The organism is Mesorhizobium sp. M0491, from assembly GCF_040321265.1.
Classification (GTDB): Bacteria; Pseudomonadota; Alphaproteobacteria; order Rhizobiales; family Rhizobiaceae; genus Mesorhizobium.
Window position 1 is genome coordinate 1 of record NZ_JAMYRE010000009.1, and the last position, 53747, is coordinate 53747.

61 protein-coding genes and 2 pseudogenes (1 of these 63 running past the window's edge) are annotated in these 53747 nt (G+C 62.6%); 24 read left to right on the forward strand and 39 right to left on the reverse strand.

The window, feature by feature from the left end; genetic code table 11:
• Positions 1 to 242 precede the first annotated feature (242 nt).
• The gene (locus tag NKI69_RS13155; protein WP_352721578.1) at positions 243 to 557 is read left to right on the forward strand and encodes a hypothetical protein; all 315 of its coding nucleotides are present in this window, start codon (positions 243 to 245) and stop codon (positions 555 to 557) included.
• Here NKI69_RS13155 and NKI69_RS13160 read toward each other — a convergent pair.
• A complete protein-coding gene (locus NKI69_RS13160; protein WP_352721580.1) occupies positions 550 to 1146 on the reverse strand; it encodes a hypothetical protein in 597 nt (198 codons plus the stop codon). The two genes, NKI69_RS13155 and NKI69_RS13160, sit on opposite strands and share 8 nt — an antisense overlap.
• A gap of 401 nt (positions 1147 to 1547) precedes the next feature.
• On the opposite strand from NKI69_RS13160, the gene NKI69_RS13165 reads away from it, so the two are divergent.
• The gene (locus NKI69_RS13165; RefSeq protein WP_352721582.1) at positions 1548 to 1973 is read left to right on the forward strand and encodes a hypothetical protein; all 426 of its coding nucleotides are present in this window, start codon (positions 1548 to 1550) and stop codon (positions 1971 to 1973) included.
• A gap of 203 nt (positions 1974 to 2176) precedes the next feature.
• Here NKI69_RS13165 and NKI69_RS13170 read toward each other — a convergent pair whose 3' ends face one another.
• From NKI69_RS13170 to NKI69_RS13180, 3 genes are all read right to left on the reverse strand, one after another.
• A complete protein-coding gene (locus tag NKI69_RS13170) occupies positions 2177 to 2569 on the reverse strand; it encodes a RidA family protein (RefSeq protein WP_128303830.1) in 393 nt (130 codons plus the stop codon).
• A gap of 349 nt (positions 2570 to 2918) precedes the next feature.
• On the reverse strand, positions 2919 to 3380 hold the full coding sequence (locus NKI69_RS13175) for a DUF6644 family protein (protein WP_352721584.1): 462 nt from the start codon (positions 3378 to 3380) through the stop codon (positions 2919 to 2921).
• Positions 3381 to 3764, reverse strand: a complete 384-nt coding sequence (locus NKI69_RS13180) for a DUF6152 family protein (RefSeq protein ID WP_023809710.1) — start codon at positions 3762 to 3764, stop codon at positions 3381 to 3383.
• 212 nt (positions 3765 to 3976) lie between these two features.
• On the opposite strand from NKI69_RS13180, the gene NKI69_RS13185 reads away from it, so the two are divergent.
• Positions 3977 to 4297 (forward strand): DUF1476 domain-containing protein, encoded by a 321-nt coding sequence (locus NKI69_RS13185; RefSeq protein ID WP_023809711.1) that lies wholly within the window; start codon positions 3977 to 3979, stop codon positions 4295 to 4297.
• A gap of 343 nt (positions 4298 to 4640) precedes the next feature.
• On the opposite strand, the gene NKI69_RS13190 is transcribed toward NKI69_RS13185, so the two are convergent.
• Both NKI69_RS13190 and NKI69_RS13195 read right to left on the reverse strand, forming a co-directional pair.
• The gene (locus NKI69_RS13190) at positions 4641 to 5195 is read right to left on the reverse strand and encodes a DUF4142 domain-containing protein (RefSeq protein ID WP_023809712.1); all 555 of its coding nucleotides are present in this window, start codon (positions 5193 to 5195) and stop codon (positions 4641 to 4643) included.
• 209 nt (positions 5196 to 5404) lie between these two features.
• Positions 5405 to 6148, reverse strand: coding sequence for a DUF899 family protein (locus NKI69_RS13195; RefSeq protein ID WP_023809713.1), 744 nt, complete (start codon positions 6146 to 6148; stop codon positions 5405 to 5407).
• A 145-nt stretch (positions 6149 to 6293) separates the two neighbouring features.
• Between NKI69_RS13195 and NKI69_RS13200 the strand changes: the two genes are divergently transcribed.
• Complete coding sequence (locus NKI69_RS13200; protein WP_023809714.1) at positions 6294 to 6629, forward strand: hypothetical protein; 336 nt, start codon at positions 6294 to 6296, stop codon at positions 6627 to 6629.
• Between the two features lie 13 nt (positions 6630 to 6642).
• Here the strand turns inward: NKI69_RS13200 and NKI69_RS13205 are convergent, their stop codons facing one another.
• The 5 genes from NKI69_RS13205 to NKI69_RS13225 all read right to left on the reverse strand — a co-directional run bounded on the left by NKI69_RS13205 (position 6643) and on the right by NKI69_RS13225 (position 11398).
• Positions 6643 to 7467, reverse strand: coding sequence for a carbohydrate ABC transporter permease (locus NKI69_RS13205; protein WP_352721588.1), 825 nt, complete (start codon positions 7465 to 7467; stop codon positions 6643 to 6645).
• A 1-nt stretch (position 7468) separates the two neighbouring features.
• Positions 7469 to 8431, reverse strand: coding sequence for a carbohydrate ABC transporter permease (locus NKI69_RS13210; protein WP_352721590.1), 963 nt, complete (start codon positions 8429 to 8431; stop codon positions 7469 to 7471).
• Between the two features lie 47 nt (positions 8432 to 8478).
• Positions 8479 to 9747, reverse strand: coding sequence for an ABC transporter substrate-binding protein (locus tag NKI69_RS13215; RefSeq protein WP_352721592.1), 1269 nt, complete (start codon positions 9745 to 9747; stop codon positions 8479 to 8481).
• Positions 9748 to 9998: 251 nt separating this feature from the next.
• A complete protein-coding gene (locus NKI69_RS13220; protein WP_023809718.1) occupies positions 9999 to 10487 on the reverse strand; it encodes a GNAT family N-acetyltransferase in 489 nt (162 codons plus the stop codon).
• A 5-nt stretch (positions 10488 to 10492) separates the two neighbouring features.
• A complete protein-coding gene (locus NKI69_RS13225; protein WP_023809719.1) occupies positions 10493 to 11398 on the reverse strand; it encodes a lytic transglycosylase domain-containing protein in 906 nt (301 codons plus the stop codon).
• Positions 11399 to 11579: 181 nt separating this feature from the next.
• Here NKI69_RS13225 and NKI69_RS13230 point away from each other — a divergent pair, with 181 nt between their 5' ends.
• Positions 11580 to 12149, forward strand: a complete 570-nt coding sequence (locus NKI69_RS13230; RefSeq protein ID WP_023809720.1) for a methylated-DNA--[protein]-cysteine S-methyltransferase — start codon at positions 11580 to 11582, stop codon at positions 12147 to 12149.
• Between the two features lie 304 nt (positions 12150 to 12453).
• Here the strand turns inward: NKI69_RS13230 and NKI69_RS13235 are convergent, their stop codons facing one another.
• Positions 12454 to 12843 carry a nuclear transport factor 2 family protein gene (locus NKI69_RS13235; protein WP_352721595.1) on the reverse strand — a complete coding sequence of 130 codons (390 nt, stop codon included), beginning with the start codon at positions 12841 to 12843 and terminating at the stop codon, positions 12454 to 12456.
• Between the two features lies 1 nt (position 12844).
• A complete protein-coding gene (locus NKI69_RS13240) occupies positions 12845 to 13747 on the reverse strand; it encodes an MBL fold metallo-hydrolase (protein WP_023809722.1) in 903 nt (300 codons plus the stop codon).
• Between the two features lie 156 nt (positions 13748 to 13903).
• Here NKI69_RS13240 and NKI69_RS13245 point away from each other — a divergent pair, with 156 nt between their 5' ends.
• The gene (locus NKI69_RS13245) at positions 13904 to 14794 is read left to right on the forward strand and encodes a LysR family transcriptional regulator (protein WP_164892914.1); all 891 of its coding nucleotides are present in this window, start codon (positions 13904 to 13906) and stop codon (positions 14792 to 14794) included.
• Positions 14795 to 14820: 26 nt separating this feature from the next.
• Here the strand turns inward: NKI69_RS13245 and NKI69_RS13250 are convergent, their stop codons facing one another.
• A complete protein-coding gene (locus tag NKI69_RS13250; RefSeq protein WP_023809723.1) occupies positions 14821 to 15150 on the reverse strand; it encodes a hypothetical protein in 330 nt (109 codons plus the stop codon).
• Between the two features lie 276 nt (positions 15151 to 15426).
• Between NKI69_RS13250 and NKI69_RS13255 the strand changes: the two genes are divergently transcribed.
• Entirely contained in the window at positions 15427 to 15639 is a 213-nt protein-coding gene (locus NKI69_RS13255; protein ID WP_010910991.1) for a cold-shock protein, read from the forward strand.
• 236 nt (positions 15640 to 15875) lie between these two features.
• Here the strand turns inward: NKI69_RS13255 and NKI69_RS13260 are convergent, their stop codons facing one another.
• From NKI69_RS13260 to NKI69_RS13270, 3 genes are all read right to left on the reverse strand, one after another.
• On the reverse strand, positions 15876 to 16484 hold the full coding sequence (locus NKI69_RS13260) for a glutathione S-transferase family protein (protein WP_128303818.1): 609 nt from the start codon (positions 16482 to 16484) through the stop codon (positions 15876 to 15878).
• Positions 16485 to 16622: 138 nt separating this feature from the next.
• Positions 16623 to 17471, reverse strand: coding sequence for an EAL domain-containing protein (locus NKI69_RS13265; RefSeq protein ID WP_128303817.1), 849 nt, complete (start codon positions 17469 to 17471; stop codon positions 16623 to 16625).
• Positions 17468 to 18358, reverse strand: a complete 891-nt coding sequence (locus NKI69_RS13270; protein ID WP_352440418.1) for an EAL domain-containing protein — start codon at positions 18356 to 18358, stop codon at positions 17468 to 17470. Before NKI69_RS13270 ends, NKI69_RS13265 begins: the two co-directional genes overlap by 4 nt.
• A gap of 207 nt (positions 18359 to 18565) precedes the next feature.
• Here NKI69_RS13270 and NKI69_RS13275 point away from each other — a divergent pair, with 207 nt between their 5' ends.
• Complete coding sequence (locus tag NKI69_RS13275) at positions 18566 to 19768, forward strand: pyridoxal phosphate-dependent aminotransferase (RefSeq protein WP_023809728.1); 1203 nt, start codon at positions 18566 to 18568, stop codon at positions 19766 to 19768.
• A 91-nt stretch (positions 19769 to 19859) separates the two neighbouring features.
• Here the strand turns inward: NKI69_RS13275 and NKI69_RS13280 are convergent, their stop codons facing one another.
• A complete protein-coding gene (locus NKI69_RS13280; RefSeq protein ID WP_023809729.1) occupies positions 19860 to 21377 on the reverse strand; it encodes an MFS transporter in 1518 nt (505 codons plus the stop codon).
• Between the two features lie 182 nt (positions 21378 to 21559).
• Positions 21560 to 21955 carry a (R)-mandelonitrile lyase gene (locus NKI69_RS13285; protein WP_023809730.1) on the reverse strand — a complete coding sequence of 132 codons (396 nt, stop codon included), beginning with the start codon at positions 21953 to 21955 and terminating at the stop codon, positions 21560 to 21562.
• A gap of 290 nt (positions 21956 to 22245) precedes the next feature.
• Here NKI69_RS13285 and NKI69_RS13290 point away from each other — a divergent pair, with 290 nt between their 5' ends.
• Together NKI69_RS13290 and NKI69_RS13295 are read left to right on the forward strand one after the other, a co-directional pair.
• Positions 22246 to 24297 (forward strand): elongation factor G, encoded by a 2052-nt coding sequence (locus NKI69_RS13290; protein ID WP_023809731.1) that lies wholly within the window; start codon positions 22246 to 22248, stop codon positions 24295 to 24297.
• Positions 24298 to 25016: 719 nt separating this feature from the next.
• On the forward strand, positions 25017 to 25514 hold the full coding sequence (locus tag NKI69_RS13295) for a methyltransferase family protein (protein ID WP_023809732.1): 498 nt from the start codon (positions 25017 to 25019) through the stop codon (positions 25512 to 25514).
• 175 nt (positions 25515 to 25689) lie between these two features.
• Here NKI69_RS13295 and NKI69_RS13300 read toward each other — a convergent pair whose 3' ends face one another.
• Together NKI69_RS13300 and trxB are read right to left on the reverse strand one after the other, a co-directional pair.
• Complete coding sequence (locus NKI69_RS13300) at positions 25690 to 26586, reverse strand: LysR family transcriptional regulator (RefSeq protein WP_023809733.1); 897 nt, start codon at positions 26584 to 26586, stop codon at positions 25690 to 25692.
• A 79-nt stretch (positions 26587 to 26665) separates the two neighbouring features.
• Positions 26666 to 27640 carry a thioredoxin-disulfide reductase gene (gene trxB / locus NKI69_RS13305; RefSeq protein WP_023809734.1) on the reverse strand — a complete coding sequence of 325 codons (975 nt, stop codon included), beginning with the start codon at positions 27638 to 27640 and terminating at the stop codon, positions 26666 to 26668.
• 248 nt (positions 27641 to 27888) lie between these two features.
• Between trxB and NKI69_RS13310 the strand changes: the two genes are divergently transcribed.
• Both NKI69_RS13310 and NKI69_RS13315 read left to right on the forward strand, forming a co-directional pair.
• Positions 27889 to 28368: an Lrp/AsnC family transcriptional regulator gene (locus NKI69_RS13310; RefSeq protein ID WP_023809735.1), complete on the forward strand. Its 480-nt coding sequence runs from the start codon at positions 27889 to 27891 to the stop codon at positions 28366 to 28368.
• Positions 28369 to 28619: 251 nt separating this feature from the next.
• Complete coding sequence (locus tag NKI69_RS13315; protein ID WP_023809736.1) at positions 28620 to 29414, forward strand: glycosyltransferase family 2 protein; 795 nt, start codon at positions 28620 to 28622, stop codon at positions 29412 to 29414.
• Between the two features lie 4 nt (positions 29415 to 29418).
• Here NKI69_RS13315 and NKI69_RS13320 read toward each other — a convergent pair whose 3' ends face one another.
• The 6 genes from NKI69_RS13320 to NKI69_RS13345 form a co-directional block, all read right to left on the reverse strand.
• A complete protein-coding gene (locus tag NKI69_RS13320) occupies positions 29419 to 30078 on the reverse strand; it encodes an HAD family hydrolase (RefSeq protein ID WP_023809737.1) in 660 nt (219 codons plus the stop codon).
• A complete protein-coding gene (locus NKI69_RS13325; RefSeq protein WP_023809738.1) occupies positions 30071 to 30643 on the reverse strand; it encodes a D-sedoheptulose-7-phosphate isomerase in 573 nt (190 codons plus the stop codon). Before NKI69_RS13325 ends, NKI69_RS13320 begins: the two co-directional genes overlap by 8 nt.
• A gap of 7 nt (positions 30644 to 30650) precedes the next feature.
• Positions 30651 to 32144 carry a D-glycero-beta-D-manno-heptose-7-phosphate kinase gene (gene rfaE1 / locus NKI69_RS13330; protein WP_023809739.1) on the reverse strand — a complete coding sequence of 498 codons (1494 nt, stop codon included), beginning with the start codon at positions 32142 to 32144 and terminating at the stop codon, positions 30651 to 30653.
• A 142-nt stretch (positions 32145 to 32286) separates the two neighbouring features.
• Positions 32287 to 32919 (reverse strand): LysE family translocator, encoded by a 633-nt coding sequence (locus NKI69_RS13335; RefSeq protein WP_352721601.1) that lies wholly within the window; start codon positions 32917 to 32919, stop codon positions 32287 to 32289.
• Between the two features lie 36 nt (positions 32920 to 32955).
• Complete coding sequence (locus tag NKI69_RS13340) at positions 32956 to 33369, reverse strand: hypothetical protein (RefSeq protein ID WP_352721603.1); 414 nt, start codon at positions 33367 to 33369, stop codon at positions 32956 to 32958.
• Complete coding sequence (locus NKI69_RS13345; RefSeq protein ID WP_023809741.1) at positions 33362 to 33598, reverse strand: type II toxin-antitoxin system Phd/YefM family antitoxin; 237 nt, start codon at positions 33596 to 33598, stop codon at positions 33362 to 33364. The genes NKI69_RS13340 and NKI69_RS13345 overlap by 8 nt, the downstream gene beginning before the upstream one ends.
• 147 nt (positions 33599 to 33745) lie before the next feature.
• On the opposite strand from NKI69_RS13345, the gene rfaD reads away from it, so the two are divergent.
• From rfaD to waaC, 3 genes are read left to right on the forward strand one after another with little or no spacing between them, the layout of a single operon-like run.
• A complete protein-coding gene (gene rfaD / locus NKI69_RS13350; protein WP_352721604.1) occupies positions 33746 to 34714 on the forward strand; it encodes an ADP-glyceromanno-heptose 6-epimerase in 969 nt (322 codons plus the stop codon).
• Positions 34687 to 35694: a lipopolysaccharide heptosyltransferase II gene (gene waaF, locus NKI69_RS13355; protein WP_352721606.1), complete on the forward strand. Its 1008-nt coding sequence runs from the start codon at positions 34687 to 34689 to the stop codon at positions 35692 to 35694. Before rfaD ends, waaF begins: the two co-directional genes overlap by 28 nt.
• A complete protein-coding gene (waaC, locus tag NKI69_RS13360) occupies positions 35691 to 36680 on the forward strand; it encodes a lipopolysaccharide heptosyltransferase I (RefSeq protein WP_352721608.1) in 990 nt (329 codons plus the stop codon). The genes waaF and waaC overlap by 4 nt, the downstream gene beginning before the upstream one ends.
• Positions 36681 to 36921: 241 nt before the next feature.
• On the opposite strand, the gene greA is transcribed toward waaC, so the two are convergent.
• Together greA and NKI69_RS13370 are read right to left on the reverse strand one after the other, a co-directional pair.
• A complete protein-coding gene (gene greA / locus NKI69_RS13365) occupies positions 36922 to 37395 on the reverse strand; it encodes a transcription elongation factor GreA (RefSeq protein ID WP_013530066.1) in 474 nt (157 codons plus the stop codon).
• A 270-nt stretch (positions 37396 to 37665) separates the two neighbouring features.
• Positions 37666 to 38205 (reverse strand): tetratricopeptide repeat protein, encoded by a 540-nt coding sequence (locus NKI69_RS13370; RefSeq protein ID WP_128303804.1) that lies wholly within the window; start codon positions 38203 to 38205, stop codon positions 37666 to 37668.
• 143 nt (positions 38206 to 38348) lie between these two features.
• On the opposite strand from NKI69_RS13370, the gene NKI69_RS13375 reads away from it, so the two are divergent.
• The 3 genes from NKI69_RS13375 (at position 38349) to NKI69_RS13385 (ending at position 40921) form a co-directional block, all read left to right on the forward strand.
• A complete protein-coding gene (locus NKI69_RS13375; protein WP_013530064.1) occupies positions 38349 to 38774 on the forward strand; it encodes a DUF3775 domain-containing protein in 426 nt (141 codons plus the stop codon).
• A gap of 187 nt (positions 38775 to 38961) precedes the next feature.
• Positions 38962 to 39999 (forward strand): extensin-like domain-containing protein, encoded by a 1038-nt coding sequence (locus NKI69_RS13380; protein ID WP_352721724.1) that lies wholly within the window; start codon positions 38962 to 38964, stop codon positions 39997 to 39999.
• Between the two features lie 115 nt (positions 40000 to 40114).
• A complete protein-coding gene (locus tag NKI69_RS13385) occupies positions 40115 to 40921 on the forward strand; it encodes an extensin-like domain-containing protein (protein ID WP_128303802.1) in 807 nt (268 codons plus the stop codon).
• A gap of 12 nt (positions 40922 to 40933) precedes the next feature.
• Here NKI69_RS13385 and NKI69_RS13390 read toward each other — a convergent pair whose 3' ends face one another.
• Complete coding sequence (locus tag NKI69_RS13390) at positions 40934 to 41647, reverse strand: gamma-glutamylcyclotransferase (RefSeq protein ID WP_023809747.1); 714 nt, start codon at positions 41645 to 41647, stop codon at positions 40934 to 40936.
• Between the two features lie 110 nt (positions 41648 to 41757).
• Between NKI69_RS13390 and NKI69_RS13395 the strand changes: the two genes are divergently transcribed.
• Positions 41758 to 42465, forward strand: coding sequence for an LssY C-terminal domain-containing protein (locus NKI69_RS13395; protein WP_352721610.1), 708 nt, complete (start codon positions 41758 to 41760; stop codon positions 42463 to 42465).
• A 13-nt stretch (positions 42466 to 42478) separates the two neighbouring features.
• Here the strand turns inward: NKI69_RS13395 and NKI69_RS13400 are convergent, their stop codons facing one another.
• Positions 42479 to 43501, reverse strand: coding sequence for a zinc-dependent alcohol dehydrogenase family protein (locus NKI69_RS13400; protein WP_352721612.1), 1023 nt, complete (start codon positions 43499 to 43501; stop codon positions 42479 to 42481).
• A 126-nt stretch (positions 43502 to 43627) separates the two neighbouring features.
• Between NKI69_RS13400 and NKI69_RS13405 the strand changes: the two genes are divergently transcribed.
• Both NKI69_RS13405 and NKI69_RS13410 read left to right on the forward strand, forming a co-directional pair.
• Complete coding sequence (locus NKI69_RS13405; protein ID WP_023809750.1) at positions 43628 to 44542, forward strand: LysR family transcriptional regulator; 915 nt, start codon at positions 43628 to 43630, stop codon at positions 44540 to 44542.
• A gap of 75 nt (positions 44543 to 44617) precedes the next feature.
• Positions 44618 to 45928 carry a hemolysin family protein gene (locus NKI69_RS13410; RefSeq protein WP_023809751.1) on the forward strand — a complete coding sequence of 437 codons (1311 nt, stop codon included), beginning with the start codon at positions 44618 to 44620 and terminating at the stop codon, positions 45926 to 45928.
• A gap of 27 nt (positions 45929 to 45955) precedes the next feature.
• On the opposite strand, the gene NKI69_RS13415 is transcribed toward NKI69_RS13410, so the two are convergent.
• The 3 genes and pseudogenes from NKI69_RS13415 to NKI69_RS13425 form a co-directional block, all read right to left on the reverse strand.
• Positions 45956 to 46348, reverse strand: a complete 393-nt coding sequence (locus tag NKI69_RS13415; protein ID WP_352610440.1) for a hypothetical protein — start codon at positions 46346 to 46348, stop codon at positions 45956 to 45958.
• Positions 46339 to 46788 (reverse strand): imine reductase family protein, encoded by a 450-nt coding sequence (locus NKI69_RS13420; RefSeq protein ID WP_502900179.1) that lies wholly within the window; start codon positions 46786 to 46788, stop codon positions 46339 to 46341. Before NKI69_RS13420 ends, NKI69_RS13415 begins: the two co-directional genes overlap by 10 nt.
• 21 nt (positions 46789 to 46809) lie before the next feature.
• A pseudogene (locus NKI69_RS13425) lies at positions 46810 to 47245 on the reverse strand (NAD(P)-binding domain-containing protein); the annotation flags it as partial.
• Positions 47246 to 47362: 117 nt separating this feature from the next.
• Here NKI69_RS13425 and NKI69_RS13430 point away from each other — a divergent pair.
• Positions 47363 to 47716: a winged helix-turn-helix transcriptional regulator gene (locus NKI69_RS13430; RefSeq protein WP_352721614.1), complete on the forward strand. Its 354-nt coding sequence runs from the start codon at positions 47363 to 47365 to the stop codon at positions 47714 to 47716.
• A 205-nt stretch (positions 47717 to 47921) separates the two neighbouring features.
• On the opposite strand, the gene NKI69_RS13435 is transcribed toward NKI69_RS13430, so the two are convergent.
• Positions 47922 to 48095, reverse strand: coding sequence for a hypothetical protein (locus NKI69_RS13435; RefSeq protein ID WP_155930560.1), 174 nt, complete (start codon positions 48093 to 48095; stop codon positions 47922 to 47924).
• Between the two features lie 5 nt (positions 48096 to 48100).
• Positions 48101 to 48355, reverse strand: coding sequence for a DUF1127 domain-containing protein (locus tag NKI69_RS13440; protein ID WP_352721616.1), 255 nt, complete (start codon positions 48353 to 48355; stop codon positions 48101 to 48103).
• A 230-nt stretch (positions 48356 to 48585) separates the two neighbouring features.
• Here NKI69_RS13440 and NKI69_RS13445 point away from each other — a divergent pair, with 230 nt between their 5' ends.
• Positions 48586 to 50091, forward strand: a complete 1506-nt coding sequence (locus tag NKI69_RS13445; protein WP_352721617.1) for a winged helix-turn-helix domain-containing tetratricopeptide repeat protein — start codon at positions 48586 to 48588, stop codon at positions 50089 to 50091.
• 55 nt (positions 50092 to 50146) lie between these two features.
• On the opposite strand, the gene NKI69_RS13450 is transcribed toward NKI69_RS13445, so the two are convergent.
• A complete protein-coding gene (locus tag NKI69_RS13450) occupies positions 50147 to 50845 on the reverse strand; it encodes a CGNR zinc finger domain-containing protein (protein WP_032908926.1) in 699 nt (232 codons plus the stop codon).
• A 109-nt stretch (positions 50846 to 50954) separates the two neighbouring features.
• Between NKI69_RS13450 and NKI69_RS13455 the strand changes: the two genes are divergently transcribed.
• The gene (locus NKI69_RS13455) at positions 50955 to 51863 is read left to right on the forward strand and encodes an alpha/beta fold hydrolase (protein ID WP_352610444.1); all 909 of its coding nucleotides are present in this window, start codon (positions 50955 to 50957) and stop codon (positions 51861 to 51863) included.
• Between the two features lie 10 nt (positions 51864 to 51873).
• On the opposite strand, the gene NKI69_RS13460 is transcribed toward NKI69_RS13455, so the two are convergent.
• Positions 51874 to 52800: a DMT family transporter gene (locus tag NKI69_RS13460; protein ID WP_352721619.1), complete on the reverse strand. Its 927-nt coding sequence runs from the start codon at positions 52798 to 52800 to the stop codon at positions 51874 to 51876.
• A 109-nt stretch (positions 52801 to 52909) separates the two neighbouring features.
• Positions 52910 to 53747: pseudogene (locus tag NKI69_RS13465) on the reverse strand (quinone oxidoreductase family protein) (it continues 141 nt past the right edge of the window).

Consider the following 53747-nt stretch of genomic DNA (forward strand, 5'->3'; position numbering starts at 1 on the left):
TCGCGGGAATCGGTGACGTTGAACATCACCAGCCTGCCATGACCGCCCTCTCTCAGCGAATTTGCAGAACTCTCAGCACACTACCAAATATCCCCTTGAGATATGTAGATTGACCATCCGCATCCGTTGGGCTTTTTCATTTTGCGAACAGATTTCAATGCGCGACCCGCAGCGGAGTAGTACAGACTTCCACTAATAACAAAAGTCGCGTAGCATCCTCCTTTGATCTATGGGAGGGGAAAATGGCAAAAACAACTGAACCGAAACTAGGGCTTGCGGTCATGCAAGTTCTGGCAACGCGACCAAAACACGTGGGGACCGTCAGAACCTTGATTAGAGAGGTTCCTAAGTACGTGAAGCTAACCGCTGACGACCAAGAGCCTTCGCTGATCCGTCAGGGAGAAGAAATGTGGGAACAGCGAGTGCGAAATCTAAAATCGCACGACAAGACGCCCGGTAACGTGATTGCAGAGGGATTCGTAGAGCACGTCGGTCCGGGTTTATACCAACTCACTGACGCAGGCCTGCTGCACCTCAAGCATGAGGGCCTTATTTAGAGAACTTCGCTTTATATCCCGGCCGGAACCATTTCAGTTCTGTTCCGTCGGGAGCGTCCTTGTCCCATACAAACCACGCATAGGCAGTGGTTCCGGACCCCGCTTGCACGGCCCTGGCTGGATAGAAAGTGATCCGTTCGCTGAACACCCAGACACGGGCTGGTGGGCATTCTGCGAAGATCGTATTCGCGCGGTTTGCTCCTTCTAGAAAGGCAAGCCTTAGAAGCAGCGCAAACTTACTACGCGCCAGTTTCACTCCGGAGCGCACGAAACTTTCCGCGCTATTGTAAGGAGGGTTGGTCACGATGTTGTCCGCTGGCGTTCGCGCTATATTGAAGTCAATCCCAGCCTCACCAAAGCCACGGTTAAAAAGATCCGAACTGCGGACGGTGTTGCCATGACCCTCTAGAACTCGGGACATTGCGCCGTCGCCGCAGGCGCATTCCCATATCTCGCCAGAAAATTTTTCATTTTCCATCAATGCATGCGTCGCCCAAGCGGGCGTAGGGAAGTAGTCCGGACCGGCCAGATCGGCAAACCGCTTCATTGTCGGCTTAAAGCCGCCGTTAAGGTTATACGTCGCGTCCATAATGATTCGACCCCGCTGGCGCAGAAACAATAACAGAATCATATAGTTAAATAACTGTTAAGATGATGCGGCGAATTGACTCAGGCGCCCCTGCCGACCTTGAAGTGTGACCGCGCCAAAGTTGCGCACATGATGCGTCATTCTGACACTGCGGTCGGCCGACTTCGCTAGGGACTCGTTAACCATGACTCGCCCGAGTTCAACGGATTTGGGACCAGAGAAAGCTACTGCGCGTAGCAAAAGCCGTGCCAGCCCACCTGGACTCCAATCGTTAAGGACTCGTCAACCATGACTCGAGTCCGAATTCTCTTGCAAAGGCAACGGACTTGCTCTAGACTTAGTGCATGGCTTCGTTAAATGAATTTCTCGCCGTGAGGCACAGGGCTTTAGTAAGAGCGCTCGTGGAAACACGACGCCAACTTTCCTCTATAGAGGAAGAGATCGATCAAATTGAAAAAGCAGCAGAAGCTGCAAATATAAGCCTCGATACCTCTGATAGCAGCAAGCGTACGAGAGAAATAGATTTTTCGTCCCAATCTAAACTGCCGAGGACAATGAAAGAAGCGGCGACAGAGGCACTCAAGGACGAGCCGTCTGGTATGACCGCCAACGATATACTAAAAATTGTCAATGCCAAACTAGGAACTGACTACCCCAGATCCAGTTTGAGCCCTCAACTTTCTCGTCTTAAAGTCGATGGTATCCTCTACAGGGAAGGTGATCGCTGGATACTGGCACCGGATCGCAATCTGGCTGCGAATTCACCCAGCCTCGACGAGAACGGGGCATCCGAAGATGCCCCAGACCTACCGACCGTGAATGATTGAAGTCCTAGCGATCGGTTTTCTCTAACTCCAAGGAGGCCTCACATGCAGCCGCCTTAGCAACAACCCTGGCTACGCATGACCCAGTCATTCGTAGCGAGCAGCCGGGGAGCCCGGCAGTGGTGATGCGTGTCTCTAGCACCCATCACCACACTAATTAGTTGACCCACGCCACACGGTCAACGCCATAGGAGCCTCTACGGATCTCACGCCACAGCCACACACTCAATCTCGATATCAAACTCCATCGGCCAGGACGCCACCGGCACAAAGCTCCTCGCCGGCGGGTTGGTCGAAAAATACTTCGCATAGACCCGGTTGATAGCGTTGTAGAAGCCGGAGTTGACGGCGTAGATGCGCACCATCACCACGTTGTCGAGCGAGGTGCCGGCCGCTTCCAGGCAATGTTTCAGCGCCTTCAGCGACGCCTCGGTCTGCGTTTCGATGTCGCCGCGCACCATCTCGCCGGTCACCATGTCCACCGGCGGCGTCGCCGAGATGAACACGAAGCCGTTGGCCCTCACCGCTGTCGAGCAGGGAAGGCCGAGCGCCCGCACCTTGTCCGACATGACAGGCACTTCGATGATTTCTTTTTTCATGGTGGTTCTCCCTGAGTATGCAGCAGGCTGCCGCGTTAGCGCTAATGAAGAGCCCCCTAACCTTCCCCCCAAGGGCAGGGCTACCGCATGTGGATTCTTGCGAAGAAGGACCCCCACCCTAACCCTCCCCACAAGGGGGAGGGAACGCTGCCGCGTGCCTTTAAATTCTTCTTTGGCGCCGAAAGACAGACGATTTGCCTAGGTCAGCGCCAACGGAAGTCTCCCTCCCTCTTGTGGGGAGGGGTTAGGGGTGGGGGTCCTCTTCGCAAAAAACTGTAGGTGACAACCCAGGTGCTTCAGGGAGCTTATCCCTGCACTGGCGGAACGCCAGTGCAGGCGCTCGCTCTAATCAGAGAAAACCGATGAACCGTCCGGCGAAAAGCACGGAAATCCACAGCAGAATTGAGAGCACGGCCAGGACGGTCCCACCTGCCGGCTCGCCGCTGCCTGTTGCGCGGGAGAGGCGCATGAAGGCGAGGAAGTTGACGCCGGCGAGAAGGATGAGTGTCATCTTGGCGAGGAAAATCGGCATTGCCGCATAGGTGCTCGCCTTCACTGAAAACAGCAGCGATCCTGTGACAAGCGCACCGCCGAACGCCGCCAATGCAATACGGCGCAGCAGCGCGACGAACGCCGCTTGCGGCAGCGAGCGGAAAGCGCCGCAGATCCTGAGGTCCATGAGAACGACGCTGGTCAGCAGCGCGCCGATCGACATGATGTGGAGCGCATTGACCACGGGGTAGGCGACGAAGGACGCCTTCAGCCACCGCGCCAAAGCGAGTTGCTCGATGCCGGCGAGAAGCTCCATCATCTAGGCGGGCGGCACACGGTCGGGATAGACATCATACGTCTTCCCATTGACGATGAGGCGCACCGCCTTCATGCGCTTTTCGGTCGCCTCGAGCGAGCGGTTGCCGATCGCGGTCACCTCGTCGCCGACCTTGGCCACCTCCTCTGTGAAGCCGGCGGCGATCGTGCGGGACGGCGGCGCCATCTCCACCCGCCAGGCCTCGCCCTCGGCGTCGACATCCAGCGTGGCGTGCGGATTGCCGATATAGATGGCCGTGATCTTGCCCCTGAGTTCGAAAAACCCGTCCTGCGTCCACGACCAGCCATGATGGGCATAGGCCGCGGTGCCGGCGGCAAGGATCACGGCCGCCGTCAGCAAGACGCCGCGAATTCCGTTGAACTGCATCGCTCGTCTCCTCGGTTCATCCCGCAGGGATTGAAGAGTAGGACGCGGCACGGCAAGGTCAAATCACATCGGGCGAAGACCACTGCCGCCAGGCGCCCGCTCAATCACCGGCGACCTTGCCTTGCTAATGACATCCATGCGCGCCACTCTCGCCTCTCCTGCCGTTCTTCCCCCAGGCTGAAGACCGGACTCACATCTAAACGAGGCAAACCATGAGCAGCATGAGAGACCGTCAGGAAGGCTTCGAAAAGAAGTTCGCGATGGACGAGGAAACGAAGTTTAGGGCCATGGCGCGCCGCAACAAGCTGCTCGGCCTGTGGGCCGCCGAAAAGCTCGGCAAATCCGGTGCGGATGCCGACGGCTATGCGAAGGAGGTCGTGCACGCGGACTTCGAAGAGGCCGGCGACAACGATGTGTTCCGCAAGGTCCGCGCTGATTTCGACGCGGCAGGCATCGCCCAGTCGGATGCCCAGATACGCACCGCCATGGAAGACCTGCTGGTGACCGCGGTCGAGCAGATCAAGTCGACCTGAGCAGCGCTCAGCCTTGATCGGTATAGGGCGTGCCGTCCTTGAGGCACAGGGCCACATTGTGGTGTTGGTTTGCCAAGCGGGCTGGCTTCCATGGTAGCGCTCTACGGCGCCCCCTCTGTCCTGCCGGACATCTCCCCCTCAAGGGGGATTGGCAGCTTTGGCGCCGGCCTTCATCTTGCAACGTTGAAAATTGGCGAAAACAGTGACGACGGCCAATCTCCCCACCTGTGGGGGTTGAGGAGTGGTCCGCGAAGCGGATGGAAAGCCAATTGCTTGGCTTTCCAAATAACGAACGTCCGGCAGGACAGAGGGGGGCGCCGTAGAGCGCCGACCTGAACCGCCCTCACCCCTGATGCGCGGCCGCCAGTTCCTTCACGTGCTTTTCGTGCATCTGCAGCGTCGGCAGCGTCTTCTTGGCGAATTCCTTCATCGCCGGGTCGTCGCCTGACTTTGCATAGCCGCTGAACAGCGCGACGGCTTCCTTGTGGGCGTTGGTCTGCATTTCGATGTATTTCGCCTGGAACTGATCGCCGCTGGCGCTCTTCAACTCATCGAGCATCTTCTGCTCCTTGGGCTGCAGGGCCGGACCGGACGGCGCTGTGGCCGAGGTTGTCTGGCCCTGGGCAAGCGCCGCCTTGAATTCCTCGCCGGCCTTGGTGTGATCGGAGATCATCTGTTTGGCGAACGCCTTGACGTCGGCGTCGGTCGCCTTCTGCTCGGCGAGCTTGCTGGACTCGATCTCGAACTCATTGGCGCTCGGCACCGTCTTGATGAAGGTCGAAGTGTCGACCTTCGTCGTCGTGGCGAGCGGCGTGGTCGTGGCGGTCGTGTTCGACTGGGCAAAGGCCGGCGCGCCGGCAAGCAATGCTGCTGCGGTCAGAATGGTAAGCGTTTTCATGGCATGTCTCCGGTTGAAATTGTCCCTCGGACAATCCAACGTCGCTTGGGCACTCCGGTTGCAGCTCATGAGGAAGAAGCCTGCGCACGTCGCCTCAATCGCCCCACCGATCCGTGCCTGACTCGAACGCTCGCCGATGCCCTCGTTCGAGCCAGCCATGGGACTCATGTTCCGAAAACTAAAACGCGGCGGCTGACCAGAGCTGCCTTTCAGTGGCAACACGCCCCGCCATATTGCAACTGCTCGTTCCAGTTCGGGCGGCCTTCAGGCGTGAAATCCATCAGGTTCCACAGCGTTTCGCAGGTACCAAGGCCGCGTGGGTCCTGGCCCGGCTCCGTCGGTGCGAAATCCAGTTCCGAGCTCCAGAAATGGCGTATGCCGTCGCCGTCGCGGTGGAACACCGACAGCAGCGGGATCTGTGAGCCGTCGGCCGCCTCCGCATTGTAGTCGCGCTTGAAGCTGTTGGAAGCCGAAGACACCAGCCGCATGTTGCGCCAGCCCCGGTCGCGGCCGAGCGTGACCAGGTTTTCGAGCGCGGTCTTGCCCACCACCGCGAAATTGAAGCCGGCGGCCTGGAGATGCCCGACGGCGCCGTCGAACTGATCGAGCAATGCCGTGCAGGAAGGGCATGGCTGGTCCTGCCGGGCGAGCCTGGCCGTGCCGCCGCTGGTCGCCACATCGCGCTTCTCCTGCGGGTGGCGCGGGAACATCATGTTGTAAAGGATCAAGCTGTCCTTGCCCGGCGCGAACAGCTCCGAAAGCTTAATCTTGGCCGGCCTTCGATCGGTATCCAGCCCGTCGAACTCATAGTCCTGACGGATCAGCCCGCCCGGCGGCAGCGCGCGCCGGGCCTCGGCGACCTCTTCCATGACGCGGCGCAGCTCGATTTCCTTGCGCAGCAGTTTTTCGCGCGCGGTGCGGTATTTCGCGGATTCGTTAGGAAAGGTGATCATGATCGGCTCCTTCAAGTCGCGGCGCCGGCGTCCCGGCGCGGTTGCTCTGCGACCCAAGGACGTTTGGCGGCGATCGGTCCCGACATTCATTGCGCCTGGCGAGATGTCGTAATACCTGTTCGGGCAGCGTGATCCGGGGGACAAGATGCACGACGACGAGATCGATCTGCGCTGCCCGCAAGTGGTGGCCGACAATGCCGCCAAGGGCCTCAGGCTGCGCGGAGAATTCGGCCGCGGCGGCACCGAGATCGGCGTCGCCCGCGCCACCGAGCTGAAGAACCGGGAAAAGCTCGCGCCCTCCACCATCCGCCGCATGGTCAGCTATTTCGCCCGCCACGAGATCGACAAGCGCGGCAGGAACTACGGCAATGAGCAAAACCCTTCGGCCGGTTACATTGCCTGGCTGCTGTGGGGCGGCGACGAAGGCCGCGCCTGGGCGCTGGAGCTCAAGAAGAAGATCGGCAACGCACCGGACATCTGAGCGTTTCGCCCCCTCACCCCTTGACCCCGCCGGCGGTGAGGCCCGAGACGATCTTGCGCTGGAAGATCAGCACCAGCACCACCAGCGGCACCGTGACGATCACCGAGGCCGCCATGATGTTGCCCCAAGGGATCTCGAACTGCGAGTTGCCGGAGAGCAGCGCGATCGCTACCGGCACGGTCCGCTGTGCGTTGTTGGAGGTGAAGGTCAGGGCAAACAAGAACTCGTTCCACGCGCCGATGAAAGCCAGCAGGCCGGTGGTCGCCAGCGCCGGCCACATCAGCGGCAGGAAGACCCGCGTGATGATGATCCACGGCGTCGCGCCGTCTAGGATCGCCGCCTCCTCGACCTCGACCGGCAGGTCGCGGACGAAGGTGGTGAGCACCCAGACGGTGAACGGCAAGGTGAAGATCATGTAGGAGAAGATCAGCGCGAATAGCGAATTGTAGAGGCCGAACAGGCGGACCAGTTCGAACAGCCCGGCCAGCAGCGCCACCTGCGGGAACATCGACACCGACAGGATTGTGAACAGCAGGGCCGAGCGGCCGCGAAAGCGGATACGTGCCAGCGCATAGGCTGATGTGACGCCGAGCAACAGCGAAAGCGCAACCACCGCGCCGGAGACGAACAGCGAGTTCAGCAAGTTGCGCACGAAGCTGCCCTCGGTCACCACATTCCTGTAGTTGGCGAGACTGATCGTCGTCGGCCACAGATCGGCCCGGAACAGGTCGGTCCCCGATTTCAGGCTGGTGACGATGGCGTAGTAGAACGGGAACACGGCGACGAAGACGATGACCGCGACCAGCAGGTAAAAGGCCGTGCGCTTCAGGATCCACATGTCAGCGGCCTCCGTCCAGGCTTATCCGGCCGATCCGGATGGTAACGATGGTGAGCAGAGCGAGGGTCAGGAAAAGCAAGGTCGAGGCGGCGGAGCCATAGGCGAACTTGTCGAACTCGAACAGGTTCTCGCGGGCGAACACCGACATCGACTTGGTGTGCACATTGTTGGGCGTCAGCACATAGATCAGGTCGAAGATGCGCAGCGCATCGAGCGCGCGGAAGATCACCGCCACCATCAGCGCCGGGCGGATGAGCGGCAAGGTCACCCGCCAGAAGATCTGCCAGGGGTTGGCGCCGTCGAGCCTGGCGACCTCGATGATCTCCCTCGGCAGCATCTGCAGCGCGGCCAGGATGAGCAGCGTCATGAACGGTGTCGCCTTCCAGATATCGACGATGAGGACGGCCGCCATCGCCGTGTCGGCGTTGGCCGTCCAGGCGATCTTGGTGCTGATCAGGCCGAGATTGAGCAGCACGACATTGATGATGCCGAACTGGTCGTTGAGCATCCATTGCCACATCTTCGCCGAGACGATCGTCGGGATCGCCCAGGGGATCAGGATCGCTGCCCTGACGATGCCGCGGCCGGCGAATTCCGCGTTGAGAACCAGGGCAACGATGGTGCCGAGGATGGTCTCGCAGGTCACCGAAATCACTGTGAAACGCACCGTGTTCCAGACGGCACGCCACCAGACCGGATCGACGAGCAGCCCGTCATAGAGGGTCCGGCCGCTCGGCATGTGCAGCACCGAGAAATAATTGGCGAAGCCGACCCATTGGCGCGCGTCGAGGTCGGCCAGCGAGGCGTCGGTGAAGCTGAAATAGACCGTGCGGGCAAGCGGCCAGCCGGCCGCCGCGGCGAGCACCAGCAGCATTGGCGCCAGGAAAAGCCACGCCGAGCGAACGCGCTGCGCCGTCAACTGCGAGTGCGCGGCCCTGGCTGTTTCCGGTTCCGTCCTTGTCATCTCGCTCCCGCTCGTTGCGGTCCCGCCGGGTGGCTGTCCCAGTATCGTCACCAGCCTCGGCCCTTCAACTTGGTCAGCATCGCTTCGAGATCGGCCAGATTGTCGGCGGCAGTGCCGTCGCCCGAGAGCGTGTTGTGCACGGCGTTCCAGAACTGGCTCGACGCCTCGTTGTATTTGATCCTGGTCGCGGCCGAGGGGCGCGGCACCGCATCGAGAAAGATCTGCTTCCAGCGCGGAACGATCGGCTGTTGCCTGGCGATGTCGGCATCGTCATACAGCGCCTGGATGGTCGGCAGGTTGGACGTCTTCAGCGTGCGGTATTTCTGCATCGCGGGCGAGGCGATGAACTTGATCAGCTCGATCGCGGCATCCGGATGCTTCGAATATTTGGAGACGGCGAGATTCCAGCCGCCCAGGGCCCCGACCGGTCGGGCGCCCTCGCCCGTGCCGGCCGGCAGCGGCGCCACGTCGAATTTGCCCTTGATCGGCGAGCCCTCGCCGTTGCCGAGCGCGTAGGCATAGGGCCAGTTGCGCATGAACACCGCATTGCCTGTCTGCCAGACACCGCGCGATTCCTCTTCCTGGTAGGCGAGCACGCCGGGTGGCGCGATGGTCCCGACCCAGCCCTTGACCATGTCGAGCACCGCCGCCGCTTGGCTGTTGTTGACGGAGATGGTGCCGTCCGGCTCGATGATCTGGCCGCCGCCATTCGACATCACCCATTCGAGCGCGTCGCAGGTCAGCCCCTCATAGGCATTGCCCTGAAAGACGAAGCCCCAGATATCCCGATTGCCAGCCGCACGCTCCTTGTCCATGACCAGCTTGGCGGTGTCGGCCAGTTCCTTCCAGGTGGCCGGCACCTTGGCGCCATATTTGTCGAGGAGATCCTTGCGGTAGTAGAGCGCCGGCGCATCGGTAAAGATCGGCAAGGCGACGAGCTTGCCGTCGACGGTCTGCGACTGGATGATCGACGGGAAATGCTCAGCCACGATATCCTTGGTCGCTGCGGTCAAATCCACGAGCTGGCTGGCGAGTTGCGGCGCCCAGATCACATCCGTCTGGTAGACGTCGATGTCGCTGTTTCCGGCGGCAAGCCAAAGCCGGTACTGGCCGAACTGGTCGGTCCCGGACGCCGGCATGACGACGATGCCGACCTTGTTGCCGCTGTCTTTCTCGTAACGGTCGAGGATCTCGCGCAGCACCTTGATGCCATCGCCGGTATCGCCCGACACGATCGACAGATCGACGGCCCATGCTGGCGTGCCAGCGAGCATGGCAGCGACGCCGACCGCAAGGAATGCGTGAGAAAACGTCATGGTGGTGGATGTCCCTCCGCAGCCGGTGACGGAAAATCCTCCCACGCGCCGGCAGCTTGTCAGGCCCTCACCTCCCATTAAATGCGAAGCGGCGCTTTTGGGTTCCCAAATCATGCCGTTCCTGCGTGGGCGACATGCATCAGGGTGTGTTGAGATTCAGGTCAGGCAACTATGGGTGCTTCGGCCGGCGAAGGCCGGAAGCGCAGGGAACCGTCGCTTGCAGGCCGGCATCACCTGAATATCCGCACACCCTAGCCTTCCCAGGCGACAGGCATCATCCCCAGCCGCTCATAGAGCCGGACCGCGGCGGGATTCTCGACCGTGTTGGTCTTGAGGTCGACATGATCGGCGCCGCGTTCGCGAAAAACGGCGAAGGCGTGCCACATCAGCGCTTCGGCAACACCCCTGCCGCGCGCCTCGGGATGAACGGCGAGGTCCTTGACGAAGCCGCGGGTCCAGCACAACGCCGCCGCCGCCAGCCGGCCCTTGGCGTCGATGACGAGGAAGCACAGCGCCGGGTCGAATTCGGGATCGTCCGCGATACGCGGCCACCACTCGTCGAACGGACCATCGGCGTCGTCATCGAACACTTCGGTCAAAAGCGCATGCAGGGCGGGCGCGTCACCGGGCTCGAAGCTGCGCATGACAAAACCCTCCGGCCAGTGCGGCGGAACCAGCGTCTCGTCGAGGATTTTGCACAGCCGGATGTCATTCAGAGCCGGCGGGCGCGGTTCAGGCATTGCGCTCAGGCGTCGGGCTGCAGGCGGCGGCGCTGGCGGTCGCGGCCAAGGCCGGTCGCCTCGAGCAGGCCCTTGCGCTTGGCGTCGTAATAATAGCCGGTTTGATAGAGCCAGTCGGCCTTCTTGGCGTTGCCGCCGGCCACCAGCCAGGCGCCGCGCAGATATTTCACCGCGTATTTCAGATTGGTATCGGCGTCGAACAGGCCCTTGGCCGGCCCGTCATAGCCCATGCCGCGCGCCGTCGCGTGTTTGATCTGCATCAGTCCCCAATGGCCGTTGTTGTAGGCTTTTGGGTTGAAGGTGCTCTCGCGGTTGACGACATGGCGCACCAGATCCACCGGCACCTGATAGATCGCCGCATATTTCTCGATCAGCCGCTCGACATCGCCACGCACGCCCGTCGCGTGTTCTTCTTGCACGGGCCCTGCCGGGAACTGGACCAGGGCCGCCGGGTTCTGCGGCACGACATAGGCGACCTGCTGGACGCCCGGCATGCGATCGCCCTTGGCGGTTGCCGGTATGACGAGCCCCGCGGTCGTATAGGTCTCGGCCGCCTTGACCGGCTCGCTCGCCTTTGCCGGCGGCGGCGCCTGCCAGGCATTGGCGGTCATCACCGCGGGCACGGCTGGTGCCGCCGGTGTCGATCCGGCAAAAGCGGCGGTCGCGGCAGCCGGCTGTGCGGCGGGATCGAGCGGCAGTTCGGCCGTCTGAGCGGGGGCGATTCCCGATGATTCCGGCAGCACCGAAACCGTCTCCGGCAGAGGCACGGTGAAGCCGGCGTCAGTGCCGGCGACGGTCGCTGTTTCGGTGAGAGCAGGCGCGGACTTCATCTGCGAGGTCGACGTGCAGCCGCTGATGCCGGCGGCGGCCAGGATCACGCCGATCGCGATAAGGTTGAGTTTTGCTGGCAAGCCGCGCTCGGGTCCGGTTTGTCGGGTTGTTAAGAAATCCCTTACACCAGCGATTCAGGCCGGGCAATCGGGGCGATCAGGTGGTTTTCGGGTGGCGAGACGCAGGCGGTGGTGCCATATTGTTCCGGATATGTACTGGGACGAATCCCGGATTTCGCCACTTTGCGGGAAGGAGCGCATCATGGTCACGACAGCTTCGATCACGGCCGGCCACGCAGTGTTAGAAACAGTGATCGGTTTCATGGGCATTGCCTGGAGCGAAAAGGGCCTGATCCGGCTCTGCCTGCCCGAACGCAGCCGCGAAGCGGTGGAGCGGCGCCTGCTGCGCCATGGCGGCGTTTCCACCTCCACGGCGCAGCCGCCATGGGTGGTCGAGCTGATCGCAGCGATCAAGGCCTATGCGGCGGGCGAGGACATCGATTTCTCCGCCGTGCCGGTCGATCTCGACGGCGTCGACGATTTCCGCCTCGCCATTTACGACGCGGCGCGAAAACTCTCCTTCGGCGAAACCACCACCTATGGTGAGCTGGCCAAAACCGCCGGCCATGCCGGGCTCGCCCGCGAAACCGGGGCCGCCCTTGGCGCCAATCCGGTGCCGCTGGTCATCCCTTGCCATCGCATCCTTGCCGCCGGCGGCAAGATCGGCGGCTTCTCGGCGCCCGGCGGATCGATCACCAAGGAGAAGATGCTGGCCATGGAAGGCGTGCGCGTCGGCCCGCTGCCACCGGCGCAGGTGTCGTTCGGGTTTTGAACGGCGGCCGGTGCTGGCAGTAAGCCGGGATCAGTACATCGATCGCCTGTTGACCGGGTTGGCGGGCACCGGCTTCCAACGCGGAAAATATCCACGATGACCGTCTCTGGCGTGTCAGCCGTTTTCGGCTGAACGACCTGGGGCATGACAAGATCGCCTTGGGCGATCACCCGCTTGAAGTCGACCGCCTGTTTCGGCCAATGGGCAACTCCCATCTTTTCCAGAAGCTGCCTGACCGAGTCGCGACCGTCCGTCATCGTCGGGTTTAAGTTGCAGCATGGATGTCTCCCTGGTTGCGTCGGTGTCAGGTCAGTGCGCGCGCGACGAGGACCGTATCGACATACTGCCGCATGCGGATGATCTTGCCGTCCCGCAGTTCGTAGAGATGAGCGAAGGGGGCCGTCATGGATTTTCCCGTCGCCTTGTATGTACCGGAATACACGCCGAAGGCCGCCACCCGGTCGCCATCGGCAATGAAACTGTGCACGGCGGCGTGGTATCCGGTCCACTCCGAGCCGAGCCGCTTGAAAACACCCTGCATCAGGGCCTCGACGCCGGTATAGGTGCCGGCATAGGGAAACCCTTCCGCCTCGGTCCATTCGATGTCGGCGGAAAGAACGGCCAGCAGATTGCGGCCGTTCTCCTCGGAAGTTCCCTCGTAGGTTCTACGGATCAAATCGAGGTTCGTCGCCATCTCAGCCCCACTTCATCTCGCCCTTGGCGACCTTGGATCCGACATCGAGGGCGACGCCCATACCGAGGCCGGGGAAGCGGGCCTCCATGGCCGCCTTCAACGCGGCGCTGTCTGCCGCCTTGCCCAGTTCTTCCTCGAAGGTGATGAGATAGGACTTGGTGAACTCCACCGCCGAAGGACCGATCGCGGCATCGGGGGCCATGTGGCCAGGCACCACGACAGCGGGCTTGCGGGCGGCAATCGCGTCCAGCGTCTTGATCCAAGCGGCGCGGCTCTCCCTGGTCTGCGTGTCGGCGGTCCAGACATGAACGCCCGAGAAGATCATCACTCCGCCGAAAACGGCATTGAGCGACGGCACGAACAGATAGCGGCGGTTGGCCAATCCTTCTTCCGCATTGACGATCTCGACAGTCTCGCCATCGACGGTCAGCGTTGCGCCGTCGAATGCCTCGGGGAAGACGATGTCGGACAGCGCCTGCGGGCCATTTTCCTTCAATTGCGGACCCCAGACGGCGAGCTTCTTCTCCACATTGCCCTTGATGGCTTCCAGCGTGGCGGAGGCGGCGATCACTTTCGCCTCCGGGAAGGCGTCCCGCACCGGCTTCAGGCCGAAGTAGTAATCGGGATCGGACTGAGTGACGTAGATGGTGGTCAGCTTCTTGCCGCTGGCCTTGATGGCATCGGCGAGCGCTTTGCCGTCCGGATAGGTGAAGCCGCCATCGATCAACAGGGCTTCGCTCGGCCCCGACAGCAGCACCGGCGCACGGAAGAAGCCGTTTGGACCCGCCGGGAAGTGTTTCCAGCCAAGCTTGGCGCCGGCGGCTCGGCCGCTGTCGATGGGAGCGAAAGCGGCGGTTGCGCCGAGGGCCAATGAGGTCTTCATGATCTGTCTCCTCGTGAACATGGAATATCTCCGTTGAATGAAAGGGATCGGATGCGGCTGCGCACCCGCCGGCCGCAGGACGGACGGTGGAACGGCACGGTAGGCTCTTTGGATTAATCAATAAATTGGCTATAATAATACAAACTGTATGTTGAAAGCTTACAATGAGCCTTCGTGGTGGAATCGATAAACCTCAATCGCCTCGCCTATTTTGCCACGGTGGTCGACGCGGGTTCCTTCACCCGCGCGGCCGAGCGGCTCGGCATCACGAAAACAGTTGTCAGCCAACAGGTCGCGCGCCTTGAGGCTGAGCTGCGAACCACGCTTCTCGTGCGCACGACGCGAAGGGTCGAGCCGACGGAAGCAGGCCGTCTTCTGCATGCACGCTGCGTTCTGATCCTGCGGGATGTCGAAGAAGCGATCGCCGAGGTTGGCGAGGCCAACGCCGAGGTGGCCGGTGTGCTGCGTGTTTCCGCGTCCAATGATTATGGCGCGATCGTGCTGGCCCCGATCGCCGCCCGCTTTCGCCAGAAATTTCCTGCCTGCGGCGTCGAACTGCTCATTTCCGATGCCATAATTGACTTGATCGACAACAAGATAGACCTGTCCATCCGGGTCGGCTGGCTGGAGGACTCCAGCCAGCAGGCGCGCCGCATCGGCACCTTCCGGCAAATCCTGGTCGCGTCGCGGGATTTCGCCGCCGGGATCAGAGTAGACAAGCCAGAAGACCTTTCTTCCTTACCGCTCGTTGCCAATGCCGTGCTTCGCAAGCCGTTCACCTGGAACTTCACCCGAGGCGGTTTCGAGCCGCGCACCATCACCCTGCGCGAGGCATTCTCCATCAACTCGACGCCGGCTGTGCTGGAAGCGACGCTCGCCGGGGGCGGACTGGCAGTTCTGCCGGACTATCTGGTCGTCGACCACCTATCGCAAGGCCGCCTCGTCCACGTGCTCCCCGACTGGGTGCTGCCCTCCGGCGGCATTCACGTGGTCTATCCGGCAGCGCGCTTTCGCCCGCAAAAGGTGACGCAATTTGTGTCCATGCTCACAGAACACATCCGGGATTGAGAGCAATGGCTGCCGGTCGATAAGCGCTAGTTGTTGTGGAAGAACCGCCGGCGGAAATGCCGGTCATTGTCCGGCCGCTTACAGTTGTAGACCGGGCAGGACTTTGTGTCGGCGCTCGGCACGTAGGCCCGTGTCCTCACCTCGCCCATGCTGCAGAATCGCTGGCTCTGTACATAGCGGTCGTAGAGCGGCAGCCCAGGCACCCGCTTCGACTGATAGCGCAGGATGACGGCCCCTTGCCGGGCGATCGTCCCCTGAACCTTGCCGCAGCTCATACGCGTCGGGTCGTAGCGCGAGATCGCCTGCGCCTGAGCGGCGACAAGCGTGAGGCAGGCGGCAAGCAGAATGATTTTCATGGTCGTCTCCCCTGATCCGCCGCTCGAGAACAGCGTGATCTGCCGCAACGTTTTCAGCAGATTGGGGCAGCCGTTGGGCAGCGCTCGATCACGGCTTTCTCACGCAGTCTTGTATTTTATGCGAAACCAGCCTATATGCCTTCCATTGATATTTCGGCCGATCGATCCGGGCCTCGCGATCTTCGCGTTTGCTGACGTCTATCTCCAAAATCTCGATGCACACCGGCTGGACTTCGGTCCGGTCAATCTAAAGCAAATGTTGAAGGACTATCTAAAATGGCAACAGGAACGGTCAAGTGGTTCAACGCCACCAAGGGCTTCGGCTTCATTCAGCCTGACGCGGGCGGCGCGGACGTTTTCGTCCATATCTCCGCTGTCGAGCGTGCTGGACTGTCGACCCTGGTCGAAGGCCAGAAGATCAACTTCGAGATCGAGCAGGACCGCCGCACTGGCAAGTCGTCCGCGGGATCTCTGAGCAAGGCAGCCTGATTTTGCGAAGTGCGCGCGCCGGGCGAGAGCTCGGGGCGCGCGGCAAGTCACGGATGTACTGACAGTCGCGCGAGAAGCGCGCTGGAGCGGAAAGACCCGACAAGCTGGATCAGCAGATAGCTGCCAGCCCGGACCCGACGCTCCCGATCAGGCTACCAAGCATGGAAGGCGGGATTTATCCCGCCTTTTTGCTGTCTGGAGATCGGCGCCGCAGGCGATACGACCACCGGCGTTACTTACTCCACCCAATCGATCGGCACATGCCCCGGATCGGCCTCTACCCGGCCAAGCCAGGCCGCCACCGCCGGATAGGCGTCGAGCTGGAAACCACCCTGCTCCGCCGTATGCGTATAGGCATACAGCGCGATGTCGGCGACGCTGAGCGTGCTGCCGGAAAAGAAAGCATTGTTTTCCAGATGCCTGTTCATCACGCCGAGCGCCTTGTTGCCGCGCTCCAGCGTCACCGCCAGCCGCTCCGGGGTCGCATCCCCGGCACGTTCGGGGAAGGTCAGCAGCGCCTTGCGCACGGCAATGTAGGGCTCGTGGCTGTATTGTTCGAAGAACAGCCATTGATAGGCGAGCCCACGCTCATACCTGTCCGCCGGCAGGAAGCGTGTGCCTTCGGCGAGATAGAGCAGGATGGCGTTGGATTCGGCCAGCCGCCGGCCATCGTCGAACTCGAGCAGCGGCACCATGGCGTTCGGGTTCTTGGCGACAAAATCGGCTTTGCGTGTGTCGCCTGTGTGCGAACTCACTCCGACATTGGTAAAGGCAAGGCCAAGCTTGGCCATCAGCAGGCGCGGCTTGTAGCAATTGCCGCTGTCGATCATGCCGTAGAGTATCATGGCTGTTCTCCGGAGCACTGTCTCCGCGCGATTATCGCAGCGGCGGCGGCCTCAACCAATGATTTGTTTTGGTACGACGATCAGCGCCGCTGATGCAAAGCGTCCAAGGACGCTCACGGCACCAATTGTCGGCATGCCCTAGCCAAAGAGGGGCACGACCTTGCTGTCCCGGCCCAGCAGCGCATCGATGACCAGCGGCTTTTCCTCGAATACCGTGCCGGCAAGCGCGGGACGGGCGAGGAGAAAACCCTGCAGCAGGTCGACGCCGCCTTCGAGCGCGACGCGCAGATGGGTGGGCTGCTCGATGCCTTCGACCAGCACCTTGGCGCCGCGGTCATGCAGGCTGGAAACCAGCGGGCGGAAGAACCGTTCGGCGGCAGCGTGGCGGCAGAACTCCGCGAACCAGGTGCCGTCGATCTTGACGATGTCGGGCTTGAGCAGGCTCACCCGCTCCTCGGTCGAGTGCCCGGTGCCGAAATCGTCGATGGCGATGCGCATGCCGTCGCGCCGCATTTCGCGCACCAGCCGCGTGAGAAGCGCATCGTCGGCCGCCTGTTCGGTGATTTCGCAGACCAGCATGGCCGACGCCAGGCCGAACTCGCCGAGATGCCTGGTCATCAGGCGAATTTCGGCCAGTGCCCGCCCGGCATGGTCGTTGATCAACGGGTTGTAGTTGAAGAACAGGTCGAGGCCGTCGACGCCGATGTTGCGGAAATTCCTGAGATGCAGCGCCCGGCACATGGTTTCCACAAACAGCCGGTCCGAGACGGCAACGCTTTCAAAGAATACCTTCGGCGCGCCGGGGCGGCCGGCACGGTGCGGCTCGATCAGGGCTTCGGCCGCGACCGCGTGAAGGAACCGGCCGCGCGGCGCGAAAATCGGCTGGTAGGCGCTGCGCAGCCGGAACTCGCCATATATGCCGTATTCGATGCCGACTTCGTCGACCTGGATCGCATCGCCGACATTGCGCCGCCGATCATCTCTCATGTCGCCACACGGCGCCCGAAGGCCTTGACCGGCCGCGCCGAAGGCGTTGCCACGGCAGGAACCGTGTCGACGGCAGCAGCGACAGGCGCCTGCCTGGCCTTGTCGAAGACGCCAAAGCTGGTCGGCGCCAATTCGGGCCGCGCCAGCACGAAACCCTGCACCATCGACGCACCCGATTTCTCGGCGAGCTCCAGTTGCCAGCCCTCCTCGATGCCTTCGAACACCGTATGGATGCCTTGCTCCTCGAAGTTCTTCACCATGGCGGTCAGCAACGCAAAGCCGGCGCCGGACTCCATCAGCTGCGTGATCCAGTAGGCATCGAACTTGACGATATCCGGCTTCAACTCCTTGACCCGATTGATGTCGGAATCGTCGGCGCCATAATCGTCGACGGCGATGCGAAAACCGTTGGCCCTCAGTGCCGCGACGAAGCCGTGCAAGGCTTCCTGCGACGCCGACCGCTGCTCGGTCACCTCGCAGACGACGCGACGCGGGTCGATGCCGGCCTCGTGCAGCACGAGCCGCATGTCGCGCAAGGCAGCGTCGGCAACAGTGCGTTCGGTGAACACCGACGGGTCGAAATTGACGAAGATCGACGCTTCCCGCGGCAGGCAGGCACCGGCGTTGAGAAGATGCAGCGTCCTGGTCAGCGCCTCGATATGCAGCCGGTCGGCGGCCGGACAGGTCGAGAAGAAATTCATCGGCGATTGTGGCTCGCCGTCGCGGAACGGTCGGATCAGCCCTTCGAACGCGACCACCGACAGCTTGCCTTCCTTGAAAGCGAAGATCGGCTGGAAGGCGCTTTGCAGCGTGTAGATGCCCCAGACACCGGTGGAGGTGCCGTCGTCCTGGCGGATGATGTGGGCAAGCCCGACGCTGCGCGACACGGTTCCTCGCTCCGCAATTGGTCTGCGATCCTGCCACTCAAGCCTCTACCGCTCGTTAATGAATTTATTGTTGCCGGCCCCGGTTCCGATCACAGCTCCTTGAGACCTGGATCAGCCGACAATGCTTGCGTTGCGCGAAATCATGCGACATGAGAAGCGCCGCGGTCGCTCCTGGCCGCGCCGATCTTCCATGGAGACGTCAAGCTCATGGCCTTTCTTGCCGACACCCTTTCCCGCGTGAAGCCTTCCGCCACCATCGCGGTCACGCAGAAAGCGCGCGAGCTGAAAAATGCCGGCCGTGACATTATTGGGCTTGGCGCCGGCGAACCGGATTTCGACACGCCAGACAACATCAAGAATGCGGCGATTGAGGCAATCCACCGTGGCGAAACCAAGTATCCGCCGGTTTCGGGCATCGTGCCGCTGCGCGAGGCGATCGCAAAAAAGTTCAAGCGCGAGAACAATCTCGACTACAAGCCCGAGCAGACCATAGTCGGCACCGGCGGCAAGCAGATCCTGTTCAACGCCTTCATGGCGACGCTGAACCCCGGCGACGAGGTCATCATTCCTCGCCCCTACTGGGTCAGCTACCCCGAGATGGTGGCGATCTGCGGCGGCACCTCCGTGTTTGCCGACACCTCGATCGACAACGGCTTCAAGCTGACCGCTTCCGTGCTGGAAAAGGCGATCACGCCGCGCACGAAGTGGCTGCTGATGAACTCGCCGTCGAATCCCTCGGGCGCTGCCTACACCGAGGCCGAACTGCGCGCGCTGGCCGACGTGCTGTTGAGGCATCCGCATGTCTGGACGCTGACCGACGACATGTACGAGCACCTGACCTATGGCGATTTCGTCTTCAAGACCATCGCCGAGGTCGAGCCGAAACTCTATGAGCGCACGCTGACCATGAACGGCGTGTCGAAAGCCTATGCCATGACCGGCTGGCGCATCGGTTATGCAGCGGGTCCGGTTCAACTGATCAAGGCGATGGACATGATCCAGGGTCAGCAAACATCGGGCGCCTGCACCATTGCGCAATGGGCATCCGTCGAGGCGCTGAATGGCCCGCAGGATTTCATCGCCAAAAACAAGGCGATCTTTCAAGGCAGGCGCGACCTTGTCGTGTCGATGCTCAACCAGGCACGCGGCATCACCTGTCCGTCGCCGGAAGGCGCCTTCTATGTCTATCCCTCCTGCGCCCAGCTGATCGGCAAGAAGACCAAAGCTGGCAGGCTGATCGACACCGACGAGACCTTCTGCTCGGAACTGCTCGAAGCCGAGGGCGTCGCGGTGGTGTTCGGCTCGGCCTTCGGCCTCGGGCCCAACTTCCGCATCTCCTACGCGACCTCGGAGACGCTTCTGGAAGAAGCCTGCACACGCATCCAGCGTTTTACGGCTTCGCTGACCTGACCGACGCACTATGAACGCGAAAAACCCCGAAGGTTGTGTCCAACTTTCGGGGTCAGTTCATCACCGCCGGGTTTTTAATGGGTCGTCAGCCTCACGCCTCGTGCTTGGTCTCTTTGGCAGAGCGCGCCTCGGCCGGCGCCAACACGGCAACCAGCAGTGCGGCGGTGAGGAACGCGCCGATCGCTGCTGTCAGCATCGCGGCGTGGAAGCCGCCGGCATAGGCGGCAGTATAGAGTTCATGCACGCCGCTTTCGCCCATCGCCGCATCGGTTGCGAAATCATGCCGCGAAATTGCAGCACGGGCCACCGCTTCCGCGTTGGCGACACCGGCATCGCCGAGATACCCGGTCAAAAGGTTGGTCGCCCGCATGCTCATCAAGGCGCCGAGCAAGGCGATGCCGATGGCAAGACCGCTCTGGCGGGTGGCATTGATGACCGCCGACACCATGCCCGAGCGTTCGCGCGGCGCATAGGACATGGCCGCGGCGCTGCCGGTTGGAATCGCCAGCGCATTGCCGAGGCCGCCAATGGCGAACAGAAGACACAGCATCGCGTAGGATGTCGAAGGGACGGCCCAGCACATGCCGAGCATGGACAGACCGATAGCAACATAGCCGATGGTCATCAGCGCGGAGTGACCATAGCGCGCGCTCAGCCTGCCGATCCATGGCGACACCACGATCTGGACGATGAAAGCCGGCGCCATGCGCAGGCCGGTCTGCGTCGGCGACCAGCCCTGCACCTGCTGCAGGAACATCGAGAAGAAGAAGACGCTGGAATAGGAGGTGAAGCCGAGCGCGAACGAAGCGACATTGGCGACGGCGAAGCGAACGTCACGGAACAGGCCAAGCGGCAGCATCGGCCGTGCCGTGCGCGCCTCGAAGCCGAGGAAAGCAGCCAGGCCGACGACGCCGGCGATGAGCGCCGCGACCGTCCTTGGCTCGCCCCAGCCATTCTCGCCGGCCGAGATCAGGCCAAAGGTCAGCGCCCCCAGCCACAGGATGCTGAGAGCCAGACCGACGAGATCGAGATGGGCATGTTCGGGATGCGCCGTCTCGTTGATCGAAGCAGCACCGAGCGCGATCGTGATCAAGCCCAGCGGCAGGTTGATCAGGAAGATGCTTTGCCAGCCGACGGTCTCGACCAGGATGCCACCGAGGACGGGACCAACGAGCAGAGAGATGGCAGCGAACGACGCCCAGCCGCCAATGACGCCGGCGCGCTGGCGCGCATCGGGAAAGGCCTGCGTCAGGATCGACAGCGCGCCTGGAATGAGCAGCGAGCCGGCGATGCCCTGTACCACTCGGCCGGCCAGTAGCACCGGCAGATTGGGCGCGACGGCGCAGATCAGCGAGCCGGCCACGAAGATGCCGACGCCGGCCAGCCACGAGCGCTTGCGGCCGTAGCGGTCGCCGATCAGGCCCGACGACAGCATGAAGGCGGACAGGCACAGCGTGTAGGCGTCGACCACCCATTGCAGGCCGCCGAAATCGGTTTGCAACGCCTGCTGGATGGTCGGCAGCGCGACATTGACGATGCTGACGTCGAGCAGAGCCACGAACGAACCAAGATAGACAGCGGCGACCAGGGGCAAACGGTGCTTTGACATGGCTACGTCCGGACGTGAGTTTCGCAATCATCACTGACCGACGGTCAGTTGAAGGGGCGGCATGGCGCTGTCGATCCGGCGATTGAGCATGGCCTGCGCCACGATACGGGACTCGCCGCGAGTCGCCCTCTTCTAAAAATGTAGCGGCTGGAAGAGAAGCCGGCTTCCTGCGGACTGAGCATTCAGCCGCCATATTGTTCCGATGTCACCCCCTCCAGCCAATCGGCATGGACATCGTCGAGCGCCTCCTGCATCGCGATATGCGTCATCGCCGATTTCGGCGCCGCGCCATGCCAGTGTTTTTCGCCAGGCGCGAACGAGATGACGTCGCCGGCCCTGATCTCCTGGACCGGGCCGCCCCACGTCTGGGCAAGCCCGGCGCCCACCGTCACGTAAAGCGTCTGGCCAAGCGGATGCGTATGCCAGTGGGTGCGCGCGCCCGGCTCGAAGCTGACCAGCGTGGCCCGCAGCCGCGCCGGCGCCTCTTTCTCGATGATCGGCGTCTGCAGCACCCGGCCGGTAAAGTATTTTTCCGGTGCGATGACGGTCGGCACGCTGCCGCAGGCAATGATCTTCATGGGTCGATGGTCCTTCAAACAGCGGGCGACGGATCGCCTGTTTTCAGTTTCGGCCGATATCGATCGACGTGCAACAGCTTCCGGCTGCCAGCCCAGCATATGATCCGCACGGTCCACGGCCGAGCAAAGGGTTTCTATTTTTCTTGCCCTGCCGGCAAACAAGTGGGACGATGGCTTTGGGCAGGTGGCACTTGAAAAGAACCCGCCCGCGACGGTCGAACAGGCCGGCCGCCGCTCAGAACCATACATGCCAGTCGGTCCTACGGGAAACGCCTGAGTGGAGGTCAGTCATGGGTACTCGCGCCGGAGGACGACGCACGGGACCGAAATGCATTGCCATAGTCGGTCCCTTCGCAAGCGGTAAGACGACACTTCTCGAAGCCATATTGGCCCGTACGGGCTCAATTCCCCGACAAAATCCCGTTTCATCAGGTAACACCGTTTCAGATCATTCGCCCGAGGCGCGCGCCCACGCCATGAGCGTCGAGGCGACGGTCGCCACAACCGAATTCATGGGCGAGCAGATCACCTTCGTCGACTGTCCCGGTTCCATCGAATTCTCCTTCGAGGCCGAGCCGGTGCTGGCCGCCTGCGACCTCGCGGTGGTCGTAGCCGAGGCCGACGAAAAGAAGATCCCTGCCCTGCAACTGATCATGCGCAAGCTCGATGATCTCGGCGTGCCGCGCATTCTGTTCCTCAACAAGGTCGACAAGGCAATCATCGGTGTGCGCGACACGCTGAAGATGCTGCAGCCGGCCAGTGCCGTGCCGTTGCTGCTGCGCCAGATTCCGCTGCGCAAGGACGGCGTCGTCATTGGTTCGATCGACCTGGCGCTGGAGCGCGCCTACATCTATCGCGAATATGCCGAAAGCGAGGTGGCGCAGATTCCCGGCGACGACAAGGCACGCGAATTGGAGGCACGCTTCTCCATGCTGGAGACGCTGGCCGACCATGACGACCAGTTGATGGAACAGCTGCTCGAAGAGATCGAGCCGCCCAAGGACGCCGTCTTCGACGACCTTGCCGCCGATCTGCGCGACGGCGCGGTGACGCCGGTGCTGATCGGCACCGCCGAGAAAGGCAACGGCGTGCTGCGCCTCTTGAAGGCGATCCGCCACGACGCGCCCGACATCGAGGCGACCCGCAAGCGGCTCGGCGCACCCGACGGCGCGGCCACCTTGGTCCAGGTAATCAAGACCATCCACACGCCGCATGGCGGCAAACTGTCGGTATCACGTATCCTCTCCGGCCAGGTCGTCGACGGCTCCGAACTTTGGCTGCCCGGCGGCGACACGGCCAAGGTCTCCGGCATTTACCGAATGCTCGGCAAGGACCAGGTTAAGCTCACCATCGCCAAGGCCGGCGACACGGTGGCGCTGGGCAAGCTGGACGAGGTCAAGACCGGCCAGACGCTGAGTTCGGCCAGGGGCGGCATCAAGCCGCTGCTTGAGTTCGTGCCGCCGCAGCCGGTCTTCGCCTTCGCGTTGCGCCCCAAGGAGCGCAAGGACGAAGTGAAGATGTCGGCCGCCATCCAGCGGTTGGCCGAGGAAGACCCTTCGCTTAGCCTGCGCCACAATCAGGACTCGGCCGAGACCGTGCTGTCGGGCCATGGCGAGATGCATTTGCGCGTCGTGCGCGAACGGCTGGAGGGCAAGAACCAGATACCGGTCGAAGGCCATGCGCCGGCGGTGCCCTATCGCGAGACGATCCGCAAACCGGCGCAGCAGCGCGGCCGTCACAAGAAACAGTCCGGCGGCCATGGCCAGTTCGGCGATGTGGTGATCGAGATCAAGCCGCTGCCGCGCGGCTCCGGCTTCCAGTTCACCGATACCATCACCGGCGGCGTCGTGCCGAAGACCTACATCCAGTCGGTCGAAACCGGCGTGCGCGACTATCTGAAGTCCGGGCCGCTCGGCTTTCCCGTGGTCGATGTCGCCGTCAACCTGTCGGACGGCTCGTATCACGCGGTCGATTCCTCCGACATGGCCTTCCAGATGGCGGCCAGGCTGGCGATGAAAGAAGGCATGGCCGCCTGCTCGCCGGTGCTGCTGGAACCGGTGATGAAGGTCGAGATCGTCACGCCGTCCGACGCCACCTCGAAGATCATCGCGCTCATCCCGCAGCGGCGCGGCCAGATCCTCGGCTACGACGCGCGGCCCGACTGGCCGGGATGGGATGTCGTCGAGGCAACCATGCCGCAAGCCGAGATCGGCGACCTGATCATCGAGTTGCGCTCCGCGACCGCGGGCGTTGCCAGCTACCGTGCCGTCTTCGACCACATGGCCGAACTCACCGGCCGTCTGGCCGACGAGGCGATGAACACCAACGGCAAGGCTGCCTGATGGCGTGGCGTTCCTCTCGAACCTGATTTGGGGGAACAAGAGAAAACGACGTCCGGCGGGGCCGGACGTCGTTTTGTTCGCGGACCGTTTCCTTGGGAGGTAAAACGTCAGGTCCGCCGCATTTGGTACCGCCGAGTTCGGCGGAAAAACGGTTCGGACGCGGTAGCCGCCTGAGCCCGGGCCGTACGAGTGATGCCCCCATCTCCCGTCCGAACCACACCGCGTCCTATGATCTACATAGCAGGTCGCGGGCGTCCGGGATATGTTACCAGAGGTTACATGTCACCGTTACGTGGCAATTGTGATGGAATTTTTGGCCGGCCCAGCAGGGCACAGGCAACAAAAAAGCCGGATCAATGAAGATCCGGCTGAGTTTGATTGGAGTGCCTGTTAAGGCTAACCTCCAGAGGGGAACACTCGAGGGCGCTAATGGGAGGAGAACGCGCCCAGGAGATGATCTATATATGTGCTCATCATGCCCAAGAAACAAGCATCTATTTTGCAACACACACATGCAAAAAGACGCAGGCTGTGGTCTAACCCATTCCAGAAGCCAATAGGACCAGCAAAATCGTCGAAATGGAGCGCTGAATCGGGCAATTGCAACTACAGAATCGCTAATCTCGGCTGGCTTTCGGCTCGAAATGCCAAAACTGGGCAATGATGTGGAAGCGGGCAGTAGGCGTGCATTTGTAAGGCAATCGGGGAGGAAGCAGCCAATGCGGACGTTTTCGGCGATCGCGGGCAGTGCGGCCTTCTTCATCGCGGCGCCCTGCGTGGTTGCCGGGCTGGTGCCTTGGCTGTTGACCGATCGCTGGGGCTTGCCGTGGTCTGGTCTCCCGGGCTTTGTCCCTGTCGGCGGGCTTCTGATCGTCGCCGCGGTCGCGGCACTCCTGCATGCCTTCGGCCGTTTTGCGCTTGAGGGCCTGGGCACACCCGCACCGGTCGCCCCGACCGAGAGGCTGGTGATCGGTGGCATCTACCGCCATGTCCGCAACCCGATGTATGTCGCCGTGCTGTCGATCATCCTCGGCCAGGCGCTGCTGTTCTCGAGCTGGGCGCTTGTCGCCTATGCAGTCATCGGCGCGATCGTCATGGGCTCTTTCGTGCGGTTCTACGAGGAGCCGACCTTGGCTCACCGCTACGGCGCCGAATACGACACCTACCGCCGCAACGTCCCGGGCTGGCTGCCTCGACTGTCGCCCTGGCGTGGTTGAGCCACCATCGCAGGGCGCGTTGAGATTCAGGTCAGGCCGAGTCGAGAATGGTGGCTGCCGAGAACCGGAGCGGAGGGTACTTAAGTACGTGAGCACAGTTCTACCGCGATGCGGTAGACGGGGAAGCGCAGGAAGCGGCCATTCGCGGCGGCCTCACTTGAATATCGGCATGCCCTCAGAAGGACCAGCTTCGGGCCTTGGCGATGATGAAGTCCCGGAACACGTGCAGCTTGGCCTGGTTCTTCATCGCGTCGGGATAGGCGAAATAGGTGTCGAAAGACGGCACCTCGGTCTCCGGCAGCAGCTGCACCAGATCGGAGTCCTTGCTGATCACATAGTCGGGCAGCATGGCGATGCCGGCACCGCCCTGCACCGCACGCTTGATCGACAATATGTCGTTGATCTGCAGCGTCGGCACCCTTTGTCCGCCTTCGAAATCACCGACCGTTTCCAGCCAGTTCAGCTCCGACAGATGCGACGGCACCGGCACGCCGAAGGTGACGATGCGATGGGCCTTCAGCTCGGCGACGGAAGACGGCTTGCCATGCTTGGCGACATAGGATGGGGCCGCGTAGAGGTGGAAATGCACGGTGAACAGGCGGCGCTGGATCAGGTCCGGCTGCTGCGGCTGGCGCAGCCGGATGGCGCAATCGGCCTGGCGCATGGTGAGATCGAGTTCCTCGTTGGCGAGGATCAGCTGCAGGCTGATTTCGGGATAAAGTTCGATGAATTCCTGTACCCGCTCGGTCAGCCAGCCGGCGCCCAGCCCCACCGTCGTCGTCACCCGCAGCACGCCCGACGGGCGATCCTTGGTCTCGGTCAGCCGGGACTTGATGGTCTCCAGCTTCATCAGCACGTCATGCGCCGTGCGAAACAGCATCTCACCCTGCTCGGTCAGCACCAGCCCGCGGGCGTGGCGGTTGAACAGCGGCACGCCGACATCATGCTCGAGCGCGCTGACCTGCCGCGAGATCGCCGATTGCGACAGATGCAATGTCTCGGCCGCATGGGTAAACGACCCCGCCTCCGCCGCAGCGTGAAACACGCGTAGCTTGTCCCAGTCCAACGCCATGATTCCCCTCGTTCTGTTTTGGCGTCTGAATGAAAAATCAGGCTTTTACACGGCGTTTCTAAGCCGCTCTCTGAACTCTCTACTCGGCCGCTTCGCGATGCACTTCGATGCCGGCCAGATACTTCTCCGCCTCGAGTGCGGCCATGCAGCCAAGCCCCGCCGCCGTCACCGCCTGGCGGTAGATATCGTCGGTCACATCGCCGGCCGCGAACACGCCCGGCACATCGGTGCGGGTCGAATCCGGCGCCGTCCACAGATAGCCGTTCGGCTTCTGCTTGAGCTTGCCGGCGAACAGTTCAACCGCCGGCGCATGGCCGATGGCCACGAACACGCCGTCGACCTTGAGGTGCGACACCTCGCCGGTCACCGCATGCTTGAGCTTCAGCCCCTCGACCGAGGGCGGCAGCGGCGTCTTGCCGGGCCGGCCGGTGATCTCGTCGACGATCGTGTCCCAGATGACGCGGACATTGTCCTTCTTCAGAAGCCGCTCGCGCAGGATACGTTCGGCGCGAAAATCGCTTCGCCTGTGGATGACCGTCACGCTCTTGGCGAGATTGGACAGATAGAGCGCCTCTTCCACCGCGGAATTGCCGCCACCGATCACCGCGACATCCTTGCCCCTGTAGAAGAAACCGTCGCAGGTGGCGCAGGCCGAGACTCCAAAACCCATGAAGTCCTGCTCGGTCGGGATGCCCAGCCATTTCGCTTGCGCGCCGGTGGCGATGATCAGCGCGTCGGCGGTATAGGTGGTGCCGGAATCGCCCTTGGCACGGAACGGTCGCACGTTGAGGTCGACCTCGGTGATGATGTCGTTGATGATGTCGGTGCCGACATGCTCGGCCTGTTTTAGCATCTGCTCCATCAGCCACGGACCCTGGATCGGGTCGGCGAAGCCGGGATAGTTCTCGACATCGGTGGTGATCATCAATTGCCCGCCCTGCTGCAGGCCGGCGACCAGCATCGGCTTCAGCATGGCGCGGGCGGCATAGACCGCTGCCGTATAGCCGGCCGGACCGGAACCGATGATGAGAACGGGCGCGTGCTTGGTGGTCATGTAAAGCCTCTGCGGAGGGCTGCCGGCAATTGCGGCATGGAAAACTCGATCATTGTCGCGCGTAATGTAAGTGTTGCCCACGACGCCAGCAAGGCAAGTTGGAGTTCGTCCCCGGAAAGCTTTGTCACACCTGTCGCCCGCTGATCCCGCGAAATATTCCGGGCGAAGGATGGAATGGACAGCGAAGTCGTTTAATTACAAAATCACGCAAGATTCTTGCGTATTGCCCCTTGTGATCGAGAGCCCCCATGCCGCTCAAGGCCGACCTCGACGCCATCGACTGGAAGATCCTGCGCGAATTGCAGGGCGACGGCCGCATGACCAATGTCGAACTGTCGAATCGCGTCGGCATTTCGGCGCCGCCATGCCTGCGCCGCGTCAAGCGCCTGGAGGAAGCCGGCATCATCCGTGGCTACCGTGCCTTGCTCAATGCACCAGCGCTCGGCCTCGATGTCGTTGCCTTCTGCCTGGTCGGCCTGCATCATCAGGCCGATGCCGAGCTGCGCATCTTTGCCGAGCGCACCCGCGGCTGGCCGATCGTACGCGACGCCTGGATGGTGTCGGGCGAATCCGATTTCCTGCTCCATTGCGTGGCGAGCGACCTTGGCGCTTTCCAGACCTTCGTCATCGAGGAACTGACCTCGACCCCGAATGTCGACACGGTGCGAACAGCGCTCACCATCCGCCGGGTCAAGGACGAAGGGCTGGTCTCGTTCGCACAGCCTTGACCCGGTTGAACCGCAGCGGGCTTTCGCCGATGCGGCTTGAACGCCTCGCCATATCAGCGCCGCTTTGGCGTTCGATAGCTCTCCTGTGAAGCCGGATGTTCTGCCGTAGCCGTCTTGTTGGTTTCCTAGAGCAATTCCAGAAAAAGTGTGTAACGGTTTTCCTGGGGAAAGCGCATAGCGCTTTCGGGATTGCGTAAACAAGTGGCGCAGGGCAGCCCAATTCCGAGAATTGTGTGCCGTGGGGTGGGACGATGACTCGATTTTCTAGCCCGGTTTCGGCGCTGGTCATCTGCATGAACGAGGCCGATATGATCGGCGAGTGCCTGGAAAGCGTCGATTTCTGCGCCGAGATCATCGTCGTCGATTCGGGCTCGACGGACAGCACTCTGGACGTCGTCAATGGGTACATCGCCAAAGGCTACCCGATAAGGCTGTTTCACAACGATTGGCCGGGCTTTCCTCGTCAGCGGCAATTCGCGCTCGATCAGGCCACGCAACCATGGTGCCTTTCGATTGAAGCCGACGAGGCCATCGACGACGTGCTCAGGCAGTCAATCATGAATGTGACCCAGCTTGGGAGTGACGCCTTCGACGGATGGTACATCAGACGCCGCGACAAGCTGAAGGGCTATGGCTATGCGCACCGCTGGGTGCTTCACAACAGGCTGCTGCGTCTTTTCCGCCGCGACAAGGCCACGATGGACCTTAATCTGCGGGTCCATGAGTCGTTCGAGGTGCCAGGCGAAACCGGCACGATAGAAAATGGCGTGCTGCTGCATCGCCGCGAAATGACCATTGCCGAGGATCTGGCAAGAGCCAACACCTACTCCAGCCTCAAGGTTGCCACGCTGGTCGAACGAGCCAAGAAGCCCGGCCTGATAAGACTGGTGCTGTCGCCTCTCGGCAACTTCCTGAAGTTCTACCTGGCCAAGCGCTACTTCCTGTGCGGCCGGCACGGATTCGTCTATTCGATGCTGGTGATGCTGTATTCGTTCGCGACAGAGGCCAAGCTTTATGAAGCCTGGCGAGACAAAGATCGGATGTAAGCCGTCACGGCGCGCCCGAGGCGGTGCCAAGCGCAGCTATTGCGGCGAGCAGGCCGTCGAAATCCGCGCGGGCGCACCAAGGCTGAATTGTGAAGCCCGATCGGACAGCTGCTTGCCCGTCTACCAGCCAGCCCTGCGCGAGGCCGGCGCGTTGTCCCGCCTCCATGTCGGCCTCCTTGTCGCCGACGATCAGCGAACGCCGCAGATCGAGCCCGAGGCGCCCGGCCGCCTCCAGCAGCATGCCCGGATTGGGCTTGCGCATCGGATGATCGGCGACCGCAAGCACACCGGTGCCAGCTTCGTGATAGGCGCAGGCGACGACCATATCGACGAACGCATTTTCGGCGCGCAGCAGCTCGAGCACGCGGCCGTTGACGGCAGCGAAATCGCCCCAGCCGAAATAGCCACGCGCGATGCCCGACTGGTTGGTGACGATGATGACCGGAATGCCGGCCCGGTTGGCGGCGGCTATCACCGCGGCTATGTCCGCGCGCAGCACCATTTCGGCAGGATCATCCGGATAGCCCGTATCGACATTGATGGTGCCGTCGCGATCGAGGAACAGCGCCGGCGCGCCGGCGGCGAACAGCCTTGAGCCGACCTGCTCGACCCATAGGCCAGGCTCCGCCAGCGGATAGCGGCCAGAGGTCGGGGGATCAGCCATTGCTGAGGCGCGCTTCGACCACCTCGCACAAATGATGGTAAAGGCACAGATGCCCCTGCTGGATGATCGGCGTCGAGGTCGACGGCACGTTGAGCAGGATATCGGACAGAGGCTTCAGCTTGCCGCCGGTGTCGCCGGTCATGCCGATCACCGTCATGTCCATCCTCCGCGCCTGTTCGGCGGCGGCAAGGATGCTCGGCGAATTGCCGCTGGTCGAGATCGCCAGGAGCACCCCGCCGGCGGCGCCATGCGCCTCGACCTGGCGCGAAAAAACCGTGTCGAATCCATAGTCGTTGCCCCAGGCGGTCAGCACCGCTGCATTGGCCGGCAGCGCGATGACATTGTAGGCCTTGCGCTCCTTGAGAAAGCGGCCGACCAGTTCGCCGGCAATGTGGATGGCGTCGCTGGCCGAGCCGCCATTGCCGGCGATGAGCAAGGCTTTCCCCGACGAAAGCGCCGTCACCACCGCGCTCGCTGCCCGCCCCATCTCACCGGTCAGGTCCCGTTCGACCATGGCTGATATGGCAGCCGCGGAGCGGACAAGATAATCGTTCAACTCGGACATGAAACCCTCAGTTTGTGGTGCCGCCGGCGCGCAATTTGCCAATGGTGTTGGTGGTGCTTTTTCCGGCGACCAGATCGACCAGCACGACGCGTCCGCCGGCCTTCTGCACCACATCGGCGCCGACCACGGTGTCGACCGTGTAATCGGCCCCCTTGACCAGTATGTCGGGCAGCAGCGCTTCGATCAGCGCCAGCGGCGTATCTTCCTCGAACACCACGACCGCATCGACCGAGGCAAGTGCTGCCAGCACGCAGGCGCGGTCGTGCTGGTCGTTGACCGGGCGCCCGGCGCCCTTCAGTCGCCGCACCGAGGCATCGCTGTTAAGGCCGAGCACCAGCCGGTCGCACTGGCTGCGCGCCGCGTGCAGCAAGCTGACATGGCCGGCATGCAGGATGTCGAAGCAGCCATTGGTGAAGCCGACGCTCAGGCCCTCTTCCTTCCACGCCGCCACCATGCGGGCGGCCGATGTGGCATCGAGGATGGCGTCCTTGTGGGCGGTCGGCCCATGTGAACGGAACAGCGCGCCGGTGAGTTCCTCGACCGTCAGCCGCGCGGTGCCACGCTTGCCCACCACGACGCCACCAGCGGCATTGGCGATCGAAGCGGCCATGACCGTATCGGCGCCCACGGCCAGCGCCAGCGCGAAGCTCGCGATCACCGTGTCGCCGGCGCCCGAAACGTCGAACACTTCGCGCGCCTGGGTGGCGATGTGGCGCGCCTCGTCGGGACCGACCACGCTCATGCCCTTTTCGCTGCGCGTCGCAACGACGAAATCGAAACCATGTGCCGAAATCAGCTCGCGTGCGGCAGCCACGATCTCGTCATCGGCGAACACCGCATGGCCGACGGCCTCGCCGAGTTCCTTGCGGTTGGGGGTGATGGCGGTCGCCCCGGCATAGCGCGCATAATCGCGGCCCTTCGGGTCGACCAGCACCGGCTTTCCAGCCTCGCGGCAGATGGCGATCAAGTCGCCGGCGACGCCGTCGAGCAGGATGCCCTTGCCGTAGTCGGACAGGATGACGATGTCGGCGCGCGTCAGTGCGGCGCGGAAATGCCGGATCAGGCCGGCTCGCTCCGCAGCACCCAACGGCTTGATTTCCTCCTCGTCGAAGCGCAGCACCTGCTGGTTGAGCGCGCTGAAGCGGCTTTTGGACGAGGTCATGCGACCACGCTCCTGCGCGAGGCCCGCCGTATCGGCGCCAAGCTCGCCGAGCATCCGCACCAGGCTATCGCCTGCCACATCGGTGCCGATGACCGAGACGGGAACAGCGGCAGCACCAAGCGAAACGATGTTGGCCACGACATTGCCGGCACCGCCCATGGTCGAGGTCTCGCCGCGCCCGTGCAGCACCGGGATCGGCGCCTCCGGCGAGATCCGCTCGATGACACCGTTGACGAAACGATCGAGGATGAAGTCGCCGACCACCAGCACGGTGGCCTGGCCGAACCGCGCAATGGCGCGGTGCAACGGTTCGGGAGAAGGCGGATTGTGCTTGATCATGTCACTGGCAACACAGGGAAAAGGCCGATTTCAATCTCATAAGTGCTCATCAATCGACTGGTCGGATCGCTCATGGCGAAAGCCGATATACCGCAAATTCACGCAGCGCAACGGCAGGCATGATCCCGGCAGGCTCGGGCGGTCAGCTCTTCTGCAGGGCGACATGGACGCCCAGCCCGACCAGCACGGCCCCTCCCGCCCGTTGCATCAGCCGCTGTGCCCGGCTCGAACGCCGCAAACGGCCGATCACGGCGCCCGCCAGGAACACACAGACGATATCGGCCGAGGAGAACATCAGATTAACGATCGTGCCGAGCACGACGAACTGCAGCCAGACCGGAAACGCCGCCGAGGCGTCGATGAATTGCGGCAGGAACGCCATGAAGAAGATCGCTGTCTTCGGATTGAGCACCTCGACGGTGATGCTCTCGAAAAAGGCGCGCCGCGCTGATTTGCGCTCGATCGCAGGCAGCGCCGCATTGCCGTCCGCGCGCTTGCGAAACAGCGCGACGCCAAGCCAGATCAGATAGAGCGCGCCGACCAGCTTGACCGCCAGGTAGAGCGTCGGCACGGCGTGAAACAGCACAGACAGGCCCGCCGCAGCGGCGGAGACATGCACATAACCGCCAAGATGGATGCCGAGCGCCGCCGTCAGGCCTGACCAGCGGCCGCGCGCCATCGTCTGCGCCGCGGCATAGAGCATGGCCGGGCCTGGAATGTAGGCGAAGATCGCCGTGGTGGCGAAAAACGCGATGAGCAGTTCGGTCGATGGCATTTTTGGTCCCTCACGATCATGCTCTGTTCTGTCGATTCAGTCCGCGCGCGGGATGGCTTTGGACTGACCCGTGCGGACAACCGCAGTAAAAGCGAACATAATTTTCTTGTGAAATGACGGGCTGAACGCGCCGATTCGCGCACCCGGCTCGAAATAGGCTGACGCTTCCAGGATATCATGATTGTACTCGTCGACCATGACCCAAAGGGGCATAGGGTCGAGGCCCGCACGGTGGCGTTCAATTTCCGGGATGCTGACGGCAACGCGATCACGGCCCGGCTGCGTGGAAGTGATTGCAAGGATGAAGAGGTTCGTACCGCCGGCTTTCCCAGGAAGGACAGCCACAAAGGCTACAGGCCGTGACTTCCGGCCTTCGGTCTCGCCGTCTCCGTGTTGGCGATGCCAAAGATATGGATATCGCCAGACGTCCCCAGCGGCGGGTTTAATCACGGTCCAATTCCGCGGCGTACTCCTCAAGCATCTCGACATGTTCGGTCGGGGCATCCTCCGCAGCGTAGACGCGGCGGCTGTCGTTGCCGAAGCGCGCTTCGTAGGCCTCGATGCTCATCAGGACGTATCTCGGCTTGTTGTGGCGAGTGATGGAGACCGGCTGCTGGCTGGCAGCTGCAAGCACATCTCCAAGATTCTGTTTCAGATCGGTCGATGGATAGTTTTTCATGGGATGTCCCGTTTTGTCCATAATAGACAAAACAGACAAAACAGACAAGCCCATAAAAATGGCAGGACAGGCACATGCCTGGCTTTATCGACAGCCCGCCTAGCCTCCCCTATAAGGGCCGGAATCGCAAGCAACCAGAGGCCCTTCATGATCATCGTCACGGGCGGCGCCGGTATGATCGGCTCCAACATCGTCGCCGCGCTGAATGCCGAAGGGCATGACGACATCCTCGTCGTCGACGACCTTACCGACGGTCACAAGATCGCCAATCTTGCCGATCTCAAGATCGCCGACTATCTCGACAAGGACGATTTCTTGGACCGCATGGAGGCAGGCTCGCTCGGCCGCATCGAGGCCATCTTCCACCAGGGCGCCTGCTCGACCACCACCGAGTGGAACGGCAAGTTCATGATGGAGGTGAACTACGCCTTCTCGAAACGGCTGCTGCACGCAAGCCAGGCGCTGCGCGTGCCCTTCCTCTACGCCTCCTCGGCTTCCGTCTATGGCGGCGGCTCGGAGTTTCGCGAGGATCCGGCGCTCGAGCGGCCGCTCAACGTCTACGCCTATTCCAAGAAGCTGTTCGACGACTTCGTCAGGCGAACCGTGTTCGCCGGGCGCACCGCCTTCGATACCGACCATTCACAGGTCGTGGGCTTGCGCTACTTCAACGTCTATGGCCCGCGCGAGGCGCACAAGGGCGCCATGGCCTCCGTCGCCTTCCATCTGTTCAACCAGGTCGAACGCGGCGAGAACCCGAAACTGTTCGGCGCCCATGACGGGTTCGGGCCCGGCGAACAAAGCCGCGACTTCATCCATGTCGGCGACGTCGCCGACGTCAATCTGTGGCTGTGGAAACAGGGCTCAAGCGGCATCTTCAATTGCGGCACCGGCCGTGCCCAGCCCTTCCGCGCCATAGCCGAAACGGTGATCGACACGCTGGGCCAAGGGCAGATCGAGTTCATCACCTTCCCCGACCATCTCAAGGGCAGCTACCAGAGCTTTACGCAAGCTGATATGTCCCGTTTGCGCGCGGCCGGTTACAATGGCCAATTCCGGACAGTGGAAACCGGTGTCAGAGACTATGTCGAATGGCTGAAAGCCCAACGATCCTCGTGATCGGCCCACGCTGGGTGGGCGACATGGTGATGGCGCAGTGCCTGTTTTCGGCGCTGAAGGAGTTGCATCCCAACGCCGCCATCGATGTGCTGGCGCCAGCCTGGGCAGCACCCCTGGTCAAGCGCATGCCCGAAATCCGCCAGCAGATCGACTTTCCGCTCAAACCCGGTGCGCTCGAATTCACCCATCGGCGCCGCTTCGGCCGCCTGCTGCGCGGCCGCTACGACATCGCCTATGTCCTGCCGGGCAGCTGGAAGTCGGCGCTGATCCCGTTCTTTGCCCGCATTCCGCGCCGGGTCGGCAACCTGCGCGAGATGCGCTATGGCCTGTTGACCGACATCGTGCCATTGCCCGACAGCATCAAACGACGCACCGCGCAGGCCTATTTCGGCCTTGCCCAGGGCGGTGGTTTCCGGGCGCCACGGCTTAGCGTGGACACGAAAAACCAGGTCGACCTGCTCGGCCGGTTCGGCCTAGCGCCGCAGAAATTCGTGGCCCTGATGCCCGGCGCCGAATTCGGCCCGGCCAAGCGCTGGCCCAGCGAAAGCTATGCCGGGCTTGCCCGCGATTTCATGGGCAAAGGCTTGAAGGTCGCTCTGTTCGGCTCGAAGAACGACCGCGACGTGACGGCGGAGATCGCGGCCCTGGCGCCCGGCGTCGTCGATCTCGCCGGACAGACGCGGCTGGAGGACGCCATCGACCTGATATCCGCCGCAAGGCTGGCGGTGTCCAACGACAGCGGGCTGATGCATGTCGCGGCCGCCGTCGGCACGCCGATCGTCGCCGTCTACGGCTCGACCTCGCCCGAGAACACGCCACCGCTGGCCGAGCACCGGGAACTGGTCTGGCTTAGCCTGTCGTGCTCGCCCTGCCACCAGAAGGTCTGCCCGCTCGGCCACCTCAACTGCCTGAAGACGCTGCAAGTCGGCCAGGTCGCGGCAGCGGCGGAGCGGCTGCTGGACATCCCGGCAGCGGCATGAAGGTGCTGATCGTCAAGACGTCATCGATGGGCGACGTCATTCACACCTTTCCGGCCGTCGAGGATGCCCGTCGCAACCGCCCGGACCTGACCTTCGACTGGTGCGTCGAAGAGGCATTTGCCGGCATCGTCGCGCTTCACCCGGCGATCGACCGGATTCATACAGTGGCGATCCGGCGCTGGCGCAAGGCGCTGCTCGACGGCGCCACCTGGCGCGAGGCGGCCGCCCTGCGGCGGACCTTGCGCGATTGCCGGTACGACCTCGTCATCGATGCGCAAGGCCTCCTGAAATCGGCTCTGGTGGCAAGACAGGTGGGCTCCCCCATTGCCGGCTTCGACCGTTCGAGCGCGCGCGAACCTTCTGCGACGCTGTTCTACGATGCCCCTTATCCCGTGCCGCGCGACCTGCACGCCATCGAGCGGACACGGCGGCTGTTCGGGCTGGCGCTCGGCTATCAGCCCGATCTTTCGACCCTGGACTCCGGCATCGTGCCGCCCGCCGGCACTCTGGTGGGCCCTTCTGGAAAAACCGCCTTCCTGCTGCACGGCACCAGCCGCGAAGACAAGAAATGGCCGGCCGAAGACTGGATTGAAACCGCCCGCCTGCTGGCTGAACGTGGGATGACGCCGGTCACCACATGGTCGAACGAGCGCGAGAAGGCCGTGGCCGAAGCCATTGCCAAGGCAGTGCCATCGACAGTTGTGGTGCCAAAGTCACCGCTGGCCGACATCGCTGCGTTCATCGGCCGCTCGGAACTGGTCATCGGCGCCGACACCGGGCTGACCCATCTCGCCAGCGCCTTCGGCCTGCCAACGGTTGCGGTGTTCCTGGCAACCGAGCCCGGGTTGACGGGGCCTCGCGGGCAATATGCGTCGACGCTTTTGGCTCAGCCCGGGAAGCGTGTGATGCCGGCGGAGGTGGTGGCGGAGGCTGAAAGGCTGGCGGGACTCCAGGTCCTTGGCAAGGCCAACGCTGGCAAGAACTGAAGTCAATCGGAAAGGCTGGCGCTGCCCTCATCCGCCTGCCGGCACCTTCTCCCCGTATAACGACGGGGAGAAGGGATCTGAACGCAAGGCCAGCGTCTATTCTGCTACGTTGAAAATTGGCGAAATCGTCGATGAGAGCATCTTTCTCCCCGTCACTATACGGGGAGAAATGCCCGGCAGGGCAATGAGGGGCGGCGCAAACCTCAGCTTAAAAGTCGCAGCCGCTCCCCCCTCGAATTCCCTAGATGAACTGCACCTGGACGATCTCATACCCCCTGGCACCGCCGGGCGCATTGACTTCGATGGCGTCGCCGACTTCCTTGCCGATGAGCGCACGCGCGATCGGCGAGGAGATCGAGATGCGGCCGGACTTCACGTCCGCCTCCTGGTCGCCGACGATCCGGTAGGTCTTCTTTTCCTCGGTGTCCTCGTCGACCAGCACCACGGTGGCGCCGAACTTGATCTTGTCACCGCTGAGCTTGCTGACGTCGATCACCTCGGCCCGCGCGATATAATCTTCAAGCTCGTTGACGCGGCCCTCGTTGAGGCTCTGCGCCTCTTTGGCGGCATGATATTCGGCATTTTCGGACAGGTCGCCATGCGAGCGCGCTTCGGAGATCGCCTCGATGATGCGCGGCCGCTCTTCCTGCTGGCGCCAGCGCAGTTCTTCCTTCAATGACGCGAACCCCTCGCCTGTCATCGGGACCTTGTTCATGATGCCTGCCTTTCCTGCTGCCGCCCCCGCGTTTCGGGGAAAGCCTTGTCGATGGTACAAAAAGAAAACGGGTCCGGCAGCCTCGGGCTAACGGAACCGTTTCACCGCAATTTCCCTGAATATAGCAATCTTCGCGGGTTTTTCACGCCCAAAAATCGGTTTTGTAAAAATCATCCCCGCATTCATCAGCCGGGGGCGGTGAATGAGACTGGGGCAACAAAAAAGCGGCCGCGATCGCTCGCGGCCGCTTAAAAGAGCCCTGGAATCTTTTCAGCTTCGCATAAAATGGTCGATCTGCTCGGCCAGCATGCCGTATTCGCGCGAACCCTTGCCGGTCCGCTTCTCGATTTCCATCAGCTGTTGCTGGGCGCCGGCCAGATCGCCGATCTGCAGATGCGCTTCGCCGAGATATTCACGCACCAGCGTGTAGTTCGGATCGATGCGCAGCGCTTCCTCGTAATAGCCGAGGCCAACGGTGACGCGGCCGGAATGGCGGTGCGAATAGCCGAGATAGTTGAGGATGCGCGGATCCTGCTTGTTGGCGGCAAGGCTGAGCACGGCGATCGCCTCGTCATAGCGCCCGGCCATCGCCAACGCATGGCCAGCATCATAGATGCTGTCGTCGTCGAGCATGCCCTCCTGGGGTGCGACGCACTTTTTCTTCTTCTTGTCCCAGACTTCGCCCTTCTTGCATTGGGTGACGGTCTGATCGCTGCCGCCACTGTCACCGCCGGCGGCGAACACCGGAACGGCAAGGAACTGCAGCGCGACAAGGGCAGTCGCCGCCTGGATCAGCACTCTTTTATGCATCGAAACCTCCTGGAGGGGTGAGAATGCAACACTAACGCCGGTCGGCTTGCGTTTCATCCCGGAAAATTACGTGCGGGAGAACATCAGGTGACGGATGCTGCGAATCCGCTATCATCCGGCAAACGACCTGAGGGAGACGGCCCTTGCAGCGGCGGCTTGAAAAGGACTGGGAGCTTTCGATCGGCCCCGACACGGTGCGCCTGTTCATCCTCAAGGCCAAGGCGCTGAGTGCGGCCGTCAATGAAGACTATGCCGATGGCGCCGAGCACGAGGTCGAACTCGACGGCGAGTCCCATGTCAACCATCACCATGACGGCCTTGCCGAGGAAAGCTCGGAGAATCTGACCGAGGAAGAGCTGCGCGAGCTGATAAACGACCTCAATGTCGATGAAGCAGCCGAGCTGATCGCGCTGGCCTGGGTCGGTCGCGGCGACTACGACGCCACAGAATGGGCGGACGCGCTGGCGGCAGCGCGCGAACGCGCCAACAAGCGCACCGCGAAATACCTGCTCGGCATGCCGCTGCTCGCCGACTGGCTGGAGGAAGGGCTGGAAGCGATCGGTGCGTAACGACGCGGTTACCGTTCGTGATGGGGCCAAGGCAACTTTCCTCGCGTCGGCGCCGTTGACGGCGATGGGGTCGATTGTCTTTTCCCGAATATGCAGGATCGCGTTCGTCATGACCATCACGGTCTTGCTGGTGATGCCGGCCGAGGCGAGACATCGCCATCGGCATCACGAGCCGTTGACACCGAGGATAGAGCAGCCGTTGACACCAAGAGCCGAACAGCCCCTTAAACCGCGAGGCGGAAAGCGCCTGAAACCACGAAGACACCGGTCGGTGACGCCGAAGCAGGCACAGCAGAAAACGCTGCCGCCGCTACCCTTGCCTGCCGATGTGCCGATGCCCAGACCCGGCATTTCGGGATCCGGACCCGCCATTCCAGTGCCGGAACCACGCCCGGCGGACGCTGCGAACACCGCCGGCGCGCCCGACCGTTCCAATGAAGAAAAATCCCGCCAGGAAAAGCAGGCACTTCCCGAGCCGCCGGCTCCCGAACCCTCAACCGATACGGAAAGCGAACCGGAGCCGCCCGCGGTCGCGCCAACGCCGACACCAAAACCCGACATCGCGGAGCCCGAGGCTCAGCCGCCAACAGTTGCCCCGCAGCCACCGCACAAGCCGGTCGATGCAGATGACAAGAAGATGCTGCCCGATCCGCGCTCGGCCGATCTACCCGATGAAAAAATGCCGGCAGAGGAATTCGCCTGCCGCGAACGGCTGAAGACGCTCGGCGTCGAGTTCGAAGAACACAAGGCGGAAAGTCAACCCGAAATCGGCTGTTCGATCCCCTACCCCGTCGTGCTGAAGACCCTTGGAAAGTCGATCGCGATTGCCCCTGGCACCGAGCTCAACTGCAAAATGGCCGAGGCAACGGCGCGTTTTGCCGCCGATGTCATCCAGCCGGCGGCGAAAGCCGAATTCGGTGCGGACCTGAAATCGATCGGCCAGGCATCGGCTTTTGTCTGCCGGCCACGCAACGGCACACGAAAACTGTCGGAACATGCCTTCGGCAACGCGCTCGATATCGCCAGCTTCACGCTGTCGGACGGCAAGAAGATCGAGGTCGGCCCAGCGCCGCCGGAGAAAGACGCTAAATTCCTCAATGCCGTGCGCAAGGCGGCCTGCGGACCTTTCAAGACGGTGCTCGGTCCGGGCGCCGATCCTGATCATTCCCTGCATTTCCATCTCGATCTCGAACCGCGCCGGCACGGCGGGACGTTCTGCCAGTGAACATGGCTGATCCAGCCGCGTGCCGCAATTCGGCCGCAGGCATGAACGCGGGCGCTGAGTTTTCCTTTACCCTTGATCGTTAAAATGCCGGATATCCATCAACGGGATTCCGCCAATGGCCGGCAAATTTCGGGCCGTGTTTTTCGCCACCGCGCGCCAGTCAAAATATCCAGCAATGCTGACCGCCGGCCTGGCGCTGGCGGCGCTTTCCGCCTGCAACACCGGCAGTGTGCTGTCGCTGGAGCCGGCCGTCGACGTCGGCGCGCAGACGGCTGCCGTGCCGCAATATGCCGGCATGCAGAAGCTTGTCCCTTCCAATCCGTACATGACGCAGGCCGCTTATCCGCGCATGGACGAGCCGATGTCGCCCGTCGAGCAGATGCCGGCCAGCGAAACCGACTGCCGGCAGCAATTGAAGCGCCTCGATGTCGCCTACACCGACCTGGCGCCGATCCATGAAGGCCAGTGCGGCATCGATTATCCGGTCAAGGTTTCGGCCATCGGCAACATCCAGATGAAACCCGCCGCGACCCTCACCTGCGACATGGCCGCCACCTTTGCCGGCTGGACGAAGAACGAGCTCGTCCCCTCCGCCCGCTGGCGTTATTTCTCCGGTGTCAAGACCATCCACCAGGGCTCCAGCTATTCCTGCCGCAGGATTGCCGGCGAAGGTGTACTGTCCGAGCACGGCAAGGGCAATGCGCTCGACGTCATGAGCATCGAACTCAACAATGGCGACGACATCGACGTGCGCAAGCCCGGCCTGTTCGCCTTCCGCACCCGGGGCTTCCTCAACAATGTACGCGCCGACGGCTGCCAGTATTTCACCACCGTGCTCGGCCCCGGCTACAATTACGACCACCGCAACCATTTCCATTTCGACATCAAGAACCGCAAGAACGGTTATCGCGCCTGCCGTTAGAAAGAGATCAGCCTAGTCGGCGCCACCGGTTGAAGCGGCGATTTGCCGTGCGACCAAGTCCTGGATGCGCCAGAGATTCCGGTCGCGGATGCCGCTCTCTTCAAGCTTGCTCACGGTCCTGAACAAATACTGCGCCGAAGAGCCCCAATGACCGGCAGCCCGTGCCAGAGTGTCGGCAACCTGCTCCAATGGCAACCGGCCGGCATAGGCCCTGCCGTCCGGCGCGGCGACGAAGGCCAAGGCATGCAGCGGCCCGTCCTTGGTCTTGACCTTGATCCAGCATGGCACGTTGGTTGGCGGGTTGGCATCGATCTCGCGGCGCATCAACTGGCCGAGTTGCCCGAAATGGTCTTCCGCGGGCAGCCGATAGACGATGCCGTTGCAACTGCCGCCTCGATCGAGCGCCAGCATCAGGGCCGGCAAATCACGGGTTCCGCGCCAGCGGGTCAGCTTCAGGCAAAACGAGCGGTGCCATCCCGGCGCCGTGGCCGGGCGCTGCTCGACATGGGCGAATTCGGGGTTCCAGATCAACGACCCGTAGGCAAAGACCCAAAGCGTGTCGGGACGATGCTGCGAAAGCAGCTTTTCGACCAGGCCATCGAACTCCGCATCGGTGTGCTCGCTGGTTCCGGGCTCTGGCCCGGGATCAGGCTCGACACGCTCAACTTGCGCGACAAGCTCGGCGGTCAACGCCATTGGCTTGCGGCCTGCCAGCTTCCGCTCCATTGCTGCCCCCGCGAAGAAACGATGGCCCACGATAGAGCGGCGGCGCGCTGCTGGCCATTGATTTCCAGGGTCCCTCGGGCAAAAGATACCGCACGGATCGGGCGGCGTTCATGAGCCAGCGAAGTTTTCCGCGACGCGTTGCAATCTGGGTGGCGACCTTGCTGGCCGCCTATCTGGCGCTCGCCTATTTCGCCGCACCGGAATTCTGGACGTTTCACGATCGCGGCTTTCGCAAGCACAGCTTCGAGATGGTGACGCACACGCCGCAAGGCATTCCGGGCGATCCCATCAATGTCGGTCTTGTCGGTACGCGAAAGGAAGTAGTCCACGCCTTCGCCGTCGCCGGCTGGGACACCGCCGACGCCGTGACCCTGAAGACCGCGATCGAAATCGGTGAAAGCGTGCTGTTCGACCACCCCTACCCCGATGCGCCGGTCAGCAGGCTGCTGTTCGATGGCCGCGCCCAGGATCTCGCCTTCGAAAAGCCGGAGGGCCCCAGCGCCGACCGCCGGCATCATGTCCGCTTCTGGCAGACCGAGGCAAGCGGCGACGATGGCCGGCCGCTGTGGCTGGGCTCGGCCAGCTTCGATCGCGGCGTCGGCCTCAGCCACGACACCGGCGCTGTCACCCACCATATCGGCCCTGACATCGACGCCGAGCGCGATTTCCTGATGCGCGACCTGGCCACCGCCGGCACGCTGATCTCGACCAGCGACATATCGGGCGTCGGCGCCACCAGTACGGGCCGCAATGGCGGCGGCGATCCCTATTTCACGGACGGCGAGGCGATTGTCGGCATGTTGAAGCAGCTGCCATGACCCATCGCAAAAGTCAGTTCGTGGTGATCACGATCTTGCCGAACGGCCCTTTCTCCAGATGCTGCAAGGCCTGTGGCACCTCGTCGAAGCCAAAGACCTTGTCGATGACCGGCTTGATCGCCAGCGCCTCGATCGCCTGATTCATACGTTCGAAGGCGCGGCGATGGCCGACCGACAGGCCCTGCACGGTGATGCGGTTGCGCATGAAGGGCACGATAGGGAAGCTGAGCTCCATCGCGCCCAGCAGGCCGATGATCGACAGCCGGCCGTCGGCGGCCAGCGCGTTCAGCGATCGCCGTGCATTGTCGCCGCCGACCATTTCCAGCACGTGGTTGACGCCCAGCCCATTCGTCAGCTCACGCGCGGCCTCGTCCCAGGCCGGTTGCGTGTGGTAGTTGATCCCTTGCCAGGCGCCGAGCTTTCTTGCCCGCTCAAGCTTTTCGTCGCTGCTTGAGGTGACGATGGCGCGCAGGCCGAACGCGGTGGCGAACTGCAGCGCAAACAGCGACACGCCGCCGGTGCCCTGGATCAGAATGGTCTGGCCCGGCACCGGTCTGGTCGCTTCGGCCATGGCGAACCAGGCCGTCAGCGCCGCGATCGGCAATGTCGCGGCCTCGACGTCGCCGAGCGATGGCGGCGCCAGCACCGCGGCGTCCTCGCCGAAGATGACATGATCGGAAAGCATGCCCGACAGCGACGACCCCAGCGTGTGCTTATGCAGCACTGGCGGTGCGTCGCCATCCGGCCAATCGGCGATCACCTGGCCGAGCACGCGCTGGCCGACCTGAAAGCGGCTGACCGCACTGCCGACGGCCACCACTTCACCCACCGCGTCGGATGTCGGCACGAAGGGAAAGGCAAGGTCGGGGATCAGCACGCCGTCTACGATCATCTTGTCCTTGTAGTTGAGCGACACGGCCTTGGTCCGCACCAGCAAATCGTGCGGCCCTGGCTCGGGTACCTTGCCTTCCACCTGGCTTAGCCTCGACAGGCCAAAACCGCTCATCTGCCAGGATCTGTTGATTGGGGTGCTCATGTCGCGTCGCGCTCCGTGCGTTGATGCAGGCGAGACATTTATGCCTTTCGACTATAGAAAATAGTGCTTTCGTGCGGTATAATTTGACACTGATTGCGGACTAAAAGTCGACAATAGGAAATCGCCATGGAAACGGCCGACCTGCAAGGCATCGTCGCGTTCGTTCAGGCGGTGGAGGCCGGCAGCTTCACCAGCGCCGGCGAGCGGCTGCATGTGACGAAGTCGGCGATCGGCAAATCGATCGCGCAGCTGGAGCAGAGACTCGGCGTTCGCTTGCTGAACCGCACCACCCGCAGCCTCAGCCCGACCAGCGAAGGCGTCAGCTATTATGAAGCTTGCGTCCGGGCCCTTGCCGAGATCGAAGCCGCACAGTCGCTGCTTGCCTCGCGCCGGCAGGTCCCGTCTGGCCGGCTTCGGATCGACGTGCCGCTGGCCTTCGGCCGACGCTGCGTGGCCCCCGTGCTGTTCGAGATTTCGAGGGAATTTCCGGACCTGACGGTGGAAGTCTCCTTCAATGACCGCCGCGTCGACCTGATCGAGGAGGGCATCGACCTGGCGATCCGCATGGGCGAACTCGACGACAGCCTGTCGCTTGCGGCCAGGCGCCTCTACGCCCAGCGCTCGGCCATATGCGCGGCTCCCGACTATCTCGACAGGCATGGCCGGCCGCAATCGGTCGAGGATCTCGCCGATCACAGCGTCATTGGCTACGGTCGCGAGGGCATCGTCCGTCCCTGGGTGATCAGGCATTCCGACGGCCATCTCGCAACCTTCATGCCCAAGGCGCGACTCGTTCTCGGCCATGGCGAACCGATGCTGGATGCAGCGCTCGCCGGCTGCGGCATCGCCTTCCTGCCGACATGGCTGGCCGCCGACAGCCTCAAAAGCGGCGATCTCGAAATGGTGCTGTCGGACTGCCTGGTCGAGAACATCGTCGTGCATGCCGTCTGGCCGGTAACGCGCGCGCTCACGCCAAAGGTACGGGTTGTCGTCGACGCCCTCGTCGAACATTTTTCGACGCCGCCCTGGGATGCCGCGTGACCGAAATGCCGGTCATTTCTCAAAAATCACGTCAGACTATTTTCGAAGACCGCGCCGCAATGCTATTGACCGCTCATGTTATACGTAGAAATCGCTATCGTGGTCGTCCTCATCTGTGTGAACGGCCTTCTGTCGATGTCCGAACTTGCCATCGTCTCGTCGCGACCGGCCCGCCTGAAAGCGATGATCGACCGCGGCATCAATGGCGCCGGCCGCGCGCTTGAGCTTGGCTCGAATCCCGGCAAGTTCCTCTCCTCGGTGCAGATCGGCATCACCCTGGTCGGCGTCCTCTCCGGCGCCTTTTCCGGCGCCACGCTCGGCGAACGGCTGGCGCAGTTCCTGGCCTCGACCGGCATCCGCGAGACCGTCGCCGATCCGCTCGGCGTCGGCATCGTCGTCGCCATCATCACCTATTTCTCGCTGATCGTCGGCGAGCTGGTGCCCAAGCAGATTGCCTTGCGCGACCCAGAGCGGGTCGCCGCCAGGGTCGCTCCGGCAATGACCATCCTCGCCACCATCTCGGCGCCGCTGGTCTTCCTGCTCGACTTCTCCGGCCGCACCATATTGTGGCTGCTCGGCCAGCGCGGCGAAAGCGAAGAGAAAGTCACCGATGAGGAGATCAAGATGCTGGTCGCCGAGGCCGAGCATCACGGCACGATCGAATCCGACGAGCGGCGCATGATCGCCGGCGTCATGCGGCTTGGCGACCGCGCCGTGCGCGCGGTGATGACGCCGCGCACCGAGGTCGACTGGATCAATCTGCAATCCGACGAGGCGGCCATCCGCAAGCTGCTCATGGAAACCCAGCATTCGCGCCTGCCGGCAGGTGACGGCGGCGTCGATGTCATGATCGGCGTCGTCCAGACGCGTGACGTGCTGGCGGCGTTGCTTGCCGGCCGCGTGCTCGACCCGCGCAGGCATGTGCGCGCAGCCCCCATCGTCTACGACCAGGCCGACGCGCTGGATGTGCTGCAGAAGCTGAAGGAATCCGACGTGCCGATGGCGCTGGTGCATGACGAATACGGCCATTTCGAAGGCATCGTCACCCCGGCCGACATTCTGGAAGCCATCACCGGCGTGTTCCGCGCGGACACAGACGCCGGCGACGAGGAGAACGCGGTCAAGCGCGAGGACGGCTCGTGGCTGCTCGCCGGCTACATGCAGGCCGACGAGATGGCCGACATTCTCGGCATCGACCTGCCGGAAAACCGCGATTACGAAACCGTCGCCGGTTATGTGCTGTCGCACATGCACCATCTGCCGGCGACTGGCGAATGCGTCGACGCGCAGGGCTGGCGCTTCGAGGTGGTCGATCTCGACGGCCGCCGCATCGACAAGCTGATCGCCACCCGCCTGCCCGGCGCCCACCGCGAGGCGGTGCGCTGACATGTTCGAATGTCAGCTTTTGACCGGTTAGCTGACGCCGCCCTCTGCCAGAGGTCGAACTGGTTTCAACAAACCGAAGAAGCCAATGATGCGCGTTATCCGTTTCTGCTCCTCATCTAGAAAGGCGATGTCCAGGCCCTCGGGTAAAGACGAACCGTCAGGCATCACAAACTTCCACGCGAAGCGCGCGACGCCGTGATGAACATCCACGTTGCTGGTCCGCAGAATGCAGGCACCAGGATGCTTGCTCTGAATTCCTGCAATGTGGGCTAGCAGTTCTTCGGCACCAACAGCGTGAACAGTTGGATCTGTATACGTCGCGCCTTCGCTCAAGATCGATAGCAGCGACACTCGCCGCTTCTCGACGTTTTCGGTGGACCACGAGGAACAATACTTATCAATGAGATGCGTCAAAGGCATGCTACTTCCCTATCGCCAGAAAATGCGAGAGCGGCGAAATCATCGTGCAAGTGGCCCGCCGCTATGGCCCGTTTGAATATCGCATCATAACCATCGACTATTGAACGGTCGATTTCGCGGAACTGCATCAACTCCAACAGATGCTGCATTGCGCCGTGGTGCGCCGAGATCGACGAGAGCGTTTCGTTATCGCTGGCAAATCGGCCAGCGCTCGTCCGCTTGATGAGGTCGGTCACCAGGCCGTCAATGACCGGCGCCGTCGCGGACCACTGCCGCGCCAGTTCACCGAGTTCGATCTCTTCGGCCTGCGACACGGCGATCGCATGGAGCGTCCCGAACAGAGCGCCCCACATGATAGCCAGTAGTGCGCTATCGAGCGCGTTCGCACGCCCTGGTTCTTCGCCAACATGCTGAACATTGCCACCCAAGGCGCGAAACACATCGCGGTTCGTGTCGAAAGCCTCCCTTGGCCCGGCAAGCAGGATGGTCCCGGCGTCCGTGCCGATATAATCCGGCGTCGCCATGATCGCGCCATCAAGGTAGTTTGCGCCGTGCTTCGTACACCATTCAGCGGCTTCCCGTGCGCCACTCGGCGTCCCCGAAGTCAACTCCACGATCAGCTTGCCGCGAATGGCTGAGGCGATGGCGTCCACTGTGGAGAAGCGCTTTTGTCGCCTTATAGTCGCTGACATTCACAATGATGATCTCGCCTGCGTTCACGGCTTCCTCCACGGAGGACGCGGCGATTGCGCCCAGCCTGGCGAGTGGATCGGTCTTCTGTCTGGTTCTGTTCCAGACAGTCGTCGGATATCCCGACTGAAGCAGGCTGCCGGCGAGCGCCGAGCCCATACGGCCCGTTCCAATGACCGTGATTGAAAGCTTCATTCCACACTCCATATCAATTGGCGGCGTCCGACCGCGTTTTGCTGTGATCGTCTTGAGAGGTATGTCAAAACGAGCGGCGCGCGATACGCACCCGGGCGTAAGTGGTCACCAGAAGGTAAGGAACGCGCGATGAACAATTCCGCGGACAATGGCTTTGCAGCGGCCGTCAGGATGGTCGAAGGAAAGTGGAAAGTAGATATCCTTTGCGAGCTCGGAACGGCGTGGCGCAGATTTGGTCGATTGAAACAGGCGCTTTCTGGCATCAGTGAAAAGATGCTGGCGCAACAATTGCGAGAACTGGAGGCCGACGGCCTTGTCGACCGTAAAGTCTTTTCCGTGGTTCCAGCGAAGGTAGTCTATTCGCTGACAGATCGCGGCGCGGCGCTCAACGCAGCAGCAGGTTCACTATGTCTGTGGGCCGAGCAATTCGGCCTGCCCGGCTGCACTCAGATTGCCAATGGCGTACATATGGATGCCCTCTGATGCATGTCGCCCAAAGCGACCTCGGTTTGGGAGAACGACATGCATAAAAACGAGGACCTAAAACGGGTCGCCTGAACCCGTTCGTACGACACGCTTCAGGGGTGCGACGCGCTCGATGTCCTGTCGAGATTAAAGGCGTTCCGATGGTGCTGGTCCATGACGAGTACTACCGTTTCGCACCGCCACAACGGCCGGCATTCTCCCATCACCGGGCTCCGTCGCCGGCTATGTGCTGGCGCACATGCATCATGCCGGCGACTGGCGAATGCGTCGACGCGCAGGGCTGGCGCTTCGAGGTGGCGATCTCGACGGCCGCCGCATCCCGCCTGGCAAGCGCCCATCGCGAGGCGGTGCGCTGACGCCCGAGCAATTGCGGCATTCGCTCTATCGTTCCCAGAAGGACTTGGCGATCTCTCCCTCGACCTGCTCTATCGTCAGGCCGATATCGTCGATCAGATGCGGATTGTCCTTCGACATCTGCCTGAGTTGCCAGCGAAAGCGTATCCGTTCGCGCCAGGTCCGATCGTGCCAGCTCGCTATGATGCTTCGCAGGGTCTTCAGGAGCCGGCGCGATGCCGGCCGCACGGACGTTCCCGGTCGCGCTGCACAACGCTGGGCTGATGCAAGTGTATTGGTCATGGCAACCTCCATATGGTTTGAGGGCCTAGGGCTCTCGATGAGGTTGAATTCTGCGCGATACGGACGGCGCCGTAATTAAGCCCTCCCAAATAGTTCTCAAAACTTCCAAACGAGCTAGAGCAGTTCACCGGTTCACGGAACCGGTAACCTACTCTAACCCTTTGTTTTGACGCAATTCCGAACAGAAAACCGCTTCACACTTTTCCTGGAATTGCTCTATAGATGCGCCTATGGGATCGCGTTTTGCCTTTGGTCCGTTCGTGCTTGATCCGGGTGCGGGAACGCTGCTTCGGAACGACGTCCCCGTTGCCGTTGGCTATCGCGGGCTGAGCCTGCTTGCAGCACTCGTCGGGCGGCCCGGTGAAATCTTGGGAAAGGCCGAGTTGATGGACGCTGCATGGCCGGGCACGGCCGTGGAGGAAGGCAACCTCACCGTCCAGATCGCGCAGTTGCGCAAGCTGCTTGGTCCTGTCGGCGAGAACGGCGAATGGATATCCACCGTTCCGCGCGTCGGCTACCGTTTCACGGGGGCCGTCGAACAGCTCGGCCAGGCCAAGCGAAAACCCTTGCCGCTGCCCGACAAACCATCGATAGCCGTGCTGCCCTTCGTCAATTTCAGCAACGATCCCGAGCAGGATTCCTTCGTGGACGGGTTGACTGAAGACCTGATCACCGACCTGTCCAGGATCTCCGGCCTGTTCGTCATCGCCCGCAACTCAACCTTTGCCTACAAGGGAAAAGCGATGGACGTGCGCGAGATCGCCGGGGACCTTGGCGTGCGCTACCTGCTGGAAGGCAGCGCAAGACGCGCCGCGGGGCGCGTGCGCATCAACGCACAGTTGGTTGTTGCGGTGAGCGGCGATCATCTGTGGGCGGAACGCTTCGATCGCGGCCTGGACGACATCTTTGCCGTTCAGGACGAGGTGACGGCCAAGATCGTGGAGGCATTGCTTGGCCGTCTGCGCACGCTGCCGCCGCGCAACCGGCCCAGCAATCTCGAGGCTTACGATCTCTGCGTGCGGGCGCGCAAGCTGATCGACGACTCGCCGCAGATGGCGCAGGAAGCGCATCTGATGCTGACGCGCGCGGTGTCGCTCGATCCCGGATACGCCGAGCCCTATCGCTGGCTTGCCATGAACCACTGGATGGGACAGGTGCATTGGGGCGGACCAACCGAAGCTGCCCGCAGCGTTGCCTTGGAGCTGGCGCGCAAGGCTGTGGCGATCGATCCCAACGATGCTGGCTGTCGCTGGATCCTGGCCTACCTGCTTGCCTATGAGCGCAGCTTCGCCGAGGCGGATGCCGAATTCGCCAAGGCGATCGAGCTCGACCCGAACGAGGCCGACACCTGGGCGGCATTGTCCGACATCGCGGTCCTGGCCGGCCGGGTCGAAGAGGGTCTCGAGCACATCCGCAAGGCGTTCCGGCTGAACCCGTTTCCGGCGAGCTGGTACTATCTGACGCTCGGCCAGGCGCAATATGCGGCGCGCGACTATCAAGCCGCTATCGAGACGTTGCGCCGTGACGAGACCTATCGCACAAGCTCACGCCGTTTCCTGGCGGCAAGCCTGGCGCAACTCGGCCGGCTGGACGAGGCGCGCGCGGAGGCCGAGCTGTTTCTCGTCGGCAACCCGCATTTCACAACCCATCACTGGGCGACGACCGAGCCATTCCGCGACGCCGCTACGCTCGAGCATTTCGTCGATGGTTTTCGCAAGGCCGGTCTTCCGGAGTGACGCGCCGGCATCCGGCCTGCCCGCAGCAAAGGCGAAGTGGTGCGCTAACCCGGATCTAGGCATGGGCATGATCTCGGTGGCGCGAGACCTTCTCGCGGTTACCGCAGGTGCGCATGCTGCACCAGCGCCGCTTGCCGCCTCGCGACGTATCGAGGAAAAGCCAGCCACAGCGAGGGCAGGAATGCAGCCTGTCGCGCGGCAGGGTGAAGAACGCTTCGATGGACAGCATGGCCAGCAAGGCGGTGACGGCATCCGGGTCCCGCCACCGGGCAAGGGCAAGCTTCGGTCTGGTGCGATCCAGCTCGATAGAGCCGGCGGCAAGCGAGCTTGCCGTGCGCGAGAATAACACGCCTAGAGCAATTCCAGGAAAAGTGTGAAGCGGTTTTCCGTCCGGGATTGCGTCAAAACAAAGAGTTAGAGCAGCTCGCCGTTTCCGTGAAACGGTGAAATGATCTAGCGGTTCGACCGCGGACGGTTTGCCGGCGGCGATTGACTCGAAAACCTGAAATGACGCCTCCCGCACTTCGCGGACCCGTTCCACGAACCGCCCATCCGCTATCTCGGCGACGGCCTGCGCCTGGCGATCGTCGGCAAGCCCTGAGGCGTTGAACCAGTTCGCAACATCCCGGACGGACTTAAACAGTTCATTATCAGCTGCTGGCACCCGCCGGTCGAACACGGCGTTCGACAGGTCCAAAGCGGGATGCCCGCCTATGAAGTGATCCGGCACCCATTCGGTGTGTGCATGGCTCACGGAACATAACCTCATTACTTGCATTATACGGTTACAAGATGAATCACTATCACACCGATATACGGTGTCAAAGCCACCCCAGATCGGCGCGAGAGCCTGGAGAGAGAGGATGTGCAGCAATCGTTACAAGACCCGCCACCAGACCATCAATGTCGACGGCCTCGACATCTTCTATCGTCATGCCGGCGACCCGGGCAGGCCGGCAATCCTGCTGCTGCACGGGTATCCGACTTCGTCGCACGTCTATCGAAATGTCATCGAACCGCTGGCGGAGACAGCCTATGTGGTGGCGCCGGATCTGCCCGGTTTCGGCTTTTCGTCCGCCCCTTCCATCGATGCCTATGACTACACGTTCGAGAACCTGGCCAACACGATAGAAGCCTTCATCGAGGCCCTCGGCCTCCAGCGATTCTTCCTCTACATCACTGACTTCGGCACGCCCGTCGGCTATCATCTCGCCACACGGCGGCCGGATCGCATCCTCGGCCTGATCGCGCAGGACAGCAACGCTCATGACGAGGGGCTGGGACCGGAATGGGACGCGCCGAAGGCGTTCTTCGCCGAACCGACTGAAGAAAACCGCGCCAAACTGCCGGACTGGATGAATTTCGAGGGGACCCGGAACCAATATATCGGCGGTCTCCCCGAGCGTCTGAAGGTGTTGTTTCCGCCCGAGGGTTGGTATCTCGATACGGAGCGTCTGGCGAGGCCCGGCAACACCGACATTCAGTTCGAACTCTTCACCGATTATGGCTCGCACATCGCCCGCTTCCCGGCCATCCAGGCCTATCTCCGCGACCAACAGCCAGCATGCCTCGTGCTGTGGGGACGGCACGACGCCTTCTTCGCGCTGGACGAGATCATGGCCTACAGCCGCGACCTCGACGCAGTCGAAATCCATGTCTTTGAGAGCGGACACATGCTTCTCGAAACGCATCATCGCCAATGCGCGGCTCTCATCGCTCACTTCATCCACGAGGTGGAGACTGGGGTATTTCGCGAACCTGCCGGGCGCTGAACGTCGGCGCTCAAACCGCCACTTCGATGGGCTCGGCAAGCCTGGGATTGGCCCGCGCGGCGATCAGGCAGCCGGCGACGATCAGGCACGCTCCGGTCAAGGTGGTCCAGGTCGCCTCCTCGCCGAAGAAGAACCAGCCGAGCGCGACCGCCCAGATAAAGGCCGAGTATTCCGTCGGGATCAGATATTGCGCTTCGGCGCGGGCGTAGGACCAGCTCATCAGGAACTGCCCGGCAAGCGACAGCACCGTCACCCCGGCCAAAGGAAGCCAAAGATTGCTCGGTAGGGCGACGGCAAGCCAGGGTGCTGCGAGGCCGAGGAGGATGGCAACGCAAAGGTTCTGGAACAGCATGATCTCGATGGGCTTGGCCAACTGCGCCTGTTGCCGGGCGAGGATCAGATTGTAGCCGTAGAACACCGTCGACACGAGCACCGCTGCCGTGCCGAGCATGGCATCTTGCGAATAGTCTGCCTTCCCGAACTGGCCGGCCATGATGATGGCGACACCGGCAATGCCGGCCAAAGATGCCCAGACAGCCTGGCGCCGGATCCGTTCGCCCAGCAGCAGCGCGGCGAGAAACAGGGCAAACAAGGGCGCCACGAAACTGAGCCCGATCGCCTCCGCGAGCGGCAGCCTGGCCAAGCCCCAGAAGAAGGATATCAGGACGATGCCGACAATCGCGGCACGCAGCGCATGCAGCCTCAGCACCGGAACGGTTGGCTTTAGGCGCGGTCCCGCCAACCAGGCCGCGCCCGCGACCACGGTCGCGACCATGCTGCGCCACAGCAAGGTGTTGTAGACGCCGACCGCGATGACCAGGATCTTCATCGCCGCATCCATCCCGGACAGCAGGAAGATCGCAAGCGCGCAAACGAGCACCGGGATCATCGGGGAAACGGCGCCGGTCAGGCTGGATGTCTTCACGGCTTCACTCATGTGACGGATTGCAGCCGGATATATCAGGCCACAGGGCGCGACCAGATGGCAGTCCCGTCGATGTAGCAGTCCAACCCCGATTGGCGTCGTGTTCGCGGCTACCGCCATATCAGGGTATCAGTACCACCTTCCCGGTCGACCGGCGCTCATCCAGCAACCGGTGCGCTTCGCCGGCCTGGTCGAGCGGGAATCTGCCGCCGATCGTGACCTGCAGCCGGCCGCTTGCCGCCATTTGGAACAGTTCGGACAGGCTGGCTTTCAGCACATCGTCAGACAGCAGCGGCAGCAGCGCGAAACCTGAGTGACTGGTTGCGGCCGATCAACTGCTCCAGATCGGAGGCAGCGAGGCCAAAGCGCCCGAGCGCAGCAAACACCAGTTCGCCGCCAGGCGCCAGAGCCTCAAGTGAGGCAGCGGTCAGCGCACCGCCGACTGTGTCGTAGATGACGTTGGCGCCCTCCCCGCCGGTGAGGTCGCGGACGCGAGCGGGCCAGTCCGGCTTGGTATAGTCGACTGCGGCATCGGCGCCGAGCGACAAGGCGAAATCCAGCTTTGCCTTGCCGCCGGCGGCTGCGATCACCTGGCGTGCGCCCTTCAGCCTGGCCAGTTGGACAAGCAGCGTTCCCACACCGCCCGATGCGGCCGGCACCAGCACCGCCTTGTCATCGGGCGGGCTTTGCCGAAGCAGATGAAGGGCCGTCAGCCCCTGCACCGTCAGCGCCGTGGCAGCCTCGAACGGCAGCGCATCCGGCAGCGGCACGACGAGATCGGCTGACATCGTCACCTGCTCCGCATAGCCGCTGTGGGGACGCTGCGACATGAACAAAGTCGCGGCCACGCGGCGACCCAGCAATTGTGCATCCACGCCTTGCCCGACGGCCTCGACGACACCCGCCGCCTCGACGCCCGGGATCATCGGCAGTTGCGGCGTCACCGCGTAGCGGTTCGC

Excerpts from the sequence above, each read along its gene's own strand:
- NKI69_RS13155 (WP_352721578.1), top strand. The coding sequence starts at position 243 with ATGGCAAAAACAACTGAACCGAAACTAGGGCTTGCGGTCATGCAAGTT.
- NKI69_RS13160 (WP_352721580.1), bottom strand. The coding sequence starts at position 1,146 with ATGGACGCGACGTATAACCTTAACGGCGGCTTTAAGCCGACAATGAAG.
- NKI69_RS13170 (WP_128303830.1), bottom strand. The coding sequence starts at position 2,569 with ATGAAAAAAGAAATCATCGAAGTGCCTGTCATGTCGGACAAGGTGCGG.
- NKI69_RS13175 (WP_352721584.1), bottom strand. The coding sequence starts at position 3,380 with ATGATGGAGCTTCTCGCCGGCATCGAGCAACTCGCTTTGGCGCGGTGG.
- NKI69_RS13180 (WP_023809710.1), bottom strand. The coding sequence starts at position 3,764 with ATGCAGTTCAACGGAATTCGCGGCGTCTTGCTGACGGCGGCCGTGATC.
- NKI69_RS13185 (WP_023809711.1), top strand. The coding sequence starts at position 3,977 with ATGAGCAGCATGAGAGACCGTCAGGAAGGCTTCGAAAAGAAGTTCGCG.
- NKI69_RS13190 (WP_023809712.1), bottom strand. The coding sequence starts at position 5,195 with ATGAAAACGCTTACCATTCTGACCGCAGCAGCATTGCTTGCCGGCGCG.
- NKI69_RS13195 (WP_023809713.1), bottom strand. The coding sequence starts at position 6,148 with ATGATCACCTTTCCTAACGAATCCGCGAAATACCGCACCGCGCGCGAA.
- NKI69_RS13200 (WP_023809714.1), top strand. The coding sequence starts at position 6,294 with ATGCACGACGACGAGATCGATCTGCGCTGCCCGCAAGTGGTGGCCGAC.
- NKI69_RS13205 (WP_352721588.1), bottom strand. The coding sequence starts at position 7,467 with ATGTGGATCCTGAAGCGCACGGCCTTTTACCTGCTGGTCGCGGTCATC.
- NKI69_RS13210 (WP_352721590.1), bottom strand. The coding sequence starts at position 8,431 with ATGACAAGGACGGAACCGGAAACAGCCAGGGCCGCGCACTCGCAGTTG.
- NKI69_RS13215 (WP_352721592.1), bottom strand. The coding sequence starts at position 9,747 with ATGACGTTTTCTCACGCATTCCTTGCGGTCGGCGTCGCTGCCATGCTC.
- NKI69_RS13220 (WP_023809718.1), bottom strand. The coding sequence starts at position 10,487 with ATGCCTGAACCGCGCCCGCCGGCTCTGAATGACATCCGGCTGTGCAAA.
- NKI69_RS13230 (WP_023809720.1), top strand. The coding sequence starts at position 11,580 with ATGGTCACGACAGCTTCGATCACGGCCGGCCACGCAGTGTTAGAAACA.
- NKI69_RS13235 (WP_352721595.1), bottom strand. The coding sequence starts at position 12,843 with ATGGCGACGAACCTCGATTTGATCCGTAGAACCTACGAGGGAACTTCC.
- NKI69_RS13240 (WP_023809722.1), bottom strand. The coding sequence starts at position 13,747 with ATGTTCACGAGGAGACAGATCATGAAGACCTCATTGGCCCTCGGCGCA.
- NKI69_RS13250 (WP_023809723.1), bottom strand. The coding sequence starts at position 15,150 with ATGAAAATCATTCTGCTTGCCGCCTGCCTCACGCTTGTCGCCGCTCAG.
- NKI69_RS13255 (WP_010910991.1), top strand. The coding sequence starts at position 15,427 with ATGGCAACAGGAACGGTCAAGTGGTTCAACGCCACCAAGGGCTTCGGC.
- NKI69_RS13260 (WP_128303818.1), bottom strand. The coding sequence starts at position 16,484 with ATGATACTCTACGGCATGATCGACAGCGGCAATTGCTACAAGCCGCGC.
- NKI69_RS13265 (WP_128303817.1), bottom strand. The coding sequence starts at position 17,471 with ATGAGAGATGATCGGCGGCGCAATGTCGGCGATGCGATCCAGGTCGAC.
- NKI69_RS13275 (WP_023809728.1), top strand. The coding sequence starts at position 18,566 with ATGGCCTTTCTTGCCGACACCCTTTCCCGCGTGAAGCCTTCCGCCACC.
- NKI69_RS13280 (WP_023809729.1), bottom strand. The coding sequence starts at position 21,377 with ATGTCAAAGCACCGTTTGCCCCTGGTCGCCGCTGTCTATCTTGGTTCG.
- NKI69_RS13285 (WP_023809730.1), bottom strand. The coding sequence starts at position 21,955 with ATGAAGATCATTGCCTGCGGCAGCGTGCCGACCGTCATCGCACCGGAA.
- NKI69_RS13290 (WP_023809731.1), top strand. The coding sequence starts at position 22,246 with ATGGGTACTCGCGCCGGAGGACGACGCACGGGACCGAAATGCATTGCC.
- NKI69_RS13295 (WP_023809732.1), top strand. The coding sequence starts at position 25,017 with ATGCGGACGTTTTCGGCGATCGCGGGCAGTGCGGCCTTCTTCATCGCG.
- NKI69_RS13300 (WP_023809733.1), bottom strand. The coding sequence starts at position 26,586 with ATGGCGTTGGACTGGGACAAGCTACGCGTGTTTCACGCTGCGGCGGAG.
- trxB (WP_023809734.1), bottom strand. The coding sequence starts at position 27,640 with ATGACCACCAAGCACGCGCCCGTTCTCATCATCGGTTCCGGTCCGGCC.
- NKI69_RS13310 (WP_023809735.1), top strand. The coding sequence starts at position 27,889 with ATGCCGCTCAAGGCCGACCTCGACGCCATCGACTGGAAGATCCTGCGC.
- NKI69_RS13315 (WP_023809736.1), top strand. The coding sequence starts at position 28,620 with ATGACTCGATTTTCTAGCCCGGTTTCGGCGCTGGTCATCTGCATGAAC.
- NKI69_RS13320 (WP_023809737.1), bottom strand. The coding sequence starts at position 30,078 with ATGGCTGATCCCCCGACCTCTGGCCGCTATCCGCTGGCGGAGCCTGGC.
- NKI69_RS13325 (WP_023809738.1), bottom strand. The coding sequence starts at position 30,643 with ATGTCCGAGTTGAACGATTATCTTGTCCGCTCCGCGGCTGCCATATCA.
- rfaE1 (WP_023809739.1), bottom strand. The coding sequence starts at position 32,144 with ATGATCAAGCACAATCCGCCTTCTCCCGAACCGTTGCACCGCGCCATT.
- NKI69_RS13335 (WP_352721601.1), bottom strand. The coding sequence starts at position 32,919 with ATGCCATCGACCGAACTGCTCATCGCGTTTTTCGCCACCACGGCGATC.
- NKI69_RS13345 (WP_023809741.1), bottom strand. The coding sequence starts at position 33,598 with ATGAAAAACTATCCATCGACCGATCTGAAACAGAATCTTGGAGATGTG.
- rfaD (WP_352721604.1), top strand. The coding sequence starts at position 33,746 with ATGATCATCGTCACGGGCGGCGCCGGTATGATCGGCTCCAACATCGTC.
- waaF (WP_352721606.1), top strand. The coding sequence starts at position 34,687 with ATGGCTGAAAGCCCAACGATCCTCGTGATCGGCCCACGCTGGGTGGGC.
- waaC (WP_352721608.1), top strand. The coding sequence starts at position 35,691 with ATGAAGGTGCTGATCGTCAAGACGTCATCGATGGGCGACGTCATTCAC.
- greA (WP_013530066.1), bottom strand. The coding sequence starts at position 37,395 with ATGAACAAGGTCCCGATGACAGGCGAGGGGTTCGCGTCATTGAAGGAA.
- NKI69_RS13370 (WP_128303804.1), bottom strand. The coding sequence starts at position 38,205 with ATGCATAAAAGAGTGCTGATCCAGGCGGCGACTGCCCTTGTCGCGCTG.
- NKI69_RS13385 (WP_128303802.1), top strand. The coding sequence starts at position 40,115 with ATGGCCGGCAAATTTCGGGCCGTGTTTTTCGCCACCGCGCGCCAGTCA.
- NKI69_RS13390 (WP_023809747.1), bottom strand. The coding sequence starts at position 41,647 with ATGGAGCGGAAGCTGGCAGGCCGCAAGCCAATGGCGTTGACCGCCGAG.
- NKI69_RS13395 (WP_352721610.1), top strand. The coding sequence starts at position 41,758 with ATGAGCCAGCGAAGTTTTCCGCGACGCGTTGCAATCTGGGTGGCGACC.
- NKI69_RS13400 (WP_352721612.1), bottom strand. The coding sequence starts at position 43,501 with ATGAGCACCCCAATCAACAGATCCTGGCAGATGAGCGGTTTTGGCCTG.
- NKI69_RS13405 (WP_023809750.1), top strand. The coding sequence starts at position 43,628 with ATGGAAACGGCCGACCTGCAAGGCATCGTCGCGTTCGTTCAGGCGGTG.
- NKI69_RS13410 (WP_023809751.1), top strand. The coding sequence starts at position 44,618 with ATGTTATACGTAGAAATCGCTATCGTGGTCGTCCTCATCTGTGTGAAC.
- NKI69_RS13415 (WP_352610440.1), bottom strand. The coding sequence starts at position 46,348 with ATGCCTTTGACGCATCTCATTGATAAGTATTGTTCCTCGTGGTCCACC.
- NKI69_RS13430 (WP_352721614.1), top strand. The coding sequence starts at position 47,363 with ATGAACAATTCCGCGGACAATGGCTTTGCAGCGGCCGTCAGGATGGTC.
- NKI69_RS13435 (WP_155930560.1), bottom strand. The coding sequence starts at position 48,095 with ATGCCGCAATTGCTCGGGCGTCAGCGCACCGCCTCGCGATGGGCGCTT.
- NKI69_RS13440 (WP_352721616.1), bottom strand. The coding sequence starts at position 48,355 with ATGACCAATACACTTGCATCAGCCCAGCGTTGTGCAGCGCGACCGGGA.
- NKI69_RS13445 (WP_352721617.1), top strand. The coding sequence starts at position 48,586 with ATGGGATCGCGTTTTGCCTTTGGTCCGTTCGTGCTTGATCCGGGTGCG.
- NKI69_RS13455 (WP_352610444.1), top strand. The coding sequence starts at position 50,955 with ATGTGCAGCAATCGTTACAAGACCCGCCACCAGACCATCAATGTCGAC.
- NKI69_RS13460 (WP_352721619.1), bottom strand. The coding sequence starts at position 52,800 with ATGAGTGAAGCCGTGAAGACATCCAGCCTGACCGGCGCCGTTTCCCCG.